48 protein-coding genes and 2 pseudogenes (2 of these 50 only partly in view) are annotated in these 56,992 nt (G+C 68.0%); 22 read left to right on the forward strand and 28 right to left on the reverse strand.

The genetic code is table 11. The features are described 5' to 3' along the window. Positions 1 to 949, forward strand: partial view of a phosphatase PAP2 family protein gene (locus LMA02_RS33365; protein WP_228910158.1) — the end only. It extends 1,010 nt beyond the left edge of the window; the window shows 949 of its 1,959 coding nt (coding positions 1,011-1,959); its start codon lies off the left edge, out of view; its stop codon occupies positions 947 to 949. Positions 950 to 1,040: 91 nt separating this feature from the next. On the opposite strand, the gene LMA02_RS33370 is transcribed toward LMA02_RS33365, so the two are convergent. Next, the gene (locus LMA02_RS33370) at positions 1,041 to 1,994 is read right to left on the reverse strand and encodes a substrate-binding domain-containing protein (RefSeq protein WP_228910159.1); all 954 of its coding nucleotides are present in this window, start codon (positions 1,992 to 1,994) and stop codon (positions 1,041 to 1,043) included. Between LMA02_RS33370 and LMA02_RS33375 the strand changes: the two genes are divergently transcribed. Beyond that, positions 1,927 to 2,733 (forward strand): IclR family transcriptional regulator, encoded by an 807-nt coding sequence (locus LMA02_RS33375; RefSeq protein WP_228910160.1) that lies wholly within the window; start codon positions 1,927 to 1,929, stop codon positions 2,731 to 2,733. The two genes, LMA02_RS33370 and LMA02_RS33375, sit on opposite strands and share 68 nt — an antisense overlap. 27 nt (positions 2,734 to 2,760) lie before the next feature. On the opposite strand, the gene LMA02_RS33380 is transcribed toward LMA02_RS33375, so the two are convergent. Next, positions 2,761 to 4,092: an MFS transporter gene (locus LMA02_RS33380; protein ID WP_228910161.1), complete on the reverse strand. Its 1,332-nt coding sequence runs from the start codon at positions 4,090 to 4,092 to the stop codon at positions 2,761 to 2,763. Positions 4,093 to 4,366: 274 nt separating this feature from the next. On the opposite strand from LMA02_RS33380, the gene LMA02_RS33385 reads away from it, so the two are divergent. From LMA02_RS33385 to LMA02_RS33410, 6 genes and pseudogenes are all read left to right on the forward strand, one after another. Next, positions 4,367 to 5,143 carry an enoyl-CoA hydratase/isomerase family protein gene (locus LMA02_RS33385; protein ID WP_228910162.1) on the forward strand — a complete coding sequence of 259 codons (777 nt, stop codon included), beginning with the start codon at positions 4,367 to 4,369 and terminating at the stop codon, positions 5,141 to 5,143. A gap of 19 nt (positions 5,144 to 5,162) precedes the next feature. Then, entirely contained in the window at positions 5,163 to 7,268 is a 2,106-nt protein-coding gene (locus LMA02_RS33390; protein ID WP_228910163.1) for an acetate--CoA ligase family protein, read from the forward strand. Positions 7,269 to 7,521: 253 nt separating this feature from the next. After that, a pseudogene (locus tag LMA02_RS33395) lies at positions 7,522 to 8,536 on the forward strand (DUF72 domain-containing protein). Continuing rightward, on the forward strand, positions 8,533 to 8,703 hold the full coding sequence (locus LMA02_RS33400) for a hypothetical protein (protein ID WP_006749684.1): 171 nt from the start codon (positions 8,533 to 8,535) through the stop codon (positions 8,701 to 8,703). The pseudogene LMA02_RS33395 and the gene LMA02_RS33400 overlap by 4 nt, the downstream one beginning before the upstream one ends. A 172-nt stretch (positions 8,704 to 8,875) precedes the next feature. Next, positions 8,876 to 9,034 (forward strand): annotated as a pseudogene (locus tag LMA02_RS33405) (NmrA/HSCARG family protein); the annotation flags it as partial. A 141-nt stretch (positions 9,035 to 9,175) separates the two neighbouring features. Next, on the forward strand, positions 9,176 to 9,574 hold the full coding sequence (locus LMA02_RS33410) for a cupin domain-containing protein (protein ID WP_105832111.1): 399 nt from the start codon (positions 9,176 to 9,178) through the stop codon (positions 9,572 to 9,574). Positions 9,575 to 9,637: 63 nt separating this feature from the next. Here LMA02_RS33410 and LMA02_RS33415 read toward each other — a convergent pair whose 3' ends face one another. Then, positions 9,638 to 10,513 (reverse strand): aldo/keto reductase family oxidoreductase, encoded by an 876-nt coding sequence (locus LMA02_RS33415; protein ID WP_228910165.1) that lies wholly within the window; start codon positions 10,511 to 10,513, stop codon positions 9,638 to 9,640. Positions 10,514 to 10,612: 99 nt separating this feature from the next. Between LMA02_RS33415 and LMA02_RS33420 the strand changes: the two genes are divergently transcribed. Continuing rightward, a complete protein-coding gene (locus LMA02_RS33420; RefSeq protein WP_228910166.1) occupies positions 10,613 to 11,515 on the forward strand; it encodes a LysR family transcriptional regulator in 903 nt (300 codons plus the stop codon). A gap of 18 nt (positions 11,516 to 11,533) precedes the next feature. On the opposite strand, the gene LMA02_RS33425 is transcribed toward LMA02_RS33420, so the two are convergent. The 5 genes from LMA02_RS33425 to xylA all read right to left on the reverse strand — a co-directional run bounded on the left by LMA02_RS33425 (position 11,534) and on the right by xylA (position 18,296). Continuing rightward, a complete protein-coding gene (locus LMA02_RS33425) occupies positions 11,534 to 12,733 on the reverse strand; it encodes a sugar ABC transporter permease (RefSeq protein WP_228910167.1) in 1,200 nt (399 codons plus the stop codon). Beyond that, positions 12,730 to 14,289 carry a D-xylose ABC transporter ATP-binding protein gene (xylG, locus tag LMA02_RS33430; RefSeq protein ID WP_228910168.1) on the reverse strand — a complete coding sequence of 520 codons (1,560 nt, stop codon included), beginning with the start codon at positions 14,287 to 14,289 and terminating at the stop codon, positions 12,730 to 12,732. The genes LMA02_RS33425 and xylG overlap by 4 nt, the downstream gene beginning before the upstream one ends. 71 nt (positions 14,290 to 14,360) lie before the next feature. Beyond that, entirely contained in the window at positions 14,361 to 15,389 is a 1,029-nt protein-coding gene (gene xylF, locus LMA02_RS33435; protein WP_228910169.1) for a D-xylose ABC transporter substrate-binding protein, read from the reverse strand. A gap of 101 nt (positions 15,390 to 15,490) precedes the next feature. Next, the gene (gene xylB / locus LMA02_RS33440; RefSeq protein ID WP_228910170.1) at positions 15,491 to 16,969 is read right to left on the reverse strand and encodes a xylulokinase; all 1,479 of its coding nucleotides are present in this window, start codon (positions 16,967 to 16,969) and stop codon (positions 15,491 to 15,493) included. A 4-nt stretch (positions 16,970 to 16,973) separates the two neighbouring features. Then, on the reverse strand, positions 16,974 to 18,296 hold the full coding sequence (gene xylA / locus LMA02_RS33445) for a xylose isomerase (protein ID WP_228910171.1): 1,323 nt from the start codon (positions 18,294 to 18,296) through the stop codon (positions 16,974 to 16,976). A gap of 265 nt (positions 18,297 to 18,561) precedes the next feature. Between xylA and LMA02_RS33450 the strand changes: the two genes are divergently transcribed. The 3 genes from LMA02_RS33450 to LMA02_RS33460 all read left to right on the forward strand — a co-directional run bounded on the left by LMA02_RS33450 (position 18,562) and on the right by LMA02_RS33460 (position 22,372). Continuing rightward, on the forward strand, positions 18,562 to 19,755 hold the full coding sequence (locus tag LMA02_RS33450) for a XylR family transcriptional regulator (RefSeq protein ID WP_228910172.1): 1,194 nt from the start codon (positions 18,562 to 18,564) through the stop codon (positions 19,753 to 19,755). A 27-nt stretch (positions 19,756 to 19,782) separates the two neighbouring features. Next, on the forward strand, positions 19,783 to 20,871 hold the full coding sequence (locus LMA02_RS33455) for an aldose epimerase family protein (protein WP_228910173.1): 1,089 nt from the start codon (positions 19,783 to 19,785) through the stop codon (positions 20,869 to 20,871). A 340-nt stretch (positions 20,872 to 21,211) separates the two neighbouring features. Beyond that, on the forward strand, positions 21,212 to 22,372 hold the full coding sequence (locus LMA02_RS33460) for a glycoside hydrolase family 53 protein (RefSeq protein ID WP_228910174.1): 1,161 nt from the start codon (positions 21,212 to 21,214) through the stop codon (positions 22,370 to 22,372). A gap of 51 nt (positions 22,373 to 22,423) precedes the next feature. Here the strand turns inward: LMA02_RS33460 and LMA02_RS33465 are convergent, their stop codons facing one another. The 6 genes from LMA02_RS33465 to LMA02_RS33490 form a co-directional block, all read right to left on the reverse strand. Then, the gene (locus LMA02_RS33465) at positions 22,424 to 23,737 is read right to left on the reverse strand and encodes a sugar efflux transporter (protein WP_228910175.1); all 1,314 of its coding nucleotides are present in this window, start codon (positions 23,735 to 23,737) and stop codon (positions 22,424 to 22,426) included. A gap of 4 nt (positions 23,738 to 23,741) precedes the next feature. Then, entirely contained in the window at positions 23,742 to 25,712 is a 1,971-nt protein-coding gene (locus LMA02_RS33470; protein ID WP_228910923.1) for a beta-galactosidase, read from the reverse strand. A gap of 38 nt (positions 25,713 to 25,750) precedes the next feature. Next, positions 25,751 to 26,602, reverse strand: a complete 852-nt coding sequence (locus tag LMA02_RS33475) for a carbohydrate ABC transporter permease (RefSeq protein WP_228910176.1) — start codon at positions 26,600 to 26,602, stop codon at positions 25,751 to 25,753. 11 nt (positions 26,603 to 26,613) lie between these two features. Next, positions 26,614 to 27,531, reverse strand: a complete 918-nt coding sequence (locus LMA02_RS33480) for a carbohydrate ABC transporter permease (RefSeq protein WP_105832123.1) — start codon at positions 27,529 to 27,531, stop codon at positions 26,614 to 26,616. 99 nt (positions 27,532 to 27,630) lie between these two features. Further along, positions 27,631 to 28,869, reverse strand: a complete 1,239-nt coding sequence (locus LMA02_RS33485) for an ABC transporter substrate-binding protein (RefSeq protein ID WP_228910177.1) — start codon at positions 28,867 to 28,869, stop codon at positions 27,631 to 27,633. Between the two features lie 68 nt (positions 28,870 to 28,937). Further along, on the reverse strand, positions 28,938 to 30,092 hold the full coding sequence (locus tag LMA02_RS33490; RefSeq protein WP_228910178.1) for an ABC transporter ATP-binding protein: 1,155 nt from the start codon (positions 30,090 to 30,092) through the stop codon (positions 28,938 to 28,940). A 235-nt stretch (positions 30,093 to 30,327) separates the two neighbouring features. On the opposite strand from LMA02_RS33490, the gene LMA02_RS33495 reads away from it, so the two are divergent. Further along, complete coding sequence (locus LMA02_RS33495; RefSeq protein ID WP_228910179.1) at positions 30,328 to 31,341, forward strand: LacI family DNA-binding transcriptional regulator; 1,014 nt, start codon at positions 30,328 to 30,330, stop codon at positions 31,339 to 31,341. 128 nt (positions 31,342 to 31,469) lie between these two features. On the opposite strand, the gene LMA02_RS33500 is transcribed toward LMA02_RS33495, so the two are convergent. From LMA02_RS33500 to LMA02_RS33510, 3 genes are read right to left on the reverse strand one after another with little or no spacing between them, the layout of a single operon-like run. Then, complete coding sequence (locus LMA02_RS33500) at positions 31,470 to 32,654, reverse strand: porin (RefSeq protein ID WP_228910180.1); 1,185 nt, start codon at positions 32,652 to 32,654, stop codon at positions 31,470 to 31,472. 55 nt (positions 32,655 to 32,709) lie between these two features. Continuing rightward, positions 32,710 to 33,504 (reverse strand): ABC transporter substrate-binding protein, encoded by a 795-nt coding sequence (locus LMA02_RS33505; RefSeq protein ID WP_166723769.1) that lies wholly within the window; start codon positions 33,502 to 33,504, stop codon positions 32,710 to 32,712. Positions 33,505 to 33,557: 53 nt separating this feature from the next. Next, the gene (locus LMA02_RS33510) at positions 33,558 to 34,727 is read right to left on the reverse strand and encodes a M20 aminoacylase family protein (RefSeq protein ID WP_228910181.1); all 1,170 of its coding nucleotides are present in this window, start codon (positions 34,725 to 34,727) and stop codon (positions 33,558 to 33,560) included. A gap of 147 nt (positions 34,728 to 34,874) precedes the next feature. Here LMA02_RS33510 and LMA02_RS33515 point away from each other — a divergent pair, with 147 nt between their 5' ends. The 3 genes from LMA02_RS33515 (at position 34,875) to LMA02_RS33525 (ending at position 37,377) form a co-directional block, all read left to right on the forward strand. Further along, entirely contained in the window at positions 34,875 to 35,837 is a 963-nt protein-coding gene (locus LMA02_RS33515) for a LysR substrate-binding domain-containing protein (RefSeq protein ID WP_228910182.1), read from the forward strand. A 98-nt stretch (positions 35,838 to 35,935) separates the two neighbouring features. After that, positions 35,936 to 36,211 carry a formaldehyde-responsive transcriptional repressor FrmR gene (frmR, locus tag LMA02_RS33520; protein ID WP_228910183.1) on the forward strand — a complete coding sequence of 92 codons (276 nt, stop codon included), beginning with the start codon at positions 35,936 to 35,938 and terminating at the stop codon, positions 36,209 to 36,211. Positions 36,212 to 36,267: 56 nt separating this feature from the next. Next, positions 36,268 to 37,377, forward strand: coding sequence for an S-(hydroxymethyl)glutathione dehydrogenase/class III alcohol dehydrogenase (locus LMA02_RS33525; RefSeq protein ID WP_006753041.1), 1,110 nt, complete (start codon positions 36,268 to 36,270; stop codon positions 37,375 to 37,377). Positions 37,378 to 37,583: 206 nt separating this feature from the next. On the opposite strand, the gene LMA02_RS33530 is transcribed toward LMA02_RS33525, so the two are convergent. Then, positions 37,584 to 38,609 carry an AraC family transcriptional regulator gene (locus LMA02_RS33530; protein WP_228910184.1) on the reverse strand — a complete coding sequence of 342 codons (1,026 nt, stop codon included), beginning with the start codon at positions 38,607 to 38,609 and terminating at the stop codon, positions 37,584 to 37,586. A 352-nt stretch (positions 38,610 to 38,961) separates the two neighbouring features. Between LMA02_RS33530 and LMA02_RS33535 the strand changes: the two genes are divergently transcribed. The 6 genes from LMA02_RS33535 to LMA02_RS33560 all read left to right on the forward strand — a co-directional run bounded on the left by LMA02_RS33535 (position 38,962) and on the right by LMA02_RS33560 (position 45,302). Beyond that, positions 38,962 to 40,191 carry a dienelactone hydrolase family protein gene (locus LMA02_RS33535; RefSeq protein WP_228910185.1) on the forward strand — a complete coding sequence of 410 codons (1,230 nt, stop codon included), beginning with the start codon at positions 38,962 to 38,964 and terminating at the stop codon, positions 40,189 to 40,191. 79 nt (positions 40,192 to 40,270) lie between these two features. After that, complete coding sequence (locus tag LMA02_RS33540) at positions 40,271 to 41,059, forward strand: SDR family oxidoreductase (protein ID WP_228910186.1); 789 nt, start codon at positions 40,271 to 40,273, stop codon at positions 41,057 to 41,059. A gap of 63 nt (positions 41,060 to 41,122) precedes the next feature. Beyond that, a complete protein-coding gene (locus tag LMA02_RS33545; protein WP_228910187.1) occupies positions 41,123 to 42,361 on the forward strand; it encodes a styrene monooxygenase/indole monooxygenase family protein in 1,239 nt (412 codons plus the stop codon). Between the two features lie 5 nt (positions 42,362 to 42,366). Continuing rightward, the gene (locus tag LMA02_RS33550) at positions 42,367 to 42,894 is read left to right on the forward strand and encodes a flavin reductase family protein (protein ID WP_228910188.1); all 528 of its coding nucleotides are present in this window, start codon (positions 42,367 to 42,369) and stop codon (positions 42,892 to 42,894) included. 33 nt (positions 42,895 to 42,927) lie between these two features. Then, the gene (locus LMA02_RS33555) at positions 42,928 to 43,887 is read left to right on the forward strand and encodes a SphA family protein (protein WP_228910189.1); all 960 of its coding nucleotides are present in this window, start codon (positions 42,928 to 42,930) and stop codon (positions 43,885 to 43,887) included. A 152-nt stretch (positions 43,888 to 44,039) separates the two neighbouring features. After that, complete coding sequence (locus LMA02_RS33560; protein ID WP_228910190.1) at positions 44,040 to 45,302, forward strand: serine hydrolase domain-containing protein; 1,263 nt, start codon at positions 44,040 to 44,042, stop codon at positions 45,300 to 45,302. Between the two features lie 28 nt (positions 45,303 to 45,330). Here LMA02_RS33560 and LMA02_RS33565 read toward each other — a convergent pair whose 3' ends face one another. The 10 genes from LMA02_RS33565 to LMA02_RS33610 form a co-directional block, all read right to left on the reverse strand. Further along, positions 45,331 to 46,332, reverse strand: a complete 1,002-nt coding sequence (locus tag LMA02_RS33565) for a hypothetical protein (protein WP_228910191.1) — start codon at positions 46,330 to 46,332, stop codon at positions 45,331 to 45,333. Continuing rightward, positions 46,329 to 46,847 (reverse strand): (2Fe-2S)-binding protein, encoded by a 519-nt coding sequence (locus tag LMA02_RS33570; RefSeq protein WP_228910192.1) that lies wholly within the window; start codon positions 46,845 to 46,847, stop codon positions 46,329 to 46,331. The genes LMA02_RS33565 and LMA02_RS33570 overlap by 4 nt, the downstream gene beginning before the upstream one ends. Further along, entirely contained in the window at positions 46,844 to 49,573 is a 2,730-nt protein-coding gene (locus tag LMA02_RS33575) for a xanthine dehydrogenase family protein molybdopterin-binding subunit (protein ID WP_228910193.1), read from the reverse strand. The genes LMA02_RS33570 and LMA02_RS33575 overlap by 4 nt, the downstream gene beginning before the upstream one ends. A gap of 737 nt (positions 49,574 to 50,310) precedes the next feature. Continuing rightward, complete coding sequence (locus LMA02_RS33580) at positions 50,311 to 51,282, reverse strand: type II secretion system F family protein (RefSeq protein ID WP_228910194.1); 972 nt, start codon at positions 51,280 to 51,282, stop codon at positions 50,311 to 50,313. Positions 51,283 to 51,320: 38 nt separating this feature from the next. After that, a complete protein-coding gene (locus tag LMA02_RS33585; RefSeq protein WP_228910195.1) occupies positions 51,321 to 52,298 on the reverse strand; it encodes a type II secretion system F family protein in 978 nt (325 codons plus the stop codon). A 33-nt stretch (positions 52,299 to 52,331) separates the two neighbouring features. Next, a complete protein-coding gene (locus LMA02_RS33590) occupies positions 52,332 to 53,699 on the reverse strand; it encodes a CpaF family protein (RefSeq protein ID WP_228910196.1) in 1,368 nt (455 codons plus the stop codon). Positions 53,700 to 53,718: 19 nt separating this feature from the next. Next, the gene (locus tag LMA02_RS33595) at positions 53,719 to 54,927 is read right to left on the reverse strand and encodes an AAA family ATPase (RefSeq protein WP_228910197.1); all 1,209 of its coding nucleotides are present in this window, start codon (positions 54,925 to 54,927) and stop codon (positions 53,719 to 53,721) included. Positions 54,928 to 54,948: 21 nt separating this feature from the next. Next, entirely contained in the window at positions 54,949 to 55,392 is a 444-nt protein-coding gene (locus LMA02_RS33600) for a TadE/TadG family type IV pilus assembly protein (RefSeq protein WP_228910198.1), read from the reverse strand. Further along, the gene (locus LMA02_RS33605) at positions 55,389 to 55,922 is read right to left on the reverse strand and encodes a TadE/TadG family type IV pilus assembly protein (protein WP_228910199.1); all 534 of its coding nucleotides are present in this window, start codon (positions 55,920 to 55,922) and stop codon (positions 55,389 to 55,391) included. Before LMA02_RS33605 ends, LMA02_RS33600 begins: the two co-directional genes overlap by 4 nt. Positions 55,923 to 55,935: 13 nt before the next feature. Beyond that, positions 55,936 to 56,992, reverse strand: partial view of a pilus assembly protein TadG-related protein gene (locus tag LMA02_RS33610; RefSeq protein ID WP_228910200.1) — the 3' portion only. It continues 215 nt past the right edge of the window; 1,057 of the gene's 1,272 nt are visible here — the last part of the coding sequence; its start codon lies off the right edge, out of view — the gene reads right to left on this strand; its stop codon occupies positions 55,936 to 55,938.

Consider the following 56,992-nt stretch of genomic DNA (forward strand, 5'->3'; position numbering starts at 1 on the left):
CAGCGCGGCGAACCTGAGCGCGTATGCGAGCGATGCGCAGGCCGCGTACAGCCAGGCCCACCAGGCGCTGCAGCAGCTCACGGGGACGACCGGCACGACGTTCGCCGACTTCGCGCACTCGGGCACGACGGCCAACGACCGGTTCGCCGATTACACGGCGAACAAGACGGCCTTCGCGCGCCGCCTGACGTACGGCTTCGGCGCGATCGAGTCGACCGACGCACCGCCCGTCGTGCCGAAAGGCGCGGAGATCCTGCTGCAGACGCGCTTCCCGTACCTGAGCGCCGACCAGCGGCGCGTCGTGCTGAAGACGACCGAGCTGCAGTCCGGCTACCCGGTGATGGACGATGCGGAAGGCTGGGGCCGCCTGAACCTGTTCGCCGCGGGCGACGGCTATGGCGCGTTCAACGGTAACGTGATCGTGTCGATGGACGCGTCGCAGGGCGGACTCAACGCGGCCGACCAGTGGCGCAACGACATCGCCGGCGCCGGCAAGCTGACGCTGCAAGGCACCGGCACGCTGACGCTGGCGGGCAACAACCGCTATGCGGGCGGCACGCAGGTCGGCGGCGGCACGCTCGCCGCGGCATCCGCGTCGGCGTTCGGCAATGGCGACGTGTACGTCGGCGCCGGCGGTAGCGTCCGGATCGCGGCGAGCGCGCCCGTCACGATCGCGACGCGCTATACGCAGCTCGACAACGCGACGCTCGAGCTCGACATCGACGGCAACGGCGGCGGGCGGCTGCGCGTGGGCGGGCAATTGACCGTCGCGGGCGGCACGCTGCACGTGAAGTTCGTGAACGGCTATGCGCCGAAGGCCGGCGATACGATCGCGCTGATCGACGGCGCAGCGGGCGCGGCGAAGTTCTCGACGGTCACGGTCGACGGCTTCAAGGCGACGCCGGTTTATACGGCGACGGGCGTGTCGGTGAGGTTGTCCGCGTCGTGATCGCCGCGCGGCGCGTGCGACGTCGCTTTCATCGCGTCGAACGCGCTGTCGTGTCCTCGCGACCTCGCGGCACACCGCGCAGGCATTCGCGTCAACGTGGATCGAGGCCGCTGCGTTGCAGGATCGCGGCGGCCGGCGCGGTCTTCAGAAAGGCCACGAACGCGCGTGACGCGTCGGCTGCCCGTGCATCCACGGCAATGGCGGACGCAATCACGCTCGTCTTCTGCACGTCGGCCGGCAGCGGGCCCGCGAAGTCGATGCCGGGCGTCACTTTCAATTCGCTGACCTGCTGCAGGCCGAGCTCCGCGTCGCCGCGCGCGAGCGCGGTGCCGACCAGCTCCTTGCCGCGCACGAGCACGCTCTTCGATTTCATCTGCTCGGCGACGCCGAGTTTCTCGAACAGCACGCCGACGATGTAGGTCCCGCTCGCACCTTCGGAGAACGCGACCGAACGCGCGTCCAACAGCGCGCGGCGCAACGCGTCGACCGTGCCGACCTCGGGCACGGCCACGCCGTGGCGCACCGCGACGCCGATGCCGGTCGCCGCGATGTCTTCGAGCGTCGCCCGGTCGAACCTGCCGGCGTCGACTTCCCGCTCCAGCGCGGGCTTGATCATGAAGCAGACGTCGACGGCTTCGCCATTGCGCATGCGCATCGGCAAGGCCTCCGGCGACGTGCCGTACGACGGCCCCCATTCAATCTTCAGATGGTGCCCGGACGATTGCTCGAACGCGGGCGCCAGCCGTTCGAACGCGCCGTGCAACGCGCCCGTCGCCAGCACGTGTATGTCGTCCGCGTGCGCGGCCGCAGGCGCTGCGCCGAGCGCGATCCACGCGGCGGCGGCGAGCGCTGCCCGCCAGTTTGTCAGGTTCTTCATGCTGCTCCTCGTGATCGACTTGAAAGCGGCGTTTGCCGCGCGGCGCGGCTCCGCGCGCGTGCTTTGACAAAGCCCTGATGAACCTGTATTTCTATGCCGCATGCGTGACTCCCACCCTTCCCGTTCGCCCGCCACGGCCACGCGCGCTCCGTCGTCGACGGTGTCCAACCGCTCGCTGGAACGCGGGCTCGACGTGCTGCGCGCGTTCGGCTCCGGCGCGACCCTGCTCGGCAACGGCGATCTCGTCGAACTCACCGGTCTGCCGAAGGCCACGGTCACGCGGCTGGCGCGCACGCTCGTCGAAGCCGGCTATCTCGAACACGATCCCGTGCACCGCGGCTACCGGCTCGGACTGCCGGTGCTCGGTCTCGCGCATGCGCTCAGGAGCGGCTCGACGGTGCTGCAGGCCGCCGCCCCGCGCTTGCGCGAGACGGCCCAGTCGCTGCACATCAACGTCGGCATCGCAGGCCCTGATCGCGACGACATGGTCTACCTGGAGTCGATCCGCTACAGCCCGCGCGCGTCGCTTCGCACCGTCGTCAGCGGCCAGCGCGTGCCGATGGCGCTGACCTCGCTCGGCCGCGCGTTTCTTGCGTCGCTGCCGGAGGCCGACCAGGCGCGGCAACTCGCCGAGCTCAAACGGCATCGCACTTCATGGCCGCGCATCCGTGCCGAGATCGACGAGGCCGTCGCATCGGTGCGCGCGCAAGGGTTCTGCGTCGCCAGCTGGCAGCCGGAAGTCGTCGCGCTCGCGACCCCGCTCGAAATCGCGGGCCACCGCACGCTCGCGCTCAATTTCAGCGTGCGCACGCTCGATGCGCCGTCGGCCGTCGCCGCGCGCCTGTCGGCGGCGCTGCTGGCCTTGCGCGACGACATCGTGGCCGCGACGCTGCGCCTCGACAGCTGACGCGACGACGAATCGCTTGCGCAGGCGTCAGCGTTCGCGAATCGCGCGGGCCGGAATGCCGAGCACGACCGCGAGCCCGCCGAGCACCGACACGATCGCGACCGTGTAGAGGCCGATCGCGCTGCTGCCGAAGTGCGTCGACGTGTAGCCGATCACCGACGGCGCCGCGATGCCGCCGAACTGGCCGAGACTGCTGATCAGGCCGATCCCGCTCGCGGCCACGGTGCTCGACAGATACGCGGGCGGAATCGTCCAGAACAGCGACAGCATCCCGAGATAGCCGGCCGTCGCGATGCAGAGGAGTACGATGAGTGCCGTCGGCTGCGATGCGGCGGCCGGTAACAGCGCGACGCCCAGCGCGGCCATCACGGCGCTGCCCATGAAATGCCAGCGCCGTTCGAGCTTGCGGTCGGAGTGCCGGCCGAGCAGATACATCGCGACCGCGCCGAACACGTACGGGATCGCCGACAGCAGCCCGATGGTCCAGAAGTTCGTGATGCCGCTCTTGCGGATCACGCTCGGCGCCCACACGTGCACGACGATGCTCGCCCACGGCACGCTGAAATACGCGAACGTCAGGAAATAGAACTTCGGCTCCTTCAGCGCATCCCAGATCGAGCCGTGCGCATGCGATGCCTTCAGCGCCGCATCGTGTTCGAGTTCGCGCAGCAGCAGCGCCTTCTCGTCGTCGCTCAGCCATGTCGCCTGCTCCGGACGATCGGTCAGATACAGGTAGGCGAACAGGCCGGCCACGACCGACGGCAATCCTTCGATCACGAAGAGCCACTGCCAGCCTTTCAGGTGCAGCGCGCCCGACAAGTTGTTCAGGATGAAACCGGACACCGGGCCGCTGACGATGCCCGATACGCAGATCGCCGTCATGAACAGCGCGGTGACGCGTGCGCGGCGCGCCGACGGGAACCAGTACGTGAAATACAGGATGATGCCGGGGAAGAAACCGGCCTCCGCGACGCCGAGCAGCACGCGTGCGATGTAGAACTGCGTGGGCGTCTGCACGAACGCGGTACCCGCCGATACGAGCCCCCACAACGCCATGATCCGCATCAGCGTCTTGCGCACGCCGACCCGCGCGAGCCACAGGTTGCTCGGCACCTCGAACAGCATGTAACCGGCGTAGAACAGGCCGACGCCCAAGCCGAACGCCGCTTCGGTCAGCCCGATGTCCCGCGAGAACTGCAGATGGGCGAAGCCGATGTTGGCGCGATCGATATACGCGAACACGTAGCAGACGAACAGGAACGGCAATAGCCGCCGCGTGACCTTCGCATATACCGCGTCGAGTGCCGGCCGATCGGCGACGCTTCGCTCGAGCGGTTCCGTTGCAATGGCGTGTTGCATCTTGTCTCCAGTCTTGTTGATCGCACCGCGACGCCGAATCGGTGTTTTGTTTTCACCTGTCGCGGTGAAATCGATTATCGGCGGCTGGCGGCAAGCCGCAACCGCGCTGTTTCACTGGATGAAACAACGACCGGCCACCTGACAGTTTCATTCAGTGAAACCGTGCCGATGGCAGCCGCGTGGAGCCGCGCTACGCTTCCAGCAACCGGATCGGCCCCGCGCCACGCGCCGCCGGTTCATCGCACCGCTTTCGTTTCCCACGCAGGAAGAGATCATGCAAACCATCGACGTCACGATTCAATCGAACATCGCGACCCTGACCCTGAACCGCCCCGACAAGCGCAACGCCGTCAGCGACGCGATGCGCGCGGAGCTCATCGAAGCGCTCGATTCGCTCGCCCGCGCGCCGGAAGTGCGCGCGGTCATCGTCACCGGCAGCGGCAAGGGGTTCTGCGCGGGCGGCGACATCGCCGGGATGGCGCAGCGCATGGACGCGCCGGCCGACGAGGTCGCGTTCAACGGCTGGTCGCGCCAGCAACGCGTCCATCATGCCGTTTCGCTGCTGCACACGATGCCGAAGCCGACGATCGCGGCCGTCAACGGCGCCGCGGCCGGGCTCGGCGCCGACATGGCGCTGTCGTGCGATTTCGTGATCGCGTCGGAAGCGGCGACGTTCGTATGGAGCTACATCAAGCGCGGGTTGATTCCCGACGGCGGCGGCCTGTATTTCCTGCCGCGGCGCGTGGGGCTCGCAGCCGCCAAGGACCTGATCTTCAGCGGCCGCCAGGTCGACGCGCGCGAGGCACGCGAACTCGGTATCGCCGACCGGATCAGCCCGCCCGACACGCTGCTCGCCGACGCCACCGCGTGGGCGAGCGAACTGATCCAGGGCTCGCCCACCGCGCTCGCGCTCGGCAAGGCGATCCTGAACCAGAGCTATGAACTTTCGGCGCCGCAAGTGCTGTCGCAAGGCAGCCAGGCGCAGGCGATCTGCTACACGAGCCGCGAGCACCGCGATGCCGTGCGCGCCTTCCTCGACAACGTGCGCTGAGCGCCGACAGGAACTTCCGATGAACGCCATTGAAAAATTGATGCGGCCGGCCCGCGTCGCCGTCATCGGCGCGTCGGCCGATCCCGCGAAGACCGCCGGACGACCCGTCGCCTACTTGCAGAAACACGGTTTCGGGGGAGACATCTACCCGGTCAATCCGCGCTATCCGTCGATTGCCGGCCTGCGCTGCTACGAGGACGTCGAATCGCTGCCGCACGCACCCGATGTCGGCATCGTGCTGCTCGGCGCCGAGCGCGCGCACGTCGCGGTCGCGGCGCTCGCGAAACGCGGGACCGCCGCCGCGATCGTGCTCGCGAGCGGCTACGCCGAAACCGGCGAGGCCGGCGCGCGCCGCCAGGCGCAACTGAAGGAGGCGGCCGGCTCGATGCGGGTGCTCGGGCCGAACACGATCGGCGTCGTCAACCTCACCGATCGCGTCACGTTGTCCGCGAGCGGCGCGCTGGACACCGACGGCTTCGCCGTCGGCGGCGTGAGCGTCGTGTCGCAGAGCGGCGGCATTCTCGGCGCGCTGCTGTCGCGTGCGGCCGATCGCGGGATCGGCCTGTCGAAGCTCGTATCGACCAGCAACGAAGTCGACCTCGACGTGAGCGACTTCATCGATTACTTCATCGATGACGAGGCGACGTCCGTGATCGCGCTGTACCTCGAAGGGCTGCGCGATCCCGCGCGGTTTCGCGCGGCCGCGCGCCGTGCGGCGCATGCGGGCAAGCCGATAGTCGCCTACAAGATCGGGCGGTCGGCGTCCGGCGCGCGCTCGGCCGTCTCGCACACCGGCGCGCTCGCCGGCGAGGATCGGATGTACGACGCGCTGTTCCGCGACGCAGGCGTGATTCGCGCGCAGACGTTCGGCGATCTGCTCGACCTGCCGAACGCCTTCGCGGCCGGGCGCACGCTGCGCGGTTCGCGCGTCGCGATTCTCACGTCGACGGGCGGCGCGGGCACGCTCGTCGCGGACAACCTCGGGCTGGCCGGCTTCGACACGCCCGAGCCCGATGCGGACACGGCCGCCGCGCTGCGCGCGCTGCAGACCGGCGATCACGCGGTGCTCGACCGCAATCCGATCGACGTGACGCTCGCGGGCCTGCAACCCGACCTGCTGCGCCGCGCGATCCGCACGCTCGCCGACAGCCCGTCGTACGACGCGGTCGCCGTGATCGCCGGCTCGTCGAGCATCGGCATGCCGGAGCTGATGGCCGGCGCCGTGCGCGATGCATTGCCCGGCACCGACAAGCCGGTGGTCGCGTTCGTGAGCCCGCATGCGCCGGCCGTCACGCACGCGATGAACCGGCTCGGCGTGCCGGCGTTCGTGTCGCCGGAGAGCGTCGCGAGCGCGCTGGCCGCGATGCGGGACGCCGGTCGCTGGCGCGCGCGGGCGGCCGCGGCCATCGCCGATGCCGATGCCGATGCCGCGGCAACCGGCGTCGACGTGCGGGACCTGCCGTGCGGGCCGCTCGACGAAGCGCAGGCGAAGGCGCTGTTCGCCCGCTTCGGCGTGACGCCGGTGCGCGAGCGCGTCGTGCGCGATGCGACGGACGCCGAGCAGGCGGCACGGCACTTCGGCGATCGCGTGGTGCTGAAACTGCTGTCGAATCGCGTCACGCACAAGAGCGACATCGGCGGCGTCGCGGTCGGCGTGGACGCCGATGCGATCGGTGCGCGGCTCGAACGCATGCGCGACGACGTCGAGACCGGCGCCGGGTTTGCGCCGGATGCGTTCCTCGTGCAGGAAATGGTCGCGGACGGCGTCGAAATGATCGTCGGCCTGCATCGCGACCCGCTGGGCACCGCGATCCTGCTCGGGATGGGCGGCGTGACCGCGGAGATTTTCAACGACACGGTGTTGCGGATGCTGCCGGAGGACGCGCCGCTGTCGCGCGACGACGCGCTCGACATGATCCGCGCGCTTCGCACGTGGCCGCTGCTCGACGGCTATCGCGGCCGCCCGAAGGCGGACGTCGACGCGCTCGCCGACGCGCTCGTCGCGTTTGCACGGATGGCGCGCCAGCTCGGTCCGCGGCTCGTCGAAGCGGAAATCAATCCGCTGTTCGTGCTCGAGGCCGGCCGCGGCGTGCGGGCCGCGGACGGCGTCGCGGTGCTGTCCTGACGGCTCGGTCCGCGGCTCGTCGAAGCGGAAATCAATCCGCTGTTCGTACTCGAGGCCGGCCGCGGCGTGCGGGCCGCTGACGGCGTCGCGGTGCTGTGCTGACGTCGCGCGCCTTAGTGACGCCGAACCGGCCTGCTACCGGCGCGGTCGCGAGCCGACTGTAAGCAGGCGGTCGGTGCCGCTCGCCGCGCGCCGAAGGACGCTGCCCGCCGATAGCCCGCGGCAACGCGCGTGCCGGGGCGTGGCACGCGCGTTGCTACTTGCCACGGATATCCACGGACTTCCGGGCATCGACGTGAAAGGCACAACCGGCGAGATTCACATCGGCATTTCAGGCTGGCGCTACGACGGATGGCGCGGCACCTTCTATCCGAAAGGCCTGAAGCAGGCCGCCGAGTTGCAATACGCATCCGGCCGGATGCAGACGATCGAGATCAACGGCACGCACTACAGCCTGCAATCGCTCGCCAGCTGGCGGCGCTGGTACGACGAAACACCGCCCGGTTTTACGTTCAGCGTGAAAGGCTCGCGCTATCTGACCCACATGCTGCGCTTTCGCGACGAAACGGCGACGGCCGCATGTGCGAACTTCTTCGCGCAGGGGCTCCTTGCGCTGAATGACAAGCTCGGGCCGATCCTGTGGCAATTTCCGCCATCGCTGCGTTTCGACCCCGAGCATATGGAACATTTTCTGAGCCTGCTGCCGCCCGACACCGAAGCCGCGCTCGCCCTCGCGCAACAGCACGACCGCAGGGTCAGGACGCCGTATCTGCAGATCGACCGCAAGCGCAAATTGCGTCACGCTGTCGAAGTGCGTCACGCGAGCTTCGTCGATCCGGCGTTCGTAAAGCTGCTGCGCCGCCACAAGGCCGCGCTCGTCGTGTCGGACTCCACCGAGGCATGGCCGCAGTTCGAGGATCTGACCGCGCGCTTCGTCTACATGCGGCTGCACGGCACGGAAACGAAGTATTCCGGCGCGTATTCCGATGCGTCGCTCGAACGGTGGGCGCGCAGAATTACGGCGTGGCGCGGCGGCGTGCAGCCCGCCGATGCGCGCCTTGCGGCGCCGAATCTGGCGCCGCCGCGCGCCCAACGGCGCGACGTGTACTGCTATTTCGACAACGACGTGAAAACGAAAGCACCGTTCGACGCTCGGCGCTTGATGGAACGCCTCGGCCTGCATGCGCACGAAACGCTGCCGGATAAAACGGCCGCCGCGCGACGACAGTCCGAGCGATGAACCCAAACCGCAAGGAGAAAAACGATGACTCTGCTTATCTACCTGGTCGGATGGATCATTTTCATCGGCGGCGTGGCATGGGGATTGATGACGCTGCATGTGTCGCAGCACATCATCGAGATCGTCGCCGTCATCCTGTTCGGCATCGCGGTGATCACGGGCGCGGTACGCGCACGCACCCGCGACCGGACATAACGCACCCGCACCGCCGCGGTATCTCGAACCCCGCACCGCGCGCGGCACGGTATCACGGTTGCGCGTCGATATAGGCGGCCAGTTCTTGCGGGGTGCCCGACGGAAACGCGTTCTTGAGGTGGCCAAGCAGCGCCGACCAGATCGACGCCAGCTCCGGGCTTGTCAGCGTACTTTCATGCCGAAATGGATGGCCTACGAGATGCGCCTGATGGCCGAACGCTACGTCAGCGACGGGATGGTGCCTCAGGCCGGCGATGTCGAGCGCTTGACTGCGATCCTCGGCCGCCCGCTGCACGCGTGCCGCGACTTCGCGGCAGCGCTGGTCCGCTGAGCGCGGCGCGACGCCGCCGTGCGGCGTAACGGCGTGCGCCGTAACGGCGGCATCAATATAATCGGCCTGACCCCCACATATCGATGAATCGGCAACGTGCCGGTTTCGATCCTGCCTACCACCCCTGGATCTGGAGACGAGATGACCCTACCCGCCGCTGCGTTCGCCGAATCGTTCGACCTCGAGGCCGCCTTCGCCGATGTATCCGAATACTGGTCGCCCAAGGTCGTCGCGCAGGTCAACGATCAGTATGTGAAGGTCGCGAAGGTTCGCGGTCAGCTCGTGTGGCACGACCATGCGCATGAAGACGAGCTGTTCTTCGTCGTGCGCGGGCACCTGAGGATCGAGTATGAAGGCGGCCGCGTCGTCGACTTGCCCGCCGGCTCGATGCACGTGGTGCCGCGCGGCACGCAGCATAACCCGGTCGCCGACGACGAATGCTGGATCGTGCTGATCGAGCCCGTGCAGACGAAGCACACCGGCGATGTCGAGTCACCGTTGACGCGGACGATCGACGAGCAGCTGGGTCAGGCTCGCTGAATTCAGTGGCCGGCGCGCAGGGGCCGGCTGATGCGATGTACGACGCCGGCGCCCGCGCCGGCGTCAACCGCGAGTGGCCGCGACCTCGTCGAGTTCGCGCACCGCATCGTCCGGCAATACCAGCGCGCCGGCCGCGAGATTCTCGCGCAGATGCGCGACCGACGACGTTCCCGGAATCAGCAGGATGTTCGGCGCGCGGCGCAGCAGCCACGCGAGCGCGGTCTGCATCCGCGTCGCGCCGAGCCGGGCGGCCACCGCGTCGAGCGTCGACGACTGCAACGGATTGAAGCCGCCGAGCGGAAAGTACGGGACGTAGGCGATGCCGTCGCGGGCAAGCGCATCGATCAGCGCATCGTCGTCGCGGTGCGCGAGGTTGTAATGATTCTGCACGCAGGCGATGTCGCAGATCCGTCGGCCTTCGGCGATCTGCGCGGCCGTCACGTTGCTCAGCCCGATGTGTCGCACGAGGCCCTGCCGCTGCAGTTCGGCCAGCGCGGACAGCGGCGCCTCGATGGAGCCTTCGGCCGGGCCGTGCACGTCGAACATGACCCGCAGATTGACGACGTCGAGCACGTCGAGGCCCAGATTGCGCAGGTTGTCGTGCACGGCGGCCGCCAGCGCGTCGGCGGAGAACGCCGGCCGCCATGAACCGTCGTCGCCGCGCGTCGCGCCGATCTTGGTCACGATCAGCAGATCGTCGCGATACGGATGCAACGCGTCGCGAATCAACTGGTTCGTCACATGCGGGCCGTAGAAGTCGCTGGTGTCGATGTGATCGACGCCCGACTCGACGGCTTCGCGCAGCACGGCGAGCGCCGCGGCGCGATCCTTCGGCGGCCCGAACACGCCCGGCCCGGCCAGCTGCATCGCGCCATAACCGAGACGGTGAACGCGGCGGCCCGCCAGGGAAAACGTGCCGGATTGAACGACGGGGGACATGATCGTGCTCCTGTATGAACGAGTGAATCGCAGGTTACGCCGCGGGGCGCTGCACGATAAGCGGTCATAATGCGCACAACCTGTACGAAAAGGCGAACAATGCAAGTCGATCTCGGCGATCTGAACGCGTTCGTGGCGGTGGCGCGCGCGAAGGGCTTTCGCGAGGCTGCCCGCCTGGCCGACGCGAGTGCGTCGGGGCTCAGCGAAGCGGTGCGCAGGCTGGAGGCGCAACTGGGTGTGCGGCTGCTGCACCGCACGACGCGCAGCGTGTCGCCGACCGAAGCCGGCGCGCGTCTGCTCGCGCGGCTCACGCCGGCGCTGAGCGAGGTGGAGGCGGCGCTCGACGTGGTGAACACGTTCCGCGAGAAGCCGGTCGGCACGCTGAAGCTCAACGTGCCGATGAGCGCGGCGCGGCTCGTGCTACCGTCGATCGTCCCGCGCTTTCTCAATGCGTATCCGGAGATACGGCTCGAGGTCGTGGCCGACGAAAGCTTCGTCGATATCCTCGCGGCCGGCTGCGACGCCGGCATTCGCTACGACGAGCGCCTCGAACAGGACATGATCGCCGTGCCGATCGGCCCGCGTTCGCAACGCCTCGCGACCGCCGCGGCGCCCGCCTATCTCGACCGACGCGGCCGCCCCGCCCATCCGCGCGACCTGCTCGATCACGCCTGCCTGCGCGGCCGCTTCGCGAGCGGCGCGATGCCGGCGTGGGAATACGAGCGCGACGGCGAAGTGGTGCGCGTGGAGCCGTCGGGCCCGCTCGTCGTGCAGATCGGCGGCGCCGTCGATCTCATCGTGGACGCGGCCTGTGCGGGGCTCGGCATCGTGCATCTATACGAAGACTGGCTTCGCCCGCACTTCGCGAGCGGCGCGCTCGAGCCCGTGCTCGACGGCTGGTGGCGGCCGTTCTCGGGCCCGTACCTGTACTACCCGGGGCGGCGCTTCGTACCGGCTCCGCTGCGGGCCTTCGTCGATTTCATCAAGACCGACGCGGGATAGAAGGGATAGAACCGCACCTCACCGCCGGTTCGAACGCGACACCACGTCGATCCACACCGCCAGCACCAGCACCGCGCCCTTGACGATCATCTGCCAGTACGCGTCGACGTCGAGCATCGACATCCCGTTGTCGAGGCTCGCCATCACGAGCGCACCGATCAGCGCGCCGTAGACGGTGCCCGACCCGCCGCGCATCGACGTGCCGCCGATGAAGCACGCGGCGATCGCGTCGAGTTCGCCCATCGTGCCGGCCGACGGCGAGCCGGCCGCGAGCCGCGCGGTATTGACGATCCCCGCGAACGCGCACATCAGCCCCATCAGCGCGAAGATCGCCAGTTTCACGCGATCCGTATCGACGCCCGACAGCCGCGTCGCCTCCAGGTTCGAACCCACCGCATAGATGCGGCGGCCGAACACGGTCTGCGTCGCGATCCACGAGAATGCGCCGAGCAACGCGAGCAGCAGCAACACGGGCACGGGGATGCCGCCGTAGCGGTCGAGCATCGCGACGAACGCGAACAGCACGGCCCCGGCGCCGACGATCTTCGCGACGTCCTGCCACAGCGGCGCGACCGCCAGCCGGTAACGGCGCCGCGTGCCGCGCTGCCGGACGACCAGCAGCGCGACGAGCGCGAACAGCAGCAGCGCGAGGCCGTCGCCCGCCATGCGCGGCAGATAGCCCTGGCCGATGAACACGAAGCCGTCGGACACCGGCGCGATCGTCGAGCCGCCCGTCACGCCGAGCAGGATGCCGCGGAATGCGAGCATCCCGCCGAGCCCGACGATGAACGACGGCACGCGACGGTAGGTCGACCACCAGCCGTTGAACAACCCGACCAGCACGCCGAGCGCGAGCACCGCCGGCACCGTCGCGGCGACCGGCCAGTGTCGATTGACGTCGAGGATCGCCGCGACGCCGCCGAGCAGCCCGAGCAGCGAACCGACCGACAGGTCGATCTCGCCCGCGATGATCACGAACACCATCCCGCACGCGAGCATCCCGGTGATCGACATCTGCCGCAGCAGGTTCGACACGTTGCGCGGCGTGACGAACGCCCCGTCGGTCAGCACCGAAAAGAACACCCAGATCGCCGCGACCGCGAACAGCAGCGCGAGCACCTTGTAGCGCACGAAGACCTGGCGCAACGGATGGCCGTGCGTGCGGCGCGCGTCGGCGTCCGGCGGCACGGCGGAAGAGGAAGACAGTTCGGTATTCATCGGGTACTCGCTGCAATGGGTTCGGCCGGACGCCGCGCGGGCGTCAGCGCGGCGCCGAGGATCTGTTCCTGCGTGAGGCCGTCGTTCACGAAATCGCCGCGCAGCTCGCCCTCGCCGATCACGAGCACGCGATCGGCCAGCCCGAGCACTTCCGGCAACTCCGACGACACGACGATGAGCGCGACGCCGCGTTTCGCGAGCGCAAAGATCAGCCGGTAGATCTCCGCCTTCGCGCCAACGTCGACGCCGCGTGTCGGTTCGTCGAGGATCAGCACCTGCGGGTCGGCCAGCAGCATCCTGGCGAGCACCGCCTTCTGCTGATTGCCGCCGGACAGGCTCGCGATCGGCAGGAACGGATGCGCAGCACGCACCGACAGCCGCTGCATCTCCGTACGAATCGCATCGAGCTCGGCGGCTGCGTCGATCCGTCCGCGCGTCGCGAAACGGCGCAGCACCGACAGCGTGATGTTGTGGCCCACGCCGAGCTGCGGCACGATCCCGTGGCGCTTGCGGTCCTCCGGCACCATCGCGATGCCCGCGCGGATCGCATCGGCCGGCGCGCGGATCGCGAGCGGCCGGCCGTTCATCCGCACGCTCGCTGTGCTCGCGCCCGGATACGCGCCGAAAATCGCCTGCATCAGCTCGGTGCGGCCCGCGCCGACGAGCCCGGCGACGCCGAGGATCTCGCCGCGCCGCACGCTGAACGATACGTCGTCGACGCGCTTGCGGCGCGGGTTCGCGACGTCGTGACAGGTCACGTTGCGTGCCTCCAGCACGACGTCGCCGATCTCGTGCGGCTCGCGCGGATACAGGTTGCGGATCTCACGGCCGACCATCAACGCGATGATCCGGTCGGTGGTCAGCCCGCGCATCGGCTCGGTCGCGACATGGCGGCCGTCGCGGATCACGGTCACGGTGTCGCATACCGCGTCGACTTCGTCGAGCTTGTGCGAGATGTACACGCACGCGACACCGCGATGCTTCAGGTCGCGCACGATGTCGAGCAGGATGCGCGTCTCGGCGGCGCTCAGCGACGACGACGGCTCGTCGAGAATCAGCAGCTTCGCGCGCTTGTTCAGCGCCTTCGCGATTTCGATCAGCTGCTGGTGGCCGCCGCCGTAGTTCATCACCGGCTGCGCGACGTTGATCGCGTCGATCCGCAGCTCGCGCAGCAGCGCTTCCGAACGCCGCACCATCTCCGCATAGTGCATGCGCCCGCCGGGCAGCGTGATCTCGTTGCCGAGAAAGATGTTCTCGGCAACCGACAGCTCGGGCACGAGCATCAGCTCCTGATGAATGATCACGATGCCCGCGCGCTCGGTGTCGCGCACGCCGGACGCGACGAGCGGCGCGCCTTCCCAGCGGATCTCGCCGTCCCACGTGCCGTGCGGATAGACGCCCGACAGCACCTTCATCAGCGTCGACTTGCCGGCGCCGTTCTCGCCGCACAGGCCGACGCACTCGCCCGGACGCACGGTCAGGTCGATTCCGTCGAGCGCCTTCACGCCGTCGAATGCCTTGACGATGCCGCGCATCGTCAGCAAGGGTTCGGTCATACGTTCATCGCCTCGCAGTGCGCACGCGGCCGCCCGCCTGGCCGGCCGCGTGCATCGCCTCCGTCGTGCCGTTACTGGCTCGCCAGCTGGGCCTGGGTGTAGAAGCCGTCCTTCACGACGACGTCGACGTTGCGCTTCGTCAGCAGCGTCGGCTGCAGCAGCACCGTGTCGACCTTCTTCTTCCCGTTGTCGTATTGCGCGTTGAACGCGGGCTTCGCGCCCTTCGCGAGATCGACCGCGAGCTTCGCGGCTTCGCTCGCGATCAGCTTCAGCGGCTTGTAGACCGTCATCGTCTGCGTGCCGGCGATCACGCGCTTGACCGCCGCGAGATCCGCATCCTGCCCCGACACCGGCACCTTGCCGGCCAGATGCTGCGCGGCGAGCGCCTGGATCGCGCCGCCCGCGGTGCCGTCGTTCGACGCGACGATCGCGTCGATCCGGTTGTTGTTCGCGGTCAGCGCGTCCTCGACGATCCGCAGCGCGGTCGACGCGCTCCACTCGGGCACCCATTGCTGGCCGACGAGCTTGATGTCGCCGCGGTCGATCGCCGGCTTCAGCACCTTCAGTTGTCCTTCACGCAGCATCTTCGCGTTGTTGTCGGTCGGCGCGCCGCCGAGCAGGAAGTAGTTGCCCTTCGGCTTCGCGTCGAACACGCCCTGCGCCTGCAGTTCGCCAACCTTCTCGTTGTCGAACGAGATGTATGCGTCGACATCCGCGTCGAGGATCAGACGGTCGTACGACACGACCTTGATGCCGGCCTTCCGCGCTTCGGCGACGACGTTGCCGAGCGTCTTCGAATTGAACGGCACGATCACGATCACGTCGACGCCGCGCGAGATCAGGTTCTCGATCTGGGAAATCTGCCGCGCCTCGCTTGCGTCGGCCGATTGCACCGACACCTTCGCGCCGAGCTTCGTCGCGGCCGCGACGAAGTAATCGCGATCGCGCGACCAGCGCTCGACGCGCAGGTCGTCGATGCAGAAGCCGATCTCTGGCTTGTCCTTGCTCGCCTGCGCAGGCGGTGCGCCCAGCGCGAGGATCGCCAGCGCGGCGGCGCCGGCAAGCGAACTCAATACGGTACGACGCGTCACGGATTTCATGTCTCCACTCCTCTCGTTATTGGACAACCTCACGAACGCCGGGCGGCCGCCGGAATGCGCCACCCGCATCGAGTCACTGCAATGTGCAGGCATTCAGCACGTCATGCGCCCGTTGCAAACACCGGTTCGAGCGCGCGGTAAAGCGCGCGAAACGTCGGACGCCGCACGTCGCGATACCACGCATGCCGCGCGAGGTCGGGCTCGCGCACCGCGACGATCGGCGGCTGCGGGCACACGTCGTCGAGCGGCGCATCCGGTTCGAGCGCGAGATGCGCAAGGCGCGCGGCGCCCAGCGCCGGCCCCACTTCGCCGCCCGCGCGCAGCGTCAGCGCGCGGCCGCTCAGGTCGGCGAGCATCTGCGTCCAGTACGCGCTGCGCGAGCCGCCGCCGATCACCGTGATGCTGTCGGGCGCGAGCCCGGCCGCATGCAGCGCGTCGATGCCGTCGAGCAGCGCGAAGCCCACGCCTTCGAGCGTCGCGTTCGCGAGATCCGCACGCTGCGTGTCGGGCGTGAGCCCGTAGAACACGCCTTTCGCATTCACGTCGTTGTGCGGCGTGCGCTCGCCGCTCAGATAAGGCAGGAACCACGGACGGCTGGCGCGCGCGTTCGTCTCGGCATCGTCGAGCAGCGCTGCGACACCGCCGTAACCGGCCAGCTGCGCGCTGAAGTCGAGGCAGCCGGCCGCGTTCAGCATCACCGACATCAGGTGCCACGTATCCGGCAGCGCGTGACAGAAGCTGTGCACCGCCGATTCCGGGTTCGCGCGAAAGCCGTCCGACACCGCGAAATAGACACCCGACGTGCCGAGCGACAGCAGCGCATCGCCGGGCCGCACGATGCCGACGCCCACCGCGCCGGCCGCGTTGTCGCCGCCACCGGCCACCACCGGGATCTCGCGCAGCCCGAGCGCGCGCGCGACGGCCGGCAGCAGCGTGCCGGTCACGCGGTTGCCCTCGAACACGGTCGGCATCTGCGCGCGTGACAGCCCGCACGCGGCCAGTAGCGCGTCGTCGTAGTCGCGCTTCGCGACGTCGAGCCACAGCGTGCCGGCGGCATCCGACGGATCGGTTGCGAACGCACCGGTCAGCCGGTAGCGCAGATAGTCCTTCGGCAGCAGCACGTGCGCGATGCGCGCGAACACGTCGGGCTCGTGACGGCGCACCCACAGCAGCTTCGGCGCGGTGAAGCCGGGCATCGCGACGTTGCCGGCCACGGTGCGCAGCGCGGGCGCGAGCCGCTCGAGTTCCGCGCACTCCGCATCCGCGCGACCGTCGTTCCAGAGAATCGCGGGGCGCAGCACGTCGCCATGCGCGTCGAGCAGCGTGGCGCCATGCATCTGCCCGGTCAGCCCCAGCGCGCCGATGTCGTGCGCGTCGATGCCGGCCGCGCGTGCTTCATCGACGAGCACGGCGAGCGCGCCGCATGCCGCGTCCCACCAGTCGCGCGGCGCCTGTTCGGACCAGCGCGGCCGCGGCCGGCTCACCGTCAGCGGGCGGCTCGCGCTCGCGCGCACCGCACCGTCGCGGTCGAGCAGCACCGCCTTCACGCCCGACGTGCCGAGATCGAGTCCGATATACATGGCGTCAGCGCAGCCCGTAGATCGCCTGGTTCACGATGTTCTCGAGCCGCTCCTGCGCGCCGCTCGCATGTCGCGGATCCACACCGCGCGCGAGCGCATCGTCCGCGAGCGACTGCAGCGTATAGCCGCCCGACAGGATCTTGCGGCCGAACGCATCGTCCCACTGCGCGTAGCGCTGCCGGCGCAGCGCGTCGAGCCGGTCGTTCTCGACCAGCACCGCCGCACGTTCCAGCGCGAGCGCGAGCACGTCGATCGCGCCGACGTGGCCGTAGAACAGGTCTTCCGGATCCACGCTCTGGCGGCGCACCTTCGCGTCGAAGTTCATCCCGCCGGTGGTAAAGCCGCCGTGGCGCAGGATCTCGTAGAACGCGAGCGTCAGTTCCTCGACGCTGTTCGGAAACTGGTCGGTGTCCCAGCCGTTCTGCGGGTCGCCGCGGTTCGCGTCGACGCTGCCGAACACGCCGAGCGCGAACGCATTCGCGATCTCGTGATGGAACGAATGACCGGCGAGCGTCGCGTGGTTGGCCTCGATGTTCACACGGATCTCGTTCTGCAGTCCGTACTGCACGAGGAAGCCGTGCACGGTCGCGACGTCGTAGTCGTACTGGTGCTTGGTCGGCTCCTGCGGCTTCGGCTCGATCAGCAGCGCGCCCTTGAAGCCGATCCGGTGCTTGTGCTCGACGACCATCGACAGGAAGCGCGCGAACTGCTCGCGCTCGCGCTTCAGGTCGGTATTGAGGAGCGTCTCATACCCTTCGCGGCCGCCCCACAGCACGTAGTTCTCGCCGCCGAGCCGGTGCGTCGCGTCGAGCGCATGGCACACCTGGGCCGCGGCCCACGCGAACACGTCGGGGTTCGGGTTCGTCGCCGCGCCCGCCGCGAAGCGCGGGTGCGAGAACAGGTTCGCGGTGCCCCACAGCAGCCGCACGCCGCTCGCCTGCTGGCGCTCGCCGAGATAGTCGACCATCCGCGCGAAATTGGCCGCGTACTCGCGCAGGCTGTCGCCCTCCGGCGCGACGTCCGTGTCATGGAACGTGTAGAAAGGCGTACCCAGCTTCGTGAAGAATTCGAATGCCGCATCCGCCTTCAGGCGCGCCCGCTCGAGGGCGTCGCCGGGTTGCTGCCAGGGCCGCTGGAATGCGCCCTGCCCGAAGATGTCGTGCCCCGGCCATACGAACGTGTGCCAGTAGCACACGGCAATCCGCAGATGCTCGGCCAGCGTCTTGCCGAGCACGCGCTTCTCGGCGTCGTAGTGGTGATAGGCCAGCGGGTTGTCCGACTGCGGACCTTCGTAACGAATCGCGGGAATGTGTTCGAAATACGACATGGTGTCTCCGTGCAGGCTCTTGTTGCAGCGCAACGCGCGTCGCGACGACGCACGCGGCCGAATTCGGTTGACTGGATCGTGCCCGCGCGCCTGCCGGCCGGCAATTGCGAAATTGCGCAGCACGCTTAACGTTTCTTGCCAGTTGCTGCGCGCGGCGCGCGTTCCGTCCTACAATCGCCGGACACCAGAACACCGCGCGCCACCGCCTCGGGCGCGCCCCGGAGACAACGGCACGACGCGCCCGGCGCGCGTGCCCCGACATCAGATGAACCGCGCCCCTTCCGCCCAGACACCGCACCGCATCGCGCTGCTGTTCAACGCGAACAAGGTCTATGACCGCGAGATCATCAGCGGCATCGGCCAGTACCTGCACACGACGCGCGTCGTGTGGGACCTGTTCCTCGAAGACGACTTCCGCTGCCGGCTCGCCGGCATCGAGCGCTTCGACGGCGACGGCATCATCGCGGACTTCGACGATCCGGCCGTCGCCGACGCGTTCGCCGGTTCGCCGCTGCCGATCGTCGCGGTCGGCTCGTCATACGAGGATCCGGCGCAGTATCCGGACGGCGTCCCATATATTGCGACCGACAACCCCAAGCTCGTGTCGCTCGCCTATACGCACCTGATCGGCGCGGGGCTCGCGCATTTCGCGATGTACAGCCTGCCAGTCGCCCAAGAGAATCGCTGGGCGCAGCAGCGCGAGCTCGCGTTCGACCGGCTCGCGCGCGCGGACGGGCTCGACGCGCCGATCTACCGCGGCGTGTCGACGAGCGCGTCGGGCTGGGATCACGCGATCGAGCAGCTGATCGGCTGGCTGCATGCGCTGCCCAAACCCGTCGGCGTGATCGCGGTCACCGATGCGCGCGCGCGGCATCTGCTGCAGGCATGCCTGATCGCCGGCATCGCGGTGCCGGAACAGGTCGCGATCATCGGCATCGACAACGATCCGCTCACCCGCACGCTGACACGCATTCCGTTGTCGTCGGTGATCCAGGGCACCGAGGAAATGGGCCGCACCGCCGCACACCTGCTGCACCGGATGCTGCGCGGCGCGCGTTTTCCCGGGCAGCGCATCCTCGTGCCGCCGGTCGGCATCAATGTGCTCGAATCGACGCGCCACCAGCCGCTCGCGAGCCCGCACGTGATGCGCGCACGGCATTTCATCCGCCAGTACGCGTGCCAGGGGATCAAGACCGAACAGGTCGCCGACTATGTCGGTGTGTCGCGCTCGCTGCTCGAAGAACACTTCCGGCGCGAACTGCAGCGCACCGTGCACCAGGAAATCCTGCGTCACAAGCTCGAGGCCGCCCAGGCGCTGCTCGCGGCCCGCAATGCGTCGAGCGCGGAAGTCGCGATCCGCTGCGGCTTCACGTCGCTGCAATACATGTATGCGGTGTTCCGCCGCGAACTCGGCTGCACGCCGCGCGAATACCAGGAACGCACCGCGCCTGCCCACTGAATTCACCGCCCACGAGCGAACCCACTCATGCCTATCGATACCGCCACTTCCCGCCCGGCAGCCGACCTCGGCCGCATTCCGTCCGAGCCGTGGGGCACGCCGCCCGGCGGCGATCCGGTGCGGCGCTTCACGCTGCGCAACGCGCACGGGATGCGCGTCGTCATCAGCGATCTCGGCGCGACCGTCGTGTCGTGGCTCGCCCCCGACCGCACCGGGCGCTTCGCCGATATCGTGCTGGCCCATGACACGCCGGCCGACTACGTCGAATCAGGCGCATACCTCGGCGCGACGGTCGGCCGCTGGGCGAACCGGATCGCGGCTGCGCGCTTCACGCTCGACGGCGTCGACTACACGCTCGACCGCAACGAGAACGGCAACCTGCTGCACGGCGGCGCGAGCGGCTTTCATCGCGCGCGCTGGGACGTGATCGACGACCACGGCGGGTTGACGCTGCGGCTCGATTCGCCGGAAGGCGATGCCGGGTTCCCCGGCAACGTGAGCGTGCAGGTGCGCTACACGCTCGACGACGACGGCACGCTGACGATCGACTACACGGGCGTGACGGATGCGCCCACGCCGTTGAACCTGACGAATCACAGCTACTTCAACCTGAGCGGACGCGCGGGCAGCGACGTGCGCGGGCATCTGCTGCAGATCGACGCCGATGCGTTCGTCGAAGTGGACGACGCGCTGATCCCGACCGGCACGGCCGACGTGACGGGCAGCGCGTTCGATTTCCGGCAGAGCGCGCCGATCGGCGCGCGCCTCGACTGGCCGCACGCGCAGCTCGCACGCGGGCGCGGCTTCGACCACTGCTACGTGCTGCGCGACCCTGGGCGCGGCGTGCGGCCCGTCGCGGCGATCTACGATCCGGAAAGCGGCCGGGAGCTCGCCGTGTCGACGGATCAGCGCGGGCTGCAGCTCTATACCGGCAACTATCTGGATGGCGTGCGCGCAAGCGGCGGCGTGCCGTGCGTGCAGCATGCGGCGCTGTGCGTCGAAGCCGGGTTCTTTCCGAACCAGGTCAACATGAACGCGCTGCGCGACGAAACCATCCTTCATCCGGGCGAGACCTATCGGCAGACGACCAGATATCGCGTCGGCGTTCGCGCGTAGCGGTTACTGCGGCGGATCGCTGCCGACCGCCGTGCCGGTTCCTCCCACGCGGCCGTTCCGGTGCGCGCATGCCCCGTGCGCCCGTCCGTCGCGCACCGATCGTCGCGCCGCTCACGCCCAAGCGCGCCGCATAAACGGCGAGCGAGACGAATCCCTGCCGCTTCGCACTGTCTGCACGCCCGTCGCCAGATAGTAGGCAACGCACGCGTTCTTTGCGTCTGCCTCGGCGGCTGCGCTACGCTCGATCCGGCTTCATGTCGAAGCCGAAATTTAAGCGCTTAAATCACCGACGCCCGCGATCCGGCGATCGATCGACCGGGCCAACACTTGGAGGATGACAATGAACAGACGATCGATGCTGCGCTGGAGTGTCTCGACCGCCGCGCTTGCCTGCGTCGACCTGGCCGGCGCGCTGCCGGCCGTCGCGCAAGGTGTTGCGCGCGGCGCGGGTGGCGTCCCGTTCGCGATGGGCGCGGACGTGTCGACGCTGCCGGAGCTCGAAGCACACGGCGCGCAGTACTTCGACCGCGGGCACCCGCGCGACTGCCTGAAGATCCTGCACGCGCATGGCGTGGATTCGATCCGTATCAAGGTCTGGAACGATCCCGGCAACCCGGACTTCTTCCCCGCGAACCAGAGCGCCGCGGCCGGCTACAACGATGCGGCGCACGTCATTGCGCTCGCGAAGCGTGCGGCCGCGCTCGGGATGCGCATCCTGATCGACTTCCACTACAGCGACTGGTGGGCCGACCCCGGCAAGCAATACCCGCCGCATGCATGGGCCGGCAAGAATCTGGCCGATACATGCGCGCTGCTGTCGGCCTATACGACCGACGTGCTGCGCCAGCTGCAGCGCGCCGGCGTGCGGCCCGAGTGGGTGCAGATCGGCAACGAGATCACCGGCGGCATGCTGTGGCCGCTCGGCCGCTACGACCAGTGGGACAACCTCGCGCAGCTGCTGAAGACGGGCCGCGATGCGGTGAAGGCCGTCGATCCGCGCATCAAGGTAATGCTGCACATCGACAGCGGCGGCGACAACGCGAAAAGCCGCTGGTGGTTCGACAGCGCGACGCAGCGCGGCGTGACGTTCGACGTGATCGGCCTGTCGTATTACCCGCAGTGGCAAGGCTCGCTCGACGACCTGCGCAACAACGCGAACGACATCGCGGTGCGCTACGACAAGGAGCTGATCGTCGTGGAAACCGCGTATCCGTGGACCACCAGCGACGGCGACTCGGAACCGAACGCGATGACGAACACGGGCTCGACCGCGTTCCCGCCGTCACCGGCCGGCCAGGCGCAATTCCTCGCGGCGGTCGTCGATATCGTGAAGGGCGTGCCGGGCAATCGCGGCAAGGGCGTGTTCTGGTGGGAGCCGGAATGGATCCCGACGCCGGGCGTGGGCTGGAAGGTCGGCGCGGGCGATCAATGGGACAACAACACGTGGTTCGACTTCCACGGTAACGCGCTGTCGTCGCTCGACGCGTACCGCCGGCGCTGACCCATCCCGGCGCCACTGCATCACGACATCACCGCACCGGCGCCTTGCGCGTCAGTGCGGTGCATCGAAGCGGCGCCGCGCAGGCGCCGCCGTGCCGCTTGCGTCACTCGCACCGCCCTGCTCGCCGCGCGCATCGCGGACGAGCAGCGCGAGTGCGACGAGCGCGAGGCCGCAGCACCCCGCGAACGTCGCGCGATAGCCGAACAGGTCGACACACGCGCCCGACAGCACACCCGACGCGATCGAGCCGACCCGCGCGGTGCTGAAGAACATCGCGGTCGCCGTGCCGGGACGCGTGGGCATCAGGTCGCACACGCGCGTCATCCCGAGGCAGGACGTGATCGCGACCACGCACGCGCTCAGCAGTTGCAGCGGCAGGATCATGTCGACCCGCGTCACCGCCGCGAGCCCGATGAAATACGCGGCATGCACGACCGCGCACACGGTCAGCCAGCGCGCCTTGTCGAGCCGCGTCGACCGGATGCCGAGCCACAGCATCATCGGGATCTCGAGCAACGCGGCCAGACCCAGCGCGGCCGACACGTTCGCCGGTGTGCCGCCCAGCCCGCGCACGATGTACAGCGGCAGCACGATCATCGTCGCGTTCGCGGCAAGCCCCATCAGCGTGAGCGCGACGAGCGTCCGCAGCACGGTCGCGCGCGGCGCGACGAGGACCGGTGCGGCATCGGCTGGCGACACCGGATCGCCGCCGGATGCGCTCGTCGCGACGGACCGGTGCACCTCGACCGCCGTCGGCCGGCGCACGGGCTCGGGAATGCGCGCAATGATCGCCGCGCACGCGACAAAGCCCGCGGCCGCTGCAAGAAAGAGCCCGGTAAAGCCCGTCTGCGCGAGGATCAGCGCGCCGAGCGCGGGACCGAATACCCACGCGACCGACAGCATCGTACGCAGCGCGGCTGACGCGAGCTCACGCTGCGCATCGTCGTCGACCGGCAGCACCGCGCGTGCGAACGAAAAGATCTGCGACAGCGACACGGCGCCCGCGCCAAGCAGGATCGTGCCGGCCGCGATCACCGGCCCGTGCGCGCGCAGCACGGACAGCAGCGCGAAGCCGAGCGCGGCCGCAGCGAGCGATACGACGAGCAGCGGCCGGTGGCGGTCGCGACGATCCGACCACCGCCCGGCCCACGTGCTCGCGACCACACCGCTCGCCGCGATCAGCGTCATGAAGACGCCCGCGAGCCACGGCGACATCCCGGCCGCTTCCACGCCGAACAGCGACAGGTACGGCGCGGTAAACGACATCGCGACGCCGAGCATCAGCGCCGCCGCGGACAGCGGCACGAAATGCACGATTCGCGCGAGGCGCGCGACATGCAACCGCGGCGACGGCAACGACTGCATCGCGTCAGTCCGGCTCGACCCATGCGGCGACATCGACCGCGCCGAGTTCGAGGCCGCCGAGCACGAAGCGCGCACCGTCCGGCGCGGGCAGCATGCACGGGGTGTCGCCGTAGTTGAACGCGAACACGACACGCCCGCGCCGGCACAAGCGCACGCCGTCAGGCAGCGCGCGCACCGGCAGTCCGGCGTCGCGCGCGCAGCGGCCGACGATCGCACGCAACAGCGCGGGATCGAAGCAGGCGGTCGCCATCGTCACCTGGCCGTGCCGCACAAGCACGGGCACGCCATCGTCGCAGGCAGCGAGCACGTCGATGGGGGTGCGCGCGTCGAGGTCAATGTGATCGCGCCATTTCAGCGCGTGGCCGTCGACACCGTCGAACGCGACGCGCGGCGCGAGCGACGGCCGCAGCGACTCGACCTGCGCGATCCGCACCGGCAGCACGTCACGCAGCTTGCCCGGCGCGAGGCCCGGCACGATCGCGAAGTCGGCGGTGCGCGCCCCCGTGCGCGGCCCGAACAGCCAGTGCGCGTTGCCGCGCGCGGCCTGCTCGACGACGCGATCCGGCACGACCGGCAGCGTCGGCGCGACGACGAGCGCATAGCGCGACACGTCGGCATCGGCCGCGATGATATCGACGTCGAGCCCCAGTTCGCGCAGCGCGCGATACCAGTCGAACGCGTGCTGCTGATAGTCGAAGTCGGCGCCGTGCGGCTGGATCCGGATCATCCAGTCGGCCGTGTAATCGAACAGCAGCGCGACGCGGGCCGGCTCGCGCGCGCCGGTGACGAGCGCGGGATCCAGCGCGGCCAGCTCGCGCGCGACGCGCGCCACTTCACGGCCGCCCGGCGACAGCTGGTCGTCCGGTGCGTTGAGCCCCGAGTGCAGCTGCTCCTGCGCATGCGGATACTGCCGCCAGCGGAAATACGACACGAGCTCCGCGCCGTGCGCGAACGCTTCCCATGTCCACAGCCGCACCGCGCCGGCGTGCGGCACCGGGTTGTACGGCCCCCAGTTGACGGGCCCCGCCTGTTGCTCCATCACCCACATCCGGCCGTTGCCGACACCGCGATACAGGTCGTGCGAGAACGCCGACACGTCGGGATGGCCGGTGCGCGCCCAGCGCCGCTTGTCGGATTCATCGAGCGGCAGCACTTCGGTGCGCGGCACCGGGTAGCTGTCCCACGCGGCGACATCGAGGCCGCCGCGGGCGAACGCGTAGTGATCGAACTCGGTGAAAAATCCCATGAAGTTGTGGAGCACGTCGCGGCCCGGTGCGTGCGGACGGATCGCATCGACCTGCGCCGCATGGAACCGCGCGACCTCGTCCGACTGATAGCGCCGGAAGTCGAGCAGATGCGCGGGGTTCGCGTCGGTCGGCGTATGGCGTGGCAGCTCGATCTCGTCGAAGCCGCGATATTCCATGCTCCAGAACACGTTGCCCCACGCGCGGTTCAGCGCGCCGATATCGCCGTAGCGCACGGCGAGCCACGCGCGAAAACCTTCGAGCGCCGCACGCGTATAGCTCGGCAGCGTGTTGTGACAGCCGAGCTCGTTGTCGGTCTGCCAGGCGATCACCGCCGGATGCGCGCCGTAGCGTCGCGCCATCGCGTCCGCGATGCGCACGCAGTGCTCGCGATACACGGGGCTCGCGATGTCGTAATGGCGACGCGAACCGAATTGCCACACGGCGCCGTCCGCGCCAACCGGCAGGATCTCCGGATGGCGATCGACGAGCCATTTCGGTGGCGAGGCGGTCGGCGTGCCGAGTATGACCTTCAACTGCCGGCTGGCGAGCGTGTCGATCGCTTCGTCGAGCCATGCCCAGTCGTAGCGTCCGGGTTCCGGCTCCATCCGGCTCCACGCGAATTCGGCGATCCGCACGCGGGTCAGGCCCAGTTCGGCCATGCGCCGCGCATCGCGGTCCCATTGTTCGCGCGGCCAGTGTTCGGGGTAATAGCAAACGCCGAGGTGCATCGTGGATTCCTTGCTGGAGAGTGGAAGGAGGGAGGCCATCAGCCTTTCGTCGCGCCGAACGTGAGCCCCGCGACGAAGTGTTTCTGCATCGCGAAGAACATCAGCACCGACGGCAGCGCGGCGAGCACCGAGCCGGCCGACACGATGTTCCAGGCGGTCGTCCACTGCCCCTTGAGCGCGGCGACGCCGACGGTGAGCGGCGCCGCGTCGTCGCCTTGCGTGAGGCACAGCGCCCAGAAGTAGTCGTTCCACACGAACGTGAACACGAGGATCGCGAGCGCCGCGAGCGCCGGCCGCACGAGCGGCAGCACGACGCGCCAGTAGATCGCCCACTCCGACGCGCCTTCGACGCGCGCGGCCTCGATCAGCTCGAACGGCAGCTCGCGGATGAAGTTACGCAGGAACAGCGTGCAGAAGCCGGTCTGGAACGCGGTATGGAACAGCACCAGCGCCCATACGGTGTTGTACAGGCCGACGCCGAGCATGATCTGCCGCACCGGGATCATCAGGATCTGAATCGGCACGAAGTTGCCCGCGACGAACAGCCCGAGCAGCACGAGATTGCCGCGGAACCGGTAGTTCGCGAGCGCGTGCCCGGCGAGCGACGCGAGCAGGATCGACGCGGCGACCGACGGCACCGTGATCAGGATGCTGTTCGCGAAGTAATGCAGCATCGGCGTCTGCGTGAGCGCGGTGCCGTAATTCTCGACCAGCGCGAACTGCTTCGGCCAGTCCCAGTAATGACCGGCCATGATCTCGTCGGTCGAGCGGATCGACGTGACGAGCACCGCGAGCAGCGGCACGAGCCACAGCGCGAGCGCGCACGGCAGCGACAGCCGGTACAGCAAGCGGGCGGGACGTCCCCAGCGGGACATGGGCATCGGATACATGTTGGTTATCCTTATGATTCGACGCGCACCAGCTTGCGCAGCTGCCACACGATATAGACGAGCATGATCGCGAACAGCACGACCGCGATCGCGGCCGAATAGCCTTCGCGGTAATACTTGATCGCCTGGTCGACCATGAAGTACGCGAGCACGGTCGAGCTGTCGAACGGGCCTCCGCCCGTCATCACGGAGATCAGGTCGAAGCTGCGCAGCGCGCCGATCACGGTCAGCACCACCGCCATGAAGGTCGCGGGCCGCAGCTGCGGCAGGATCACGTGCCACAGCAGCGTGAAGCCGCGCGCGCCTTCCATCCGGGCCGCCTCCACGATTTCGCCGTTGATGCCGGTGAGCCCGGTCAGGTACAGGATCATGCAGAACGGAATCTGCGGCCACAGCGCGGCGACGATCACGCCGTAGGTCGCATAGCGCGGATCGCCGAGCACCGGGATCCCGTGCCCGACGATCAGCTTCAGCAGCCCGAACGTCGGGTCGTAGAACCACGAGAACACCAGGCCGACGACGACGCCCGGCAACACGAACGGCGCGAAGAACAGCGACTTCACGAGCCGGATCCCGTAGACGTTCTGGTTCAGGTACAGCGCGAGCGCGAGGCCGAGCGGCGGCGCGGCGAGGAACAGTGCGAGCCACAGCACGTTGTTCTTCAGCGCGACGTAGAACGTATCGGACTGCAGCAGCTCGCGATAGTTGTCGAGCCCCGCGTACGTCATCGGCGTCATCCCGTCCCAGTGATGGAAGCTCAGCCAGATGCTGCTGACGATCGGATACAAGACGAACACGGTGAACAGCGCGAATCCCGGCAGCACGAACAGCAGCGCCGCGCGGTTGCGCCGGCGCGCGAGCGACGCGCGCGCGTGCCGCTCGTGGCCGGCTTCGCGGCGCGCGGCGCTTTCGGACAAGCTGGTTGACATTGAGATGACCTTCGACGAAACGAGACGAAACGGACGAACCGGGCGTGGCGGTGACGACGCGGCGCCGGACCGGCGTGGCCGGCCCGGCCGCGTGCCTCGTTACTTCCGGTAGATGCGCTTGCGGGTCTGCTCGAGGCGCTGCAGGATCGCATCGAGCTGCGTCGGATCGGACAGGAACTGCTGCATCGCCTTCATCCCCTCGTCCGCCATCTCCTTCGTCATGTCGCGGTCGTAGAACTGCGCGATGCCGCCGGGCGTCGTCGCGAGCGTGCGGAAGCCGATCTTCGAGATCGGGTCCTGCGGCTCGGGCGCCTTGTTGTTCGACGGCAGCTGACCCATCCCCTTCGCGAACTCGCCGCTGATCGCCGGTTGCCCCATGAACGCGAGCAGGCGACGCGCATCCGTCTTGTTGTGCGCCTTCGCCGGCACGATCAGCACGTTGACCGGACCGTCCTCCGCAAGCGGCACCGACGCATCGATCACCGGGAAGCGGAAGAAGCTGATCGGGTTGCGCGTCGCGCTCAGCAAGCCCGCCGAATACCAGGTGCCCATCAGCGTCATCGCAGCCTGGCCGTTGACGATCAGCGGGCTCAGCGAATCGACGTCGTAGGACAGCGCGTTGTCGATGAAACACTTGTCGTCGATCAGCTTCTTCCACGCCGCGTACACGGCACGCACCCGCGGGTCGGTATAGGCGACGTCGCCGGCCATCAGCTTCTGGTGGAATGCATAGCCGTTGATCCGAAGGTCGAGGTAGTCGAACCACGCGGCGAGCGTCCACGCGTCGCGCGCGGCCACTGCGATCGGCGCGATGCCGGCCGCCTTCAGCTTGCGACACGCATCGAGAAACTGCGTCCAGTCCGCCGGCTCGCCGTGAATGCCCGCCTTCTCGAACAGGTCCTTGCGGTAGAAGAGGCCATACGCGTCATAGCCGAGCGGCAAACTGTAGAGCTTGCCGCCGTAGGTCGACGACTGCTTCACGGCCGCATACGTGTCGTTCCAGCCGTTCTTCTGCCAGTCCGCGCTCAGGTCCTCGATCAGCCCGCGCTTCGCGAAATACGCGAGCCGCTCGCCGTTGTTCCAGCTCAGCACGTCGGGCGGATCGGTCGCGAGCCAGCCGGACATCTGCACCTTGTATGCCTCCTCGCCGACGTAGCTGACCTTCAGGTCGATGTCCGGATTCGCCTTGTGGAACTGGTCGAACACCGCTTGCCACGTCGCGCGCTGGTTGCCGCGCGCGGCGACGTTCACCTTGAGCGTGCCCGCGTCGGCCGTCCCCGCGGCGAACGCCGCGGCAGTCGTCAGGGCAAGCAGCAGTCGGCTCGCACGAAGTCTCATCGTTGTCTCCTGGTATTGGTGTGATGTGATGGGTGCCGCGCCGCGCGCGGCGGATCGGCGCCGCGCCGCTAGGCGAACGCCGATTCGGCGTGGATGGCCGGCAATGCGATGCCGGCTTCGTCGAACAGGTGGCAGCACGACGGCGGCACGCGGAACGCATGACGCTCGCCGCACCGCAGCGCAGCCTGGCCCGGCAGTTTCGCGAGCAGCGGCACGCCGCCGGGCTGATCGAGATGCACGTACGCGGCTTCGCCCAGTTGCTCGACCAGCGCGACGTCGCGCACGATCGCCGGCAGGTCGGCCTCGCCGGACCCCGCGACCGTCAGATGCTCGGGACGAATCCCGAGCGTCACGCGCGCGCCGCCGCCGACATGGCGCGGCAACGGGCGATCGCGCAGCGTCAGCGTTTCGCCGGTGCCGTCCAGGCGCAGCCGGCAGCCGTGCGCATCGCCCGCCTCGACGACCGCCGGCAGGAAGTTCATCCGCGGCGAGCCGATGAAGCCCGCGACGAAGCGGTTGGCCGGTCGGTGATACAGCTCGAGCGGCGCGCCGGCCTGCGCGATGCTGCCGAAGCGCGCGACGTCGTCGCCCGCGTGCAGCAGCACGATCCGGTCGGCCAGCGTCATCGCCTCGATCTGATCGTGCGTCACGTAGACGGAGCTCGATTGCGTGAAGCGCGCGTGCAGGCGGGCGATCTCGACGCGTGTCTGGCCGCGCAGCGTCGCGTCGAGATTCGACAGCGGCTCGTCGAACAGGAACACGCGCGGCTCGCGCACGATCGCGCGGCCGATCGCGACGCGCTGCCGCTGCCCGCCCGACAGCGCCTTCGGCTTGCGATCGAGCAGTGCGTCGAGCTGCAGCACGCGCGCGGCCTCGGTCACGCGTCGGCGGATCTCGTCCTTCGGCGTGCCGGCGATGCGCAGCCCGAAACCGATGTTCTCGAACACCGTCATGTGCGGAAACAGCGCATAGCTCTGGAACACCATCGCGACGCCGCGCTCGGCTGGCGGCGTGTCGTTCATGCGCGCACCGCCGATCCGCAGCTCGCCTTCGGTCACGTCCTCGAGCCCGGCGATCATCCGCAACAACGTGGATTTGCCGCAGCCCGACGGACCGAGAAACACGCAGAACTCGTGCGATGCGATCTCGAGGTTGACGTCGCGCAGCACCGGCGCATGGTCGCCGTAGCGCTTCGAGACATCTTTCAATGAAATGGCGGTCATCCCGCTCTCCTCTCCTGGGTCAGGCGCTTCGGATCGAAAAATTTAACCGCTTAAATTTCGGTGGCGCAGTTCGCCCGGTTCGCCGTACCATGTCGTCTCCTTCCTCTGATGTGTCGAGAAATTAGCGTATCGCCTGTCCCTGTGCAACTTGTGGGACGCACTCCCAGAATATGAGCAGACACTCCTCCGCTTCACTTCCGTTGCGTAGCGTTGCCAGACCGGCCGCAGGTCGCGCATGGTGACGCTCGCGCAAGTCGCGCGGCGCGCGAACGTCACCGCGGCGACCGTTTCCAACGTGTTGCGCAATCCGCAGAAGGTGAAGCCGGCGACCGTCGAACGCGTGATGGCGGCGATCCGCGAACTCGGCTATCGGCCGAATCTCACCGCGCGGGCGCTCGCCGAAGGCCGCACGTCGACGCTCGCGCTGATGCTGTCGAACATCACGAACCCGTTCTATCCGGAGTTCGTGCTGGCTGCCGAGCGCGAGGCGCGCAAGCGCGGCCATTACCTGCTCGTGTCCAATACCGACGACGATCCGGCGATCACGCGCAACTACCTCGAGCGGATCGCGGGGACGCTCGCGGCCGGCGCGATCGTGATGAACACCGATCTCGCTGAAGCCGAGCTCGCCGACATCGCGCGTCACGGCGCATCGATCGTGCTGTGCATGTGGGAGCACGTGCATGCATCGCGCACGCTGCCGTGCGTGACCGTCGATTTCGCGGCGGCGGGCGCGCTGGCGGCCGCGCATCTTTCCGGGTTGCGGCATCGCGCGTTCGGCGCGCTCGTCGGCAAGGGCTCGGGCGGGCCGCAGTCGGTGCGGCTGCGCGGTTTCGCCGACGAACTCACGGCACGCGGCCATCCGGCGGATGCGCTGACGACCGTGTCGGCGCACGATTCGATCGAAGGCGGCTACGAAGCGGCCGCCGCGCTGCTGCGCGCGAAGCCCGGCCTCACCGCGCTGTTCGCGACCAACGACCTGATGGCGATCGGCGCGATGCAGGCGGCCGCCGATCTCGGGCTGCGCGTGCCGGCCGATCTGTCGGTGGTCGGCATGACCGATATCCAGCTCGCCCATCAGTTCCGCCCTGCGTTGACGACGGTGCGGTTCCCGACGTCGCAGATCGCCGCGCGAGCGATCGCGCTGACGCTCGACATGATCGACGGGATCGAACCGGCCGCGGCCGTGCATACGATCGGTGCGCCGGAACTCGTGGTGCGGGAATCGACGGGGGTGGCGCCGGGGTGATGCAGCCGCCCGGCGGGACGTGCCATTGCGTATTGCCATCCGGAATTCGGCGTCGGGCGATGCAGTCCAGCCGGCATGAACACGGGGCGGCGGCAACGCGCCGCCGCCCCGCTTCCCGCCCGATCCGGTCAGAACTTGTGACGGATCCCCGCATGCACCATCAGTTGCTTGGACGTCGACGACAGATCGGCCGCCCCCGGGATAACCGCCTGATCGAGCGACGAACCGGTCGCGTCGCCGGCAACCCGCTGGTACGCACCCATCAGGTAGACGTCGGTGCGCTTCGACAGGTTGTAGTCGGCCATCAGCCCGATCGAATGGATCTTCGGTTTCGCGCTGCCCGTGGTCGCGTCGTAGCGCACGGTCGTATACACATACTGCGCGCCCACGAAGAACGCCGGCGTGAACTGATACTTGCCGTTCACTTCGAAGTTCTGGTACTTGATCGCCGTGACCGTGCCGCCCGCGAGCGGCCCCGCGACGGGTTCGATCGTCTCGTCGCCGAACAGGTAGCCGACGTTCGCAGTCGGCCGCGTGACGTTGCTGTTCGTGTACGCGAACCCGAGCGTCGCGGGCCCTGCCGTGTAGTTGATGCCGGCCCCGAAGATCCGCAGCCGCGCGGACGCGAAGTTCGCATCCGCACCCACCGAGCCCGAACCCGCGATCGCGCCGCCTGCCGTCGCGCCGGGGTTGTCCGCATTCAGGAATGCCGCGCCGACCAGCAGGCCGCCCTGCTCGTATTGCGCACCGACGCTCCACTGCCGGTTGTTCGCGAAGCCGGTGTCGTTGCTGAAGCTGTACGTGCCGCCGAACGAGAAGCCGGCAAAATCCGGGCTCGCGTACTTGACCGTGTTGTTCACACGGAACGTGTTGCCGGTGTTGTCGTTGTCGAGCGGATGCGAGAACGGATAGACGCCCCAGCTGCCGTTCGCGGTCGTCGGCGCGAGATAGTCGACGACCGAGTCATATTGCCGCCCGAGCGTCAGCGTGCCGAAGCGCGTGTTGCCGAGCCCGACGTAAGCCTGCCGCCCGAACATGCGGCCGCCCTGTGCGAGCGTGCCGCTGTTCACGTTGAAGCCGCTCTCGATCTGGAACAGCGCGCTGTAGCCGCCGCCGAGATCTTCGGTGCCCTTCAGCCCCCAGCGGCTGCCCTGCGCGAAACCGCTCGCCATCTGCCACGCACTGTGGCCGCCGACGTTGTTCGTATAGTCGATGCCGGCATCGATCAGCCCGTACAGCGTGACGCTGCTTTGGGCAAAGGCCGGCGCCGCACAGAGCGCCGGCATCGCGACGAAAAACAATCTCCAGTTCATTCGTTTTCCTTATTGATATGTTGATTCAAGGCCGCACGTCGAGGTGCGGCCAGGCTTACTTCGTGCCGTAGATGTCGAAGTCGAAGTACTTCTGGTTGATTTTCTGATACGTGCCGTTCGCGAGGATCGTCGCGAGCGCGCGGTTGAACGCCTCGCGCAGGTCGGTGTCCTGCTTGCGCAGCCCGAGGCCGTCGCCCTGCCCGAAGTACTTCGCGTCGTCGATCGCCGCGCCGACGAACATGAAGTCCTTGCCCTGCGGCTTCTTCAGGAAGCCGTCGCTGGCCGCGATCGATGCCTGGAACGCCGCGTCGAGCCGCCCCGTCACGAGATCGGCGTACACCTGATCCTGGTTCTGGTACGACTCGATCTGCACGCCGGCCGGCTGCCAGTTCGCGATCGCATAGTCGGCCTGCGCGGAGCCCTGCTCGACGCCAACCCGCTTGCCCTTCAGCGAGGCGGCCGTCGGCAGCAGCGGCGAACCCTTGCGCGCGATCAGCCGCGCCGGCGCGTTCGAGATCCGGTTCGTGAACGCGATCTGCTGCATCCGTTTCGGCGTGATCGTCATCGACGAGGCGATCACGTCGAACTTGCGCGCGAGCAGCCCCGGAATCATCCCGTCGAAACTCGACTCGACCCACACGCAGCGCGCATGCAGCTCCGCGCACAACGCGTTCGTGATGTCGATCCCGAAACCGGTCAGCGTGCCGTCGGGCCGCTTGTATTCGAGCGGCGGGTAGGTCGGATCGACCGCGAGGCGGATCTCCTTGCCCGTCCAGTCGCCCGCCTGCGCGGCCCCTGCCATCGTCGTCGCCGTCAGCGCCACCGCGAGCGCCGCCATCCACTGTTTCATTGCCCGTCTCCTTGCTTGCGTTGTTGAAAGTGAATCGAATCCGTGTGCGCGCGTCACGCGAGGTAGCGCTCGGCGAGCGCGATCCAGTAGCTCGCGCCGGTCGCGAGGCACGCGTCGTTGAAGTCGTAGCCCGGATTGTGCAGCCCGCAGCCGGCCGCGCCGTCGCCGTTGCCGATCGACAGGTAGCTGCCCGGGCACGCGTCGAGCATGAACGCGAAATCCTCGCTCGCCGCGATCGGCCGCAGATGCGGAATCAGCGCGTCGTCGCCACCCCATTCGCGCGCCACGTCACGGGCGAACGCCGTTTCCGCCGCGTGATTGACGAGCACCGGGTAGCCGTAGCGATAGTCAATCTCGGCCGTCGCGCCGTAGCTGTCGGCCTGACCGTGCACGATCGCGCGAATGCGCCGCTCCAGCAGCGCGCGCACGTCCGGTGACAGCGCACGCACGCTCAGTTCGAGATCCGCATGCGGCGGAATCACGTTCGATGCGGTGCCCGCGTGGATCGAGCCGGTCGTGACGATCGCCAGTTCCTGCGGATTCACGTTGCGCGACACGACCGTCTGCAGCGCCATCACGATCGACGCGCAGACGACCACCGGATCGATCGTCGTGTGCGGCGCCGCGCCATGGCCGCCGCGCCCGATCACCCGCACGCGCACCTCGTCGGCCGACGCCATCGCCGGGCCGTCGCAGAAGCCGAACACGCCGGCCGGCAGCCCCGGCACGTTATGCATCGCGAATACGGCATCGCACGGGAACTGCGTGAACAGCCCGTCGTCGAGCATCCGCTTCGCGCCGCCGAGCCCTTCCTCCGCCGGCTGGAAAATCAGGTTCAGCGTGCCGCTGAAGCGCCCGCGCTCGGCCAGACACCGGGCTGCCGCGAGCAGCATCGCCGTATGGCCGTCGTGGCCGCACGCGTGCATCACGCCGTCGCGGCGGCTCGCATGCGGGAGCCCGGTCGTCTCGCGGATCGGCAGCGCGTCCATGTCCGCGCGCAGCCCGAGCCGCTTCCCGGCGCCGCGCGTGAGCGTGCCGACCACGCCGGTGCCGCCCAGGCCACGCGTGACCCGATAACCCCATGTTGTCAGGCAGTCGGCGACGAGCGCGCTCGTCGCCTCTTCTTCGAAACCGAGTTCCGGATCCGCGTGCAGCCGGTGGCGCAGCGCGATCATCTCGGTCTCGATGGCCGCCATTTCAGGCGGAATGCGTGCTCGATTCAACCCTGATACTCCTCGATGCGTGCCGGTTGCCGATCGCCGGAATGGCAGATCGTGGCGAAATCGTAGGCAGCGAAAAAACCGGCGAACAGCCGCAGTTTCGTTATGATGACAACCTTTCGTTGTCGGGTATCGCACCCCCTCACCACCATGAGCACGATCAAGCTGCATCAGTTGCAGGCGCTCGTCGCGAGCGCGGAGGCCGGCAGCATCCGCGGCGCGGCGCGCACGCTCGGGCTGTCGCAGGCGGCCGTCACGCGCGCGCTGCGCGAACTGGAGGCCAGCGAGCGCCTGCCGTTGCTGGTGCGCGCGCCGGAAGGCATCGGCTTCACCGAGTACGGGAAGACCCTGCTCACGCACGCGAAGCTCGTGCTCAAGCAACTGGAGCACGCGCAGAGCGATCTCGAGCGGATGCGCGGGCGCGTCGAGGGGCGGCTGAGCGTCGGCATCACGCCGTGGCTGACGATGACGTTCCTCGCGGAAACCGTGCTGCGGTTTCGCGAACGGATGCCCGACGTGCGCCTCGAGCTGTACGAAGCGCTGATGGCCGTCGCGCAACCGCTGCTGCGCGACGGCAGCATGGATTTCGCGCTCGGCCACGTGCAGCCCGGCAGCGGCGCGCAGGAATTCGCATTCGAGCCGCTGCTGCGCTACGACACGTCGGTGATGGTGCGCGCCGGCCATCCGCGCGAACGCGCGAAGTCGGTGCACGACCTGCTCGATTGCGACTGGGTGCTGAATTCGTCGGCCGACGGGCAGGCCTCGCTCGTCGACTATCTGTTCACGCGGCACGGTGCGCAGATTGACGAACGTCGCATCGTGCGCGCGCAGTCGGTTGCGATGCTGCAGACCATGCTCGAACAGGCCGGCATGTGCACGTGGTGCCCGACCATCCTCGCGGCGGTGCCGCCGTTCGGCGAGCGGATGCGCGTGCTGTCGCTGAAGGAAACCTTCGAGCCGAGCGAACTCGGCATCGTCACGCGTCGCAGCAGCACGCTGAGCGACGCCGCGCGCTGCTTCATCGACTGCCTGCTGCAGACGATCCGGCGGCATGCGCGGTCGGCGCGGAAGGAGGATCTCGCGCTGTTCCGCACGCTGACGCTGTTGATCTGACGGTGTGGGGCTGCGGCCACCAACATCGAGCGATTCCGTATTCCTCTGCGCGCGGCAATGCTCTATACTGCCCCCCAGTATCCGGAAACCACGATCCCATGCCGCATTCCCCCGAAGAAAAGAAACGCGTCCTGACCCGCGTGCGCCGTGTGCGCGGGCAATTGAACGCGCTCGAGCAGGCGCTCGAGGAGGGAGCGGAATGTGGTCCGATACTCCAGCAACTGGCTGCCATCCGCGGCGCGATCAACGGCGTGATGGCCGGCGTGCTCGAAAGCCATTTGCGCGAGGAATTCACCCAGCTCGCGGACGCCCCGCGGCCCTCGTCCGGATCGATCGACGATATCGTGACCCTCGTTCGGTCCTACCTGCGCTGACCGACTGGGGATCGTCGACGTCCGAGCCATTCGATGATTTTTTTAACAGGATTGCCATGAAATCACGTGCCGCTGTTGCGTTTGAGGCGGGTAAGCCGCTGCAGATCGTCGAAATCGACGTCGAGCCGCCCCGCAAGGGCGAAGTGCTCGTCAAGATCACCCACACGGGCGTCTGTCACACCGACGCCTTCACGCTGTCGGGCGACGATCCGGAAGGCCTCTTTCCCGCCGTGCTGGGCCATGAAGGCGCCGGCATCGTGGTGGAAGTCGGTGAAGGCGTGACGAGCGTCAAGCCCGGCGACCATGTGATTCCGCTGTACACCGCCGAATGCGGCGAGTGCCTGTTCTGCAAGAGCGGCAAGACCAATCTGTGCGTGTCGGTGCGCGCCACGCAGGGCAAGGGCGTGATGCCCGACGGCACCACGCGTTTCAGCTACAACGGCCAGCCGATCTATCACTACATGGGCTGCTCGACGTTCAGCGAATACACCGTCGTCGCCGAAGTCTCGCTCGCGAAGATCAACCCGCAGGCGAACCCCGAGCAGGTCTGCCTGCTGGGCTGCGGCGTCACGACCGGCCTCGGCGCGGTGAAGAACACCGCGAAGGTGCAGCCGGGCGATACGGTGGCCGTGTTCGGCCTCGGCGGCATCGGTCTCGCGGTGATCCAGGGGGCCAAGCTCGCGAAGGCCGGCCGCATCATCGCGATCGACACCAACCCGGGCAAGTTCGACCTCGCCCGCGTGTTCGGCGCCACCGATTGCGTGAACCCGAAGGACTACCAGGAGCCGATCCAGCAGGTGATCGTCGGGATGACCGGCTGGGGCGTCGACCACAGCTTCGAGTGCATCGGCAACGTCAACGTGATGCGCGCCGCGCTCGAATGCGCGCACCGCGGCTGGGGCCAGTCGGTCGTCATCGGCGTCGCGGGCGCCGGCCAGGAAATCTCGACGCGCCCGTTCCAGCTCGTCACCGGTCGCCGCTGGCTGGGCACGGCATTCGGCGGCGTGAAGGGCCGCTCCGAACTGCCGGGCATGGTCGAGGAAGCGATGGCCGGCACGATCCAGCTCGCACCGTTCGTCACGCACACGAAGCCGCTCACCGGCATCAACGAAGCGTTCGACCTGATGCACGAAGGCAAGTCCATCCGGACCGTCGTGCATTTCTGAACCACGCGCGAGGAAACCGGCCGCAGCAACCGGTCTCCTCGCGCGATGCCGCCGGCAAGCCGCGATGCTTGCCGGCGCGACGCATTCTCCGCACCCTCCTCTGTCAGACCGGCAACGATCGCCAGCCGGTCACACACCTACTCCCACGGGCCCGCCGCGCATGCGCGCCGAGCGCCGAGCGCATGATCACCCCGCCGTTGCGACCGTCAGTACCGCACGCGCCGCATCCGGAGCGTGGCCGACGGCGATTCCCCGAACGCGCGCTTGTAGTCGATCGCGAACCGCCCGAGATGCGCGAAGCCCCATTTCAGCGCGATGTCCGTCACCGACGCGAGCCCCGGTGTCGCATCGTCGAGCAGTTCGTCGCGCACATGTTGCAGCCGCAACTGGCGCACGAACGCCATCGGCGTGATGCCGTGGCGATTGCGGAATCCCGCGAACAGCGTGCTCGGGCTCACGCCCGCGAGTTCGGCGAGCCGTTCGATCGTCAGCGGCTCGTCGACATGCGTGCGGATGTATTCCTCGACGCGCCTCACATAGAACGGCGCGAGCGGCGCCGGCGCGACGCGCGCGCCATTGCGTGCGCTGTTCGGCTGGCCGTACAGCAACAGGTTGAGCAGCGTCGATTCGAGCTGCTCGAACGCGAGCGGATGGCGCAGCGGATGCCCGTCCGTCGCGATCGCATCGGCGAGCATCGGCAGCATCTGCGCGAGGCACGCGCCCTGCGGCGACGACAGCCTGAATTCCGGCTCGAACTCCACCGGCACGCGCCGGTCGTCGCCGAAATGCCGCTGCGCATGCCGCTCCATCACCTCGCGCTCGATGCGCAGGACCACTTGCGGGCACGCCTCGCCCCACCGCATCCTGAGCGGCAGCGTCGGCGACAGCAGCGACGCGGTGTCGGGCGACGACACGAAACGCGTCGTGCCGCATTCGATCTCGGCGTCGCCGCGCAGCGGAATCTGCAACAGATAGAAGTGCTCGAGCGGCCCGGGTTCGATCGACACCTCGCCACCGTAATCGAGCAGATTCAGCGACAGGTTGCCCCAGCGCGCATGGTGCATGCAGCTGTGCAGCGCGCGCGAGTCGCCCGTCAACGTGAGCCGATGCGGCTTGAACACGTCCGCCACGCGCGCACGCACCTCGTCGAGATCGTTCGACTGCAGCAGCAGCGTGTCGTGATTGAAACAGGCGGCGTCGCCCAGCCAGCCTGTTCCGGAAAATTGCCCCATCGAAGTTCTCCCGTCGTGCCCGATCGCACTTGCGCCGTGCACGCAATCCCGATTTCGGGGAATCCCGTCGCACGAGCCGGATAGCGTCGGCGTATCCGGACAGTCCGCGTCGTTACACTACGCAAGCGCTGCGCCCATGACGCAAGAAGCGGGCCGTTCGCGCATCGTAGAAAACTGTGCGGGACTTCCGCATCCGCACATACCCGCAGTGCACCGCGTTCCGGCCCGGCGCGGCGGGCCGATCCACAGGTTTCCGGAATCCGTGGATACCGGCCGAAGAAAGCGGATAGAAGCACGCGTTTCGTCCGCCAATACTGGGCCCATGAAAATCACGAACGAATTGGAGGGACACATGAAAGGACGACACATCGAGATCCCGTCGCCGGACGGCGGGGCATTTCGCGCGTACCTGAGCACGCCGGCCGGCGGCACGGGGCCGGGCATCGTGCTGTGTCACGAGATCTTCGGCGCGAACGCGACGATGCGCGACGTGGCCGATTATTACGCCGAGGAAGGCTACACGGTGCTCGTGCCCGACTTGTTCTGGCGCCAGGCGCCCGGCATCGAACTCGGTTACACCGCGGCCGACTCCGAGCGCGCGATGGCGCTGTACCGCGAGTACGACGAAAACAAGGGCGTCGAGGACGTCGCCGCCGCGCTGGCCGTGCTGACGCAACGGCCGGAATGCACGGGGCGGGCCGGCGTGCTCGGTTACTGCCTCGGCGGCAAGCTCGCGTATCTCGCCGCGTGCCGGCTGCCGGACGTGGCGGCCGCCGTCAGCTATTACGGCGTGGGGATCGAGCACGCGCTCGACGAAGCCGCTCACCTGCGCGGCCGGCTCGTGCTACAGATCCCCGCGCAGGACCGCTTCTGCCCGCCCGACGCGCAGCAGCGTATCGCCGCCGCGCTGGCGGGGCGCGATGGCGTCGAGGTATACGTCTACCCGGGCGTCGATCATGCGTTCGCGCGCGTCGGCGGCGATCATTTCGACAAGGCGGCCGCGATCATGGCACACCAGCGCGCGATCGCCGCGTTCCGCGCGGCGCTCGGCCCGCACTACGACCTGTCCACCCTGTGGGAAGAACATCTGCGGCACGAGTTCGACACGCGCAACGTCGACGCGACGATGGCCACGATGGTCGCGCAACCCTACGTGAACCATATCCCGACGCTGACGGGCGGCGTCGGCCATGACGAGCTCAAGCGCTTCTACACGCATCACTTCGTGCATGCGAACCCGCCGGACACGACGATCACGCCGATCTCGCGCACGATCGGCGCGAGCCAGATCGTCGACGAGCTGCTGTTCTGCTTCACGCACACGACCGAGATCGACTGGATGCTGCCCGGCGTCGCGCCGACCGGCAAGCGCGTCGAGATTCCGCTCGTCGCGATCGTCAAGTTCCGCGGCGACAAGCTGTATCACGAACACATCTATTGGGACCAGGCGAGCGTGCTCGTGCAGATCGGCCTGCTCGACGCGGCCGGGCTGCCCGTCGCCGGTGTCGAAACGGCGCGCAAGCTGCTCGACGAAACCGTGCCGTCGAACGGACTGATGCAGCGCTGGCACGACAGCGCGTAAGCGCCGGCGGATAGGCAGGATACGCAGGCGGCGCGTCGAACGCGCGCCGCCTTGATTCAATCATTCCAGGAGACACTCCATGACTGCCCTTGCTGGCAAAGTCGCGCTCGTCACCGGCGGCGCCACGCTGATCGGCGCCGCCGTCGCGCAGGACCTGAGCCGCGCCGGCGCATGCGTCGCGATCCTCGATCTCGATGCGGAAAACGGTGCGCGCGTGGCCGATACGCTCGGCGAACGCGGGATGTTCATCGCGACCGACATCACCGACGATCGCGCGATCGAACGCGCGGTATCGGCCGTCGCCGAACGCTTCGGCGCGATCGACCTGCTGATCAACCTCGCGTGCAGCTACGTCGACAACGGCATCCAGGCGTCGCGCCGCGACTGGCTCGCGGCGATGGACGTCAACGTCGTGTCGGCCGCGATGCTGGTCAAGGCCGTTCATCCGTACCTGACGCGGCGCGGCGGCGGCGCGATCGTGAACTTCAGTTCGATCTCCGCGCAATGCGCGCAGACCGGCCGCTGGCTCTACCCGACCTCGAAGGCCGCGATGCGCCAGCTCACGCGCAGCATGGCGATGGATCTCGCCGCCGACGGGATACGCGTCAACTCGGTGTCGCCTGGCTGGACGTGGTCGCGCGTGATGGACGAGCTGACGCACGGCGACCGCGCGAAGACCGATCGCGTGGCCGCGCCGTTCCATCTGCTCGGTCGTGTCGGCGATCCGTCGGAAGTCGCGCAGGTCGTCACGTTCCTGTGCAGCGACGCCGCGAGCTTCGTGACGGGCGCCGACTATGCGGTGGACGGCGGCTATTCCGCGATGGGCCCCGAGCAGGCGGTGCCGGCGATTCCGCGCCTCGCGGAGTAACCGCAAGCCGTTTCTTGCGCCCCTATTCCGACCCGAGTCATTCGTTCTACCAAGGATTTCGTCATGAAACGCATCGCTATCGTCGGCGCCGGCCAGGCCGGCCTGCAACTCGCCTTCACGCTGCTCGACCAGGGCTATCACGTCACGCTCGCGACCAACCGCGACGCGCAACAGATCCGTACCGGCAAGGTCATGTCGAGCCAGTGCATGTTCCATACCGCGCTGCAGATCGAGCGCGATCTCGGCCTGAACAGCTGGGAAGAAGCGTGCCCGTCCGTCGAGGGCATCGGCATCGCGGTGCCGCATCCGGAAGGCAACGGCCGCAAGGCGATCGACTGGTCGTCGCGGCTGACCCGCTACGCGCAATCGGTCGACCAGCGTGTGAAGATGGCCGACTGGCTCGACGCGATCGAGCGCCGCGGCGCCGACGTGCGCCTCTGCGACGTCGGCGTGCCGGAACTCGAGGATCTCGCGCGCAGCCACGATCTCGTGCTGCTCGCGGCCGGCAAGGGCGAAATCGTCAACCTGCTGGGCCGCGACGACGCGCGCAGCGCGTTCGAGCGCCCGCAACGCGCGCTGGCCCTCACCTACGTGAAGGGGATGACGCCGAGCCAGCCGTATTCGCGGGTGCGCTTCAACCTGCTGCCCGGCATCGGCGAATACTTCGTGTTTCCGGCGCTGACCACGACGGGCCCGTGCGAAATCATGGTGTTCGAAGGCATCCCCGGCGGCCCGCTCGACTGCTGGGCCGACGTAAAGACACCCGAGCAGCATCTCGACCGCAGCCTGTCGTTCCTGCAGCAATACGTGCCGTGGGAATTCGACCGCTGCCGCGACGTCGAACTCACCGACGCGAACGGCACGCTGTCGGGACGCTTCACGCCGACCGTGCGCAAGCCGTTCTTCCGCCTGCCGTCGGGCCGCACCGTGTTCGGCATGGCCGATGCGGTGGTCGTCAACGATCCGATCACCGGCCAGGGCTCGAACAATGCGGCAAAGTGCGCGAAGGTGTACGGCGACGCGATCCTCGCGCGCGAAGCCGCGCCGTTCGACGAAAGCTGGATGCACGAAACATTCGAGCGCTACTGGGGGTACGCGCAGCACGTCGTGCGCTGGACCAACTCGCTGCTCACCCCGCCGCCGCCGCACATCCTCGAACTGCTCGGCGCGGCCGGCCAGTTGCCCACGCTGGCCGCGACGATCGTCAACGGCTTCGACGATCCGCGCCAGTTCACGCCGTGGTGGTTCGAGCCGTCGGCCTGCGCGGCGCTGATCCGCGAACACGCCGAGCGTTCGGAGTAAGCGACATGGACACCACCACTTCCGGCCATCCGGCCCTCGACCCGCTGCAACTGCGCGCCGCTTTCGGCCAGTTTCCGACCGGCGTCACCGTGATCACCACGCGCGCGCCGGACGGGCGCAAGGTCGGCCTCACCGCGAATTCGTTCTCGTCGCTGTCGCTCGACCCGCCGCTCGTGCTGTGGAGCCTGCGCAAGGTGGCGCCGAGCCGCCCCGATTTCGTCGCGGCCACGCACTTCGCCATCAACATCCTCGCGCACGACCAGATCGAGCTGTCGCGCCGTTTCGCGACGCCGAGCGCCGACAAGTTCGACGGCGTGCCGCACGTGGACGCCGATGCGGGCGGCGTGCCCTGCCTCGACGGCACGAGCGCGCGTTTCGTGTGCCGCAACGTCGGCCATTACGAAGGCGGCGACCACCTGCTGTTCATCGGCCAGATCGAGACATTCGATACGAACGGCCACGCGCCGCTCGTGTTCCACGCGGGCCAGTATCGCGCGATCTCGGCGCATCCCGATTTTTCTCGCGCCGTTTGATTAGTGATACCAATCAATATCCAGGAGATGGTGATGATGAAATGCGGCTCTCGCCTGCTTGCGATCGCAGGCCTCGTGTTCGCCGGCCTGACCGGACCCGCGCCGGCCCATGCGACCGACCTGCCGGCAGTCAACCTCGGAATGACCAGCTTCCTCGACGGGACGCCGCCGGCCGGCTCCGGCTGGTACGGCACGCAGTATCTCGAGTACTACACGGCCGGCCGCATCAACGACAATGCCGGCAACAAGGTCGGGCTGCCGAAGCAGGACATCGACCTGTTCGCGGGGTTGAGCCAGCTCGTCTACCAGTCGCCGCTGACGTTCGGCGGCATGCATCCGGGTCTTGACGTGATCCTGCCGTGGGTGGCGTCCGTGCATACCAACGACGGGATCGGCAACGTCGCGCTGAATTCCCGTGCCGGGTTCGGCGACCTGCTGGTCGGCCCGTTCATCCAGTTCGACCCTGTGATGGGCGCGCACGGCCCGCGCTTCGCGCAGCGGGTGGAATTCCAGTTCATCGCGCCGACCGGTGCCTACGATCCGGCGCGTGCGATCAATCCGGGCAGCCATTTCTGGTCGTTCGATCCGTACTGGGCCGCGACGTTCTGGGTCACGCCAAAGTGGACCGTGTCATGGCGGCTGCACTATTTGTGGAATGCGACCAATCACGAGCCGGCGACCGCGCTGGGGCCTGACGTGACGTCGACGCAGGCCGGTCAGGCCGTGCATGCGAACTTCGCGACGGAGTACGAAGTGCGGCCCGGGCTGCGGCTGGGGCTCAACGGCTACTGGCTGCGCCAGACCACCGACATGAAGGCGAACGGCCAGGACGTTTCCGGCACGCGGGAAGCCGTGCTGGCGATCGGGCCGGGTGCGATGGTCAGCTTCTCGCCGCAGGATCACCTGATGTTCAACGCGTATTTCGAGGTCCATGCGCGCAACCGGCCGCAGGGCACGCGGATGGTGTTGCGGTACGTGCACCACTTTCAATAGCGCGCAGGCCGGCCGCCGGCGTCGGGCGGCGCCGGCCGGGGTCGGTATCGTATGACGAATTCAACGTACACCTTCGGCGCGTGGATGCGTGTCCTATAGTTCTGGGGATGCAAGGAGACACCAAGACATCACGAACAGGAAGGGAACACGCGATGGCGACTTCTGCTCCTCCCCGGCTTTTCCCGCGCGCCGCCAAGCGGCTGACGCGTCGCGTGGCGGCGATTGCACCGGCGCTGGCCGTCGGCATCGCGGTTTCCTCCTGCGGCGGCGACAGCTCGGTGAGCTCTGGCGAACCGGCCTACGCGACCGAGGCGCGTCCGCAGATCGACGCATTGCTCGCGGATACGATGACGCCCGGCGCCGTCGTCTATGTGCAATCGCCACAAGGCAACTGGCTCGCGTCGTTCGGCACGGCCGTGCGCGGCACGAACACGCCGATCCCGACGAACGCGCACTTCCGCGTCGGCAGCGTGACGAAGACGTGGACGGGCACGGTGATCCTGCAACTCGTGCAGGAAGGCAGGCTGCACCTGACCGATCACGTCAGCCAGTACGTCGCCAACGTGCCGAACGGCGACTCGATCACGATCGAGCAGTTGCTGACCATGCGCAGCGGCCTCTATAACTACTCGACGAATCTCGCGTTCAACCAGACGCTGGATGCGCAGCCTGACAAGGTGTGGACCACCGATGAGCTGTTGGGCATCGCGGAGAGCCAGCCGGTCTATTTCGCGCCGGGCGCGGATTTCCGCTACTCGAACACGAATACCGTGCTGCTCGGCCTGATCATCCAGCAGCTCACCGGCATGAGCGCCGCCGATGCGATCCGGACGCGGCTGTTCGCGCCGCTCGGCCTGACCGAAACCGCCCTGCCGCCGCAGGACAACACGGCGCTGCCCGCGCCGTCGCCGCAGGGCTATCAGTGGGGCACCAATACCGAGACGATCGACAGCGACGCGCTGTCCCCGGCACGCCAGGCGGCCGCGAAAAACGGCACGCTGCAGCCCGCCAACGTGACGACCGTCAATACGTCGTGGGCATGGACGGCCGGCTCCGGCATCTCGACCGCGACCGAACTGGGTGCGTACGTGCAGCGCATGGTCGGCGGCGGCTATCTGAACGCCGACCTGCAGGCGCAACGGCTCGCGAGCTGCACGCCGATCGATCCGTCGAATCCCGCATCGGCCAGCTACTGCATGGGGCTCGCGAAGTTCGGTACGTTCTACGGACACACCGGTGAAATACCGGGCTTCAATACGTTCGCCGGCTACGACCCGGCGACGAAGACGACGATCGTCACGTGGGCGAACACGGGGGCCGGCCCCGACGGACGCGCACCGGCCAACGAGATCGCGCGAATCATCATGGCCGAGCTCAGCAAGGCGTCGGACGTGCCGAGCGAGGGACGGCCGTGACGCGCCGGCGCCGGCAATCGCGGGCGGCCTATTTCACCGCCTGGGCCGCCTGCGCCGCCGGCGTGAAGCTGCACTTCGGATCGTTCTTGCCCCGCGCCGAACAGCATTCGAGCAGGTCGCTCACCGACTTCACGTTCGCCGCATTCCATTCGTAGAGGCTCTTGTTGTTGTCGATCGGCATCCAGTGCGTGAGCGGATACCGGCTCGCGCGCGCGTTGCTGCCCTTCGGCGGCGGCAGCATTCCGGCGGCGAGCGGCACGTAGATCTTGCAGCTGTTCTGGTCGCCGATCCGGTGACAGCCGATGCAGGTGTTGCCGGGCGTGCTGATCGCATGCGAGGTCCACGACGCGAAGTCGGCGCCGAGATTTACGTACTTGCCCCACGGATCGGTCGGCACCTTGTTCCATACCTGCCCGATCCACGGGCTGTACATGACCGGGCTCGCGTCGTGACACGACACGCAGCGCTTCGACGCGGTCGCGGCCGGCTTCCACCAGAACTCGGCCGCGGACGGATGGCCGGGCGGCGGCGTCGTCTCGTTCGGCGGCGGCACGCGCGCGGCGTTCATGCCGGCCGTGCCGCCCTTCTCCGCATGAAACCAGCAGGTCTTGCCGTTGCCCGCATGGTGCAGCACGATGTCGACTTCGTCGTAATACGGGCTGCGGTTCGCGCGGATCTGCTTGCGACGGCAAAACGCCGAGATCTGCGTGTCGCCGTGGGACAGGTCGAGGATCTTCGAATAAGGCGTGCACTGCCCGGACGTCGGCGCGTCATACGGCAGCAGCGCAGGGCGATCGCACGTCATGTGTGCCGCATAGCGCGCGGGCACGCGGCCGTTGACGGTGATCGGCACATCGGTGCCGGCGTTGCAGTCGAACGCGGGAATCTCGCCGATTTCGTCGGTGCACTGCTGCGCATATTCATGCAGCGACGCATCGGCGTTTTCCGCCGCGCGCGCGCCCGGCGCGCCCGGCGCAACCTGCACGGCCAGCAGCATCGCCAGCGCGGCGACGCGGGTTCTCGTCGTCATGCCGCCCCCTTCGTATAGCGCAGCGCCACCTTGCGAATGGCCTCGATGTACTTGACGTAGCCGGTGCAACGGCAGATGTTGCCGCCGACCCAGGTTTCGATCATCGCGTCCAGATCGCGCTCGTGCACCGGCTGCGCACGCAGATGGTCGAGCATCGCGGTCGCGGCCATCAGGAAGCCCGACGCGCAGTAGCCGCACTGGAACGCGAACGACTCGAGAAAGCTCTGCTGCAGCGGCGACAGCGCGCCGCCCTGCGCGAGCCCTTCGATCGTGTACACGTGCATGTCGGCCATCGCGCTGACCGGCGTCGAGCACGACAGCGTCTTTTCCATCGGCGCATCGGGCGTGTTGCGCACACCGACCGTGCACGCGCGGCACACGCCGATGCCGCAGCACAGCTTCGTGCCCGTCAGGTCCCGCCGCTCGTGCAGGAAGTCGATGAGGTTCATGTCGCCGTCGGCGGCGTCTGCTTCGACGGGCCTGCCGTTGATGGTCATCCGGACCGGATTGCTCATTGCAGTGCCTCCCGAATCTTCTCCGGCGTCACGGGCGTCACCCGGAACCGCCGCCCCGTCGCCATCGCGAGCGCATTGAGCAGCGCCGGCGCGACCGGACACATCACCGCTTCCGCGATGCCGCGTGCATTGGCCGGATCGCCGGCCGGCGGTGGCAATGCGATCAGCTCCTGCACGGGGATGTCCGGCAGCCGCGTGACCTCGTAGCGATCGAGATTCCAGCGGCCGCCGCCTGGCCCGTCCGGCCCCAGCGGGCACGTCTCGGTCAGCACGTTGCCGATCCCCATCGCGACCGCGCCCTGTGACTGCCCTTCGACGAGTTCCGGCGACAACTGCCGGCCGACGCTCACGGCCGTCACCACGTGTTCGACCTTCACGCGTCCGGTCGCCGGATCGACCGCCACCGCGACGAGCGTCGCCGACGGCGCATAGGTCGTCCGCCCGTAGAGTGACGTATTGACCGGTGGCGGCTGCAGCACGCGCTGCAGCGGCGCGAGACGATACGGGTCGAGGCCGACCGCCACGTAGTCGTAGTCGATCTGCGCACTGCCGGACGCGAACGGATAGGTGCCCTTCCAGAAGTAGCCGGCATAGCTCGCATGCACGGCCGCCACGGTCTGCAGGCCCAGCTTCCCGATCGTGCCGAGCAGCACAGGCCACGAAATCGGCACGAGGCCGTTCGCGACGAGCGTGCGATCGACCCAGCGCACGTCCGCGGCCCGCACGTTCACGCCCCACCGTGCGCGCGCGGCCGGCAGCACGCTTTGCAGAAACAGCGCCTGCGCGGCCCCCTTCACCGCGTGGTACTGATGGAACGCGCCGAGGCACGCGCTCGACGAACCGTAGTAGTAGCGCACCCAATTGGGAGCGCTCGACGGGCCCTTCGGGGTGAGCCCGAGCGCGTTGAACGGCGCGATCTCGCTCATCGCAATCGTTTGCGCGTTCTGCCCGAGAAATTCAGCCGGGGCGAGACCCAGCGTCGTGGCCGCGCCGTTGCCCATGTCGGTATACGGCGTGATCACGCGCAAGTTGCCGTCGGGCAGGATCTGCACCATCCCGAACATCCCGTCGCCGGACGTGCCGTACGCCTCGTTCGCCATCGCGAGACCGACGCCGTACCGGAGGTTGCGCGCGTTGCGCTCGGCGCGCGTCTGCTCGCGCTCGAGCCATAGCGGATGACGCTCCAGCCGGTCGAGTAGCGCGTCGAGCTGCAGGTCGAACAGGATCGGCGCACCCGTGATCGCGCGGCCCTTGCCGAGATCGGGCGCCTTGCCGAGCAGATTGGCGCGCCGGATCTCGAACGGCGATAGCCCGAGCTGGCGCGCGGCCTCGTCCATCAGCGTCTCGATCGCCATGAACGCCTGCGGCCCGCCGAAGCCGCGCTGCGACCCGCCGAAGACTTCCCGCGTATAGGTGGACGCGGCCTGCGCGCGTGCGCGCGGGATCTCGTAGCAGCTCATCGCGCTCAACGCGGCAAGCTGCGCGACGTACGGCGACAGGTTCTTCTTGCCGCCGCCGTTCAACAGGAAATCGCAGGTGATCGCTTCGAGCTTGCCGCGACGGTCGAACCACAGCGATTCGGAAAACTGCGTCTCGCAGCGTTTCAGGCCGACCTGGAATTGTTCGTAGCGCGACTGCTGCCAGCGCAGCGCGCCCTTCGCGAACGGCGCCGCCAGCGCCAGATACAGCGGGAAATAGGACTTGTCGCGTCCGCCGAAGCCGCCGCCCGGGTAGCACGCGATCACATGCGCCTCCTTGACCGGGATGTCGCTGCCGTCGAACAGCGCGCACGCGCCGGTCGCATCGTCGTTCGCCGATTGCGTGCCGAGCACGAGGCTCATTCTCGCGGCGGACGCGTCGTACCATGCGAGTCCCGACTCGGGCTCCATGAACATCGGGTCGATCGCCGGCGTCTCGAACCCGTCGTCGCCGGTCGCTCGAACGCCGATCCACGCGCCGGCGGCCGCCTGGCGGGCAATCGTCGCATCGATGTTGGCGACTGCCGCCTCGCGTTCCTCCAGGTACTTCGCGCTCGGCTTGCCGTTGCTGTCGGTCTGGTAGTTGTCGACGTAGTTGAACCGTCGTTCGTCGTCGCGCACGTAGACGGTCACGGGCAAATACGGCACGACCGGTGCGGCCGGGCCCGCGCCGGTCGACGCGCCGTAGCGGATCACGCCGCGATTGAAGTCGAGCAGCTTCTTCGCGCGGCGATAGACGTCGAAGTTCTCGAAGATCAGCAGCGCGGCCGGTTGCCCGTAGCAGTCCGCCGGATGGCCGGGCCGCGCGAGCCAGTAGATGTCCTGGTTCGCGATCGGATCGGGTTCGGGCGCAAGCGGAATCCGGCGCGCGCTCAGCAAGGCGCTGTCGACGATCGCGACCGGTCGCAGTTCGGCCGGCAGCACGCTGAGATCGTAGCCCTGGTACACGGCGTCGACCCGGTCGCAGCGCAGCGCATAGAGCCAGTTTTCCCGCTGCGGCCAGCCGACGAAGTCGCGGGCCTTGAAGTCGCGCGCGTAGATCTTCTGGCCCGTGACCTTCGGCATCCCGTCGATGCGCCAGCGCGCCTTGCCGGGCACCGGCGCCCAGTTCGGGCCGTTCGCATCGGCCTGCGTGTCGCCCGCGGCGAGCACGACGGCCGGCAAATGGGTGACCGACACGGCGACGACGGCGCCGCTACCGGCGAGCTTCAGAAACGTCCGGCGTGTCACAGGCACATGGATGGCCATGCTGCGTCCCTCGTTCGAATTGTTATGTCGGTCCGTCGACTGCGCGACGCGCGTCGCCACGCCGGCCGCGTGGGCGCCGATGCGCAGGGTGTCGGTGAGAAGGCGGTGTACCGGGCGCGGTTGCGTGCGCCGGTTCTCAGGAGTCGGGAGGCAGAGGATGCGCGACGATGCCCGGCGGGTTCGCGGGTTCGCTCCACGCGGAGGGGCGCCTGCTCGATGAAGCGTCGGACCGCGTGCGTCGCGCTGTGTGTTCGTTCATGATTCCCCCGGCCTTGATCGTGGACGACTGGCCTGTTTTCCGTATCGTCGGGCAGACGCTCGATATTCAGATGTGGTGTTCGATATATCCGGCACGCAGGTCAATCGCCCCGTGCGCACCGTCATTCGAGCCTGATTTTGAATAATCGTAGGAATTCGAAACGGGAATTTCAAGGGGATTTTCGCGCAGCACGAGCGGTGCGGACCGGCCTTGCCGGGCTGATTTCCCGTCCGGCCGGCGCACTGCCGCGGTTGCGTTCGCGATTAACCGTAGGGGGCCACCCGCGCGGGCAGTGGACTACGGCTGTATCCAGGGTCGACCATGGGTCCGGGTTGCATTGACGCCGCTATGATCGACCTGTCTCGCGGCGCCGCCCGGGGGGAGGAGGAGCCTCCCATGAAGACCTTACCGTGCCGGCCGACCGGTGCGGCCGGGTCGGCACGCCAATTCGTTTTCGCGCGGCCACCCGCGCCGCTACTCAGTGTCCGATGCTGGCGAGGGACGGCAGCAGCACGCGATACACGTGAATCATCGCCGGCCCGAGCAACACGCACATGAGCGCCGGGAAGATGTTGAAGATCAGCGGGAACAGCAGCTTCAGCGCGATCTTCGCGGCGCGTTCCTCGGCGCGCATCCGCCGCCGCGTGCGCAGCATGTCGGACAGCACGCGCAGCGATTCGGCGATGCTCGTGCCGAAGCGGTCGGCCTGGATCAGCATCGCGCAGAACGATTCGATATCCTCGACGCCGGTGCGCAGCGCGAAATTGCGCAGCGCGGTTTCCTTCGTGAACCCGGAACGCATCTCGAGCAGCAGCAAGTCGAGCTCGCCCGCGACCACTTCGCTGCGAAAGCGCAGTTCCTCGCTCACCCGCATCAGCGCCGCATCGAGCCCGAGCCCGGCTTCGACGCAGACGGTCAGCAAGTCGAGCGCATCCGGAAAGTCCTCGAAGATCACCCGCTGCCGCGTCGCGATCCGCCGCGACAGGATCACATTCGGTACGTAGTAGCCGATCCCGGCGAGCGCGACGAGGATGAACGACAGCAGCATGCGCTGATCCGCGAGCCGCGTCGTGGCGAGCGCCAGCAGCGCCGCGCCCGGCAGCACCAGCGCGAGCACCGTCTTCGCCGCGAAGTAAAGCGCGCCCGCGCTCGGATTGCGCCAGCCGGCATTCATCAGCCGGATCCGCAGCGGAGAATTCTCCCAGCCCTCCTGCGGCACCGACAGCCGGGAAATCGGTTGCGACAGCTCGACGAGTTTCGCGATCCAGCGCGACGTTTGCCCGTCGCCGTCCGCACCGCCGCCGATGCCCACACTTGCCCCGCTCGCCTGCTGAATCCGGCGCTCGATGTTGCGCGGCGCAAACAGCAGCATCGCGACCAGCACGCCGCCGGCGACGAAAATGAACAAGCCGGCCAGCATCACGGTATGTATTACGCTCAGGTTTTGCATGACAGCCTCGAATCGGTTCGTGAAGCCTGAGACACGCGTCAGACGCGAATCCGGATGATGCGGCGAATCCACAGCAGGCCGAGTGCCATCGACCCCAGCATCGCGCCGACCATCTTGATGCCGGCCGGATCCTGCCAGAGCACCGACAGAAACTCCCGGTTCAACATTGCCATCATGGCCGCGGTCCCGAACGGCAGCAGCCCGAGGATCCAGGCCGACAGCCGCCCTTCCGCCGACAGCACGCGGACCTTGTCGAACAGCTTGAAGCGCTCGCGCACCAGCGACGCGATGCTGTCGAGCAGCTCGGCCAGGTTGCCGCCGGTCTCGCGCTGGATCAGCACCGCGATCACGAAGTAGCGCAGGTCGTGGGCCGGCACGCGCGTCGCGAGGTTCACCAGCGCATCGTGCAGCGACACGCCGTAGTTGATCTCGTCGAACGTGATCCGGAATTCACCGCCCATCGGCTCGGGAAACTCCTCGCCGATCATCCCGAGCGCGCTCGAGAACGAGTGGCCGGAGCGCAACGCCCGCGCGATCATGTCGCAGATCTCCGGCAGCTGGCGCTCGAGCTTGAGCATCCGGCGGTTGCGATGCCGCATCACGTACATGGCCGGCAGGCATGCGGTCAGCAGCGCAATCGGCAGCACGGCGATCAGCGGCAACGGGGTGACCGTCAGCACGAGCGCTGCCGTGACCGGCAATACGGCGCTGATCACGACCAGCTTCGCGACCGTCCAGTCGAGCCCCGACTGCTGCAGCACCAGGTCCAGCGCCTGAATGCGCGGCATCCGCATCAGCAGCCGGTCGAACGGCTTCGACTCGTCGAGCATCCGCTTCTTGAGAATCGACAGTCGCTCCTGCTGCACGCCGCCGCCGGCCGACATCGCGCGCAAGCGCGACTCGATCCGGCGTGCCGCGGCACCGTGACGCGCGTTCCACCATTGATAGACGCCCTCGATCGCGAGCACGACCGCGACGAAGGTGAGAATCACAAAACCGTAATAGATCGAGTCCATGAGGCCTCCCCGGAATCAGACGATGGCGCGTCGTCACTTCGTCTCGTAACGCTGCGCCGGGTCGTACAGCGAATCCGGCAGGTTGATGCCGAACGCCTGCAGCCGTTCGGCGAACTTCGGCCGCACGCCGGTCGCGCAGAAGTGTCCGCGCACCGTACCGTCGCGATCCATGCCGGTGCGCTTGAACGTGAAGATCTCCTGCATGTTGATGATGTCGCCTTCCATCCCGGTCAACTCCTGGATGCTGACGATCTTGCGCTTGCCGTCGGTGAGCCGCGTCGCCTGGACCACCACCGAGATCGCCGACGCGATCTGCTGGCGCATCGTCTTCGGCGGCAGCGTCAGGCCGCCGACGCTGATCATGTTCTCGAGCCGCGTGAGCGCATCGCGCGGCGTGTTCGCGTGGATCGTCGCGAGCGAGCCTTCGTGGCCGGTGTTCATCGCATTGAGCATGTCGAGCGCTTCCGCGCCGCGCACTTCGCCGAGAATGATCCGGTCCGGCCGCATCCGCAGCGCGTTGCGCACGAGCGTGCGTTGCGTGATCTCGCCCTTGCCCTCGATGTTCGGCGGCCGCGTTTCGAGCCGCAGCACGTGCGGCTGCTGCAGTTGCAGCTCGGCCGCATCCTCGATCGTCACGATCCGCTCCGAGCGCGGAATGAAGCCCGACAGGATGTTGAGCAGCGTCGTCTTGCCGCTGCCGGTGCCACCCGACACGAGCACGTTCACTTTCGCGTGGGCCAGCGCGTCGAGCAGCTCCGCCATCGGCGGCGTGAGACTCTGGTAACTCACGAGGTCGTCCATCTTCAGCGGGTTGACCGCGAAGCGCCGAATCGACATCAGCGGCCCGTCGATCGCCGACGGCGGAATGATCGCGTTCACGCGCGAGCCGTCCGGCAGACGCGCATCGACCATCGGGGTCGATTCGTCGATGCGCCGCCCGACCCGAGACACGATCTTCTCGATCACCTTCATCAGGTGCGCGTCGTCGTAGAACGTCACGTCGGTCAGCTCGAGCTGGCCGCTGCGCTCGACGTAGACCTGGCGGTACGTGTTCACGAGGATGTCGGAGATGCCGGGGTCGCGCAGCAGCGACTCGAGCGGGCCGAAACCGAACATTTCGTCGTACACGTCGATCGCGAGCTGGCGCCGCTCGATGTCGTTCGCGAGCAGCCGCTCCTCGTCGAGAATGCGCGAGATCAGCGACGAGATTTCCTGCCGGACCTGTTCCTGCGGCAGGCGTGACAGGCGCTCGAGCTCGACGCGCTCGAGCACCGTCAGGTGAATTTCACGGCGCAGCTTCTGGTACGCGTTGCGTACCGACGAATGGGCCGCACCTGCCGGTTCGGTGCCCGCCGCCTGCGGCTGCGTCCGGTGCAAGGACATCTGTTCGCGCAATGACATGATGGTTTCCCCGAAAGATTCACATGGACTTGAGCTTCGGCGTGGCCTTGCGGCCGAACAGCCGGGACATCAACGGTTCGCTGCTGGACGTGCCGTGCCGCGTGCGCACGTCCCCTTCGACGATCTGCTTCGCGCAGGCCTGCAATGCCCGCGTCACCGCGGCGCCACGTGCGACGCGCGAGGCCGGATGCCCCAGGTCGAGCGCTTCGCGCACGGTGTCGACGTCGTCGGGTATCGTGCAGCTGGCGTGCAGGCCGAGCACTTCCTCGAGCGCGGCGCGGGACCGTTCGCTCGCGCGCGTCATCCGGTTCACCACCAGCCGCAACTGGTCGGCCGGGTAGCCGAGCGACACGAGAATCTCCAGCAGCCGGCGGCCCGCGCGCACGTGCGGCATCGCGGGCTGCAGCACGAGCTGGATCTGGTCGCTGCGATCCAGCGCGATCATCGACAGCGGATTGATACTCACGCCGATATCGAAGATCACGAAGTCGTAGCGCGGCGCCGCGACGCCGAGGATCCATTCGAGCGCATCCTCGCGCATCTCCGCGGCCTTGACCGGGTCGCCCGCGCCCGCCAGCACGTGGAAGGTCGGCGTCACGTGCGCGACGCTCGCGTCGAGAAACGCGCCGTCGAGTCGCTCGATCTGCGCGCACAGCTGCGGCAGCGTCGACGGCGGCGTCTCGTCGCTGACGAGGAACGCGGCATCCGCGAACTGCTGGTTCAGATCGACCAGCAGCACGCGACGCTTGTGGGTTTCGGCGATCTCGTATGCGACGTTGCTCGCGGCGAAGCTCGTGCCCGCGCCGCCCTTGCACGACATGAAGGACACGAAGCGTGTGTCGCCGCCGTCGCGCCGCGTGCTTTGCGCGGCGGCACGTTCGAGCGCGCGGGCGAGCGCCGCCGGATCGATCGGCCACTGCAGCACGTCGCGCGCGCCGGCGCGCATCGCGTCCAGCAGCACGTGCGGCGCCGCATCCGCGGTCACCAGGATGCCGATCAGGCACGGGTGCAGCCGGCAGATCCGCTCGATCGCCGACAGCTCGGCCGCATCGGTCGTCGCGCCGTCGATCAGCAGGATATCGAATGAATCGAGTCCATCGGTGCGATGCTCGATCTGGGACGGCCGACCGTGCGCACGTGTCACACGATAGTGTCCGCTGTCGGTAACCAGACGCGCGATCTGCATGAGCCGGGCGGTATCGTCGGCGGCTACGAGGATATTGATCATGACTGTGCCTCGTCGGTTCGATTATTGACAGGCGGTGCCGCCCGTCGAGGAGTTCAGGCTTTCCCGCGACAGCGTCGTGGTGAACGACGGCATCGTGATCGCAACGTTCGCGATCGGGATCATCGTGTTGACAGTGACGTTGCTGATGCTGACGGTCACGAACGAGCAGGAGCTCACGTTGCAGCCCGACGGCGAGTAGGTCACCGACACGTTCGAATTGGCCAGGATCGGCATGAGCGACCTCACGCGCTTCACGACGCCGGGCGCGTTCACGTCGCAGACGATCGCCGTGCGGGCGCCGAGCCGGATGGCCTCGCTCGCCGTGTTCCAGTAAAACAGCACGCGCCCGAATTCGAAGATGCCGATCAGCAGCGTGATCAGGATCGACGCGATCAGCGCGAATTCGACGATCGTGGAGCCGCGTTGGGCGCGACGGCGCGACGGCGGAGAGGGGCGCGGGGTCATGACACTTGCCTCATCACGGTGACGATGTTGCCGAAGGTGATCGACGACAGCCCCGGGTAGGCCGGAATCGGCTGGTACTGATAGCCCTTCACCTTCACTTCGACGACGTTGATGCTGCCGGTCGCCGTGCCGCTTGCCGCGTTGTTGGTCGAGTCGTACGTCGGCAGGTTCGCGAACTGCGACGGGTCGGACGCGTCGGCGCAATCGGGCGAATGCGTGGCGTCGCAGACGATCACCATCGACGTCGTGAGCCCCGGCACCAGCTCGCTGCCGGCGGAGCCGCACGTGGTGCTGCCGTACACGACGAGGCACTGCGCCTCCGCGAGCGGATACGCGCTGTCGTTCGGCAGAAAGACCGACAGGTAGCGCGCCGCGTTGCGCGTCGCCTTGGTGAGCGTCTCGTACTGGTAGATCGCGCGGCCGAACTCGGCCACGCCGGTCGCGAGCACGATCATCGGCATCAGCACGAGCGCAAATTCGACCGCGGCGACACCGCGCATGCGTGACCGGCGAATCGGGACCCTTTTCATGATCGCGTCTCCTCTATTGAACGAGCATCGGTACCTTGATACCGACCGAGCTGCCGCTGCCCGGCAGGCCGTGCGTCGCGCACGGCGTGCTGCCGGAGGCCGTGGAGCCGAGGTATTCGAGGTGCGCCACGACCCCGCCGGCTCCCGGGCTGAACGGCAGCGGATCGAGCATCAGCACGCAGTCCCACTGCGTGACGTGCACCTTGCCGCTGCTGCCCGACAGCGTCGAACAGTCGCCCTCGGGGGCCAGCGCGACCCGGCGGTCGCCGCCATACGTCTGGTAGTTGCTTGCCGTGACGGTCCCGTTGGTCGAGATGCCGCTGCCGGTGGGCGGCGTACCGTCGCCCTGGTAGGTCTTGAAGCTCGCGCGATCGAGCACGAACTGCGTGTACGCGTCGCCGACGATGCCCGGGGTTCCCGGCGGTCCGTATTTCGGGCCGACATACGCATAGCCGGTGAAGTCCGGCTGGCCGCTCGAGCCGTTGGCGCCGTTCGTGTAGATGCCGAAGCGGGTGTTCCAGGCGCGCAGCGACGCGGACTTCAGGCCCGTCGAACCGAGGTCCGGCGGCGACGTGATGTTGCAGGTGTTGCCGGACAGTTCGCCGGCGATGGTCGGCTCGTTCGTCGAACCATCGAGCGCCGCCCAGCCGAAGTTGCCGGGCCCGTACGTCGACGACGAGCCGGACGGCGACGAGATCCAGTCGCCGACCTTGTACGGCGCGGCGGACGCCGGCTTGCACACGAACACCGGAATCGCACAGGTGGTCTGCCCGGCCCCGACCGTCGCGATCGCGCTGGCCGCGACCTGCGCCGCGTTCGCGACCTGCAGGCCGGGAATCGTGTTGAGCACTTCGATGAACCAGTGCGCGATGTTGCTCAACTGCGCGGTGCACTTCACGTACTTGACGTTCGCCGGCGTGGCGACCGCCGTCTTGGTCAGGAACGGATTGGTCAGCGAATCGCTGAACGTGACGTTCGAATCCGTCTGCATCTGTACCGCGTTCTGCTGAAAGAACGCGAAATTCGCGTGGCCGGCGGCGATGCCGTCGGCTTCCGCGACCTGCAGGCTG

Origin of the sequence: Burkholderia sp. B21-005, assembly GCF_020843965.1 — a bacterium.
Taxonomy (GTDB): Bacteria; Pseudomonadota; Gammaproteobacteria; order Burkholderiales; family Burkholderiaceae; genus Burkholderia; species Burkholderia ambifaria.

Excerpts from the sequence above, each read along its gene's own strand:
- LMA02_RS33530 (WP_228910184.1), bottom strand. The coding sequence starts at position 38,609 with ATGGGGCAATTTTCCGGAACAGGCTGGCTGGGCGACGCCGCCTGTTTC.
- LMA02_RS33560 (WP_228910190.1), top strand. The coding sequence starts at position 44,040 with ATGGCGACTTCTGCTCCTCCCCGGCTTTTCCCGCGCGCCGCCAAGCGG.
- LMA02_RS33570 (WP_228910192.1), bottom strand. The coding sequence starts at position 46,847 with ATGAGCAATCCGGTCCGGATGACCATCAACGGCAGGCCCGTCGAAGCA.
- LMA02_RS33545 (WP_228910187.1), top strand. The coding sequence starts at position 41,123 with ATGAAACGCATCGCTATCGTCGGCGCCGGCCAGGCCGGCCTGCAACTC.
- LMA02_RS33495 (WP_228910179.1), top strand. The coding sequence starts at position 30,328 with ATGGTGACGCTCGCGCAAGTCGCGCGGCGCGCGAACGTCACCGCGGCG.
- LMA02_RS33605 (WP_228910199.1), bottom strand. The coding sequence starts at position 55,922 with ATGAAAAGGGTCCCGATTCGCCGGTCACGCATGCGCGGTGTCGCCGCG.
- xylA (WP_228910171.1), bottom strand. The coding sequence starts at position 18,296 with ATGTCGTATTTCGAACACATTCCCGCGATTCGTTACGAAGGTCCGCAG.
- LMA02_RS33550 (WP_228910188.1), top strand. The coding sequence starts at position 42,367 with ATGGACACCACCACTTCCGGCCATCCGGCCCTCGACCCGCTGCAACTG.
- LMA02_RS33460 (WP_228910174.1), top strand. The coding sequence starts at position 21,212 with ATGAACAGACGATCGATGCTGCGCTGGAGTGTCTCGACCGCCGCGCTT.
- LMA02_RS33390 (WP_228910163.1), top strand. The coding sequence starts at position 5,163 with ATGAACGCCATTGAAAAATTGATGCGGCCGGCCCGCGTCGCCGTCATC.
- LMA02_RS33400 (WP_006749684.1), top strand. The coding sequence starts at position 8,533 with ATGACTCTGCTTATCTACCTGGTCGGATGGATCATTTTCATCGGCGGC.
- LMA02_RS33375 (WP_228910160.1), top strand. The coding sequence starts at position 1,927 with ATGCGTGACTCCCACCCTTCCCGTTCGCCCGCCACGGCCACGCGCGCT.
- LMA02_RS33415 (WP_228910165.1), bottom strand. The coding sequence starts at position 10,513 with ATGTCCCCCGTCGTTCAATCCGGCACGTTTTCCCTGGCGGGCCGCCGC.
- LMA02_RS33470 (WP_228910923.1), bottom strand. The coding sequence starts at position 25,712 with ATGCACCTCGGCGTTTGCTATTACCCCGAACACTGGCCGCGCGAACAA.
- LMA02_RS33450 (WP_228910172.1), top strand. The coding sequence starts at position 18,562 with ATGAACCGCGCCCCTTCCGCCCAGACACCGCACCGCATCGCGCTGCTG.
- xylF (WP_228910169.1), bottom strand. The coding sequence starts at position 15,389 with ATGAAATCCGTGACGCGTCGTACCGTATTGAGTTCGCTTGCCGGCGCC.
- LMA02_RS33515 (WP_228910182.1), top strand. The coding sequence starts at position 34,875 with ATGAGCACGATCAAGCTGCATCAGTTGCAGGCGCTCGTCGCGAGCGCG.
- LMA02_RS33565 (WP_228910191.1), bottom strand. The coding sequence starts at position 46,332 with ATGACGACGAGAACCCGCGTCGCCGCGCTGGCGATGCTGCTGGCCGTG.
- LMA02_RS33535 (WP_228910185.1), top strand. The coding sequence starts at position 38,962 with ATGAAAGGACGACACATCGAGATCCCGTCGCCGGACGGCGGGGCATTT.
- LMA02_RS33385 (WP_228910162.1), top strand. The coding sequence starts at position 4,367 with ATGCAAACCATCGACGTCACGATTCAATCGAACATCGCGACCCTGACC.
- LMA02_RS33485 (WP_228910177.1), bottom strand. The coding sequence starts at position 28,869 with ATGAGACTTCGTGCGAGCCGACTGCTGCTTGCCCTGACGACTGCCGCG.
- LMA02_RS33525 (WP_006753041.1), top strand. The coding sequence starts at position 36,268 with ATGAAATCACGTGCCGCTGTTGCGTTTGAGGCGGGTAAGCCGCTGCAG.
- LMA02_RS33420 (WP_228910166.1), top strand. The coding sequence starts at position 10,613 with ATGCAAGTCGATCTCGGCGATCTGAACGCGTTCGTGGCGGTGGCGCGC.
- LMA02_RS33425 (WP_228910167.1), bottom strand. The coding sequence starts at position 12,733 with ATGAATACCGAACTGTCTTCCTCTTCCGCCGTGCCGCCGGACGCCGAC.
- LMA02_RS33410 (WP_105832111.1), top strand. The coding sequence starts at position 9,176 with ATGACCCTACCCGCCGCTGCGTTCGCCGAATCGTTCGACCTCGAGGCC.
- LMA02_RS33600 (WP_228910198.1), bottom strand. The coding sequence starts at position 55,392 with ATGACCCCGCGCCCCTCTCCGCCGTCGCGCCGTCGCGCCCAACGCGGC.
- LMA02_RS33505 (WP_166723769.1), bottom strand. The coding sequence starts at position 33,504 with ATGAAACAGTGGATGGCGGCGCTCGCGGTGGCGCTGACGGCGACGACG.
- LMA02_RS33590 (WP_228910196.1), bottom strand. The coding sequence starts at position 53,699 with ATGTCATTGCGCGAACAGATGTCCTTGCACCGGACGCAGCCGCAGGCG.
- LMA02_RS33585 (WP_228910195.1), bottom strand. The coding sequence starts at position 52,298 with ATGGACTCGATCTATTACGGTTTTGTGATTCTCACCTTCGTCGCGGTC.
- LMA02_RS33580 (WP_228910194.1), bottom strand. The coding sequence starts at position 51,282 with ATGCAAAACCTGAGCGTAATACATACCGTGATGCTGGCCGGCTTGTTC.
- LMA02_RS33380 (WP_228910161.1), bottom strand. The coding sequence starts at position 4,092 with ATGCAACACGCCATTGCAACGGAACCGCTCGAGCGAAGCGTCGCCGAT.
- LMA02_RS33475 (WP_228910176.1), bottom strand. The coding sequence starts at position 26,602 with ATGTATCCGATGCCCATGTCCCGCTGGGGACGTCCCGCCCGCTTGCTG.
- LMA02_RS33595 (WP_228910197.1), bottom strand. The coding sequence starts at position 54,927 with ATGATCAATATCCTCGTAGCCGCCGACGATACCGCCCGGCTCATGCAG.
- frmR (WP_228910183.1), top strand. The coding sequence starts at position 35,936 with ATGCCGCATTCCCCCGAAGAAAAGAAACGCGTCCTGACCCGCGTGCGC.
- xylG (WP_228910168.1), bottom strand. The coding sequence starts at position 14,289 with ATGACCGAACCCTTGCTGACGATGCGCGGCATCGTCAAGGCATTCGAC.
- LMA02_RS33490 (WP_228910178.1), bottom strand. The coding sequence starts at position 30,092 with ATGACCGCCATTTCATTGAAAGATGTCTCGAAGCGCTACGGCGACCAT.
- LMA02_RS33480 (WP_105832123.1), bottom strand. The coding sequence starts at position 27,531 with ATGTCAACCAGCTTGTCCGAAAGCGCCGCGCGCCGCGAAGCCGGCCAC.
- LMA02_RS33455 (WP_228910173.1), top strand. The coding sequence starts at position 19,783 with ATGCCTATCGATACCGCCACTTCCCGCCCGGCAGCCGACCTCGGCCGC.
- LMA02_RS33575 (WP_228910193.1), bottom strand. The coding sequence starts at position 49,573 with ATGGCCATCCATGTGCCTGTGACACGCCGGACGTTTCTGAAGCTCGCC.
- LMA02_RS33555 (WP_228910189.1), top strand. The coding sequence starts at position 42,928 with ATGATGAAATGCGGCTCTCGCCTGCTTGCGATCGCAGGCCTCGTGTTC.
- xylB (WP_228910170.1), bottom strand. The coding sequence starts at position 16,969 with ATGTATATCGGACTCGATCTCGGCACGTCGGGCGTGAAGGCGGTGCTG.
- LMA02_RS33465 (WP_228910175.1), bottom strand. The coding sequence starts at position 23,737 with ATGCAGTCGTTGCCGTCGCCGCGGTTGCATGTCGCGCGCCTCGCGCGA.
- LMA02_RS33540 (WP_228910186.1), top strand. The coding sequence starts at position 40,271 with ATGACTGCCCTTGCTGGCAAAGTCGCGCTCGTCACCGGCGGCGCCACG.
- LMA02_RS33500 (WP_228910180.1), bottom strand. The coding sequence starts at position 32,654 with ATGAACTGGAGATTGTTTTTCGTCGCGATGCCGGCGCTCTGTGCGGCG.